The organism is Burkholderia sp. Bp8994 (assembly GCF_003853805.1).
Taxonomy (GTDB): domain Bacteria; phylum Pseudomonadota; class Gammaproteobacteria; order Burkholderiales; family Burkholderiaceae; genus Burkholderia.
Window position 1 is genome coordinate 1 of record NZ_QTQH01000030.1, and the last position, 55,594, is coordinate 55,594.

Here is a 55,594-nt window from a genome sequence, read left to right on the forward strand (position 1 = left end):
CCGCGACGCCGCCGCGCACGCCCGCCCGCCCGGTGACGGGCGTCGGCGCCGCCGGCCAGTCGCCGGACGCCGCACGACGCCGCCCCGCGCCGCCGGCCCCGGCACGCGCGCCGCTCTACGCGTGGGTGCAACAGCCCGCGGAGCCGATCACGCCGGCACCGAGCGTTCACGACACGCTGCGCTCGATCGAAGCCAGTACCGCGCAGTGGGCGACGCTGGACGGTGTGCGGCAGGCCGATGTGTCGTCGGCACCGGCCGCCGCGGCGACCGTGGCCGGCGCGGTTGCAGCGGCGGGCAGCGTCGCCGCGTCGGCGTCGACGGCCGTACCGGCCGGAATCGTTGCGGACGCGCATCAGGCCTCGCCCCGCGACGCAGTCCGTCCGGACGCGCACGAAGCCGCGCCGGCCTATGACGACGCACCGATCGTGCTGGATGCATTCATGCCGGCGGAGCCGAGCATGCGCGTGCCTGCTGTCGATACGGATGGCGTGGCATTCGACGAGGCCGTGACGCCATCCGACGACTCACCGATCGTGCTGGATGCGTTCATGCCGGCCGAGCCGGGCGTGCGCGTGCCTGCTGTCGATACGGGTACTCCGGTGTTCGACGAGGCCGTGCGGCATGCCATGCCGGATCCTGGCGTCGAAACCGATGCGCCGACGCGTCACGCGGACCGCGAGCATCGGCATGGCGCCGATGCACCAGCCGCGCCGGCATTCGATGCCCCGATCGACTTTGCGCCTTGGGAAGACATCGTCAGCCCGCCGGTTTCCAGGCTCGGCGCGCCGCATGAAAGCCCGATTGCCGCACCACCGTCGGACGCGGATGAGTCGGTGGCCGCGAGCGCAGCGGTCGGTACGCCTTCGGCCGCTGTCACGTCGACCGTGAGCGCCACGGGCCGCACCGTCGATGCGAAGGATGCGGCAACGGCCGCCGGAATTGCCGGCCAGGTCCAATCGCAAGCTCCGGCGCTTGCCGATACCGCCGTATCGGTCGTCGCTGAAGAACACGCGCACGCGACGCAGGATGTCGTGAAGCCGGTCCAGCCGGTCACGCCGCCTCCCCTCTCCGCTTCGTCGATCGCGGCAACGCCGACGCAGCCGCGTGCCGATGCAGTGCCCGTCGCAGCAGCGACGACGGCAGCCTCGGCCGCGTCGAACACGGCACCGGCCGGCGCCGTGACGGGAACGGTCTGGCACGCGGCAGCAAAGCACGGTAGCGAAACCGCTCCGTTGCCTGCAGGCATGCAACGCGCCACGCCACCGGCACCGGCGGCGGCGGCGGCGGCGGCGGCGGCAACGGTGACACCGGCCGCCGCGGCCATGCAACCTGCGTCCGTCGACGCCGCTGCCTCCTCCGCATCATGGTCGAAGCCGTTGTCCGCTGAGCCCTTCGCTGGTGCGCAGACGACCTCGGCAGCTGACGCGTCGTCGCCCGTCGGCAGCGCATCCGGTTCTGCCGCGCCGGTGCCCGCGAACACGCCGAACAGCACGCCTGTCGCCGCAGCGCCTGCGTTTGCCGGCATGACAACGGCACAACCTTTTGCGGCCGCGCAAAACGCAGCGGCTGCGGCTTCCGCCCTGACGTCTGCGGCGGGCGCTTCCGGCCCGGCCACCGCGCAGCCTTTCGCATCCGCGCCGACCGTGGCAGCCGCCACGGCGCCTGCATCTACTGGCACGTCCTTCAGCGCAACCGGATCGCAACCTGTGCAACGCACGCCGGTGTCGCCTGCCGCCGCGTCTTTCGCCTCGTCGGGCAGCGCATTGGCCGCAGCGTCGACCGCATCGGCGACGCCTTCGGCAGCATCGACCACCCGCATGCCTGACGGTTCGGCATTCGGTGTGCCGGCCGCGACGACTGGAGCGACGCAGACGACAACCGGCGCCGCGCCTGTCGCTGCCACTGCCATCGCCCCGACACCGTCTTCCGGCGCACTCGCCCCGATGAACACGGTCGCCGTTGCCGCGCCCGCCGCGTTCGGCGCCACGCCTGCCGCGACAAATGGCGCGCCAGCCTCCTTCGCCGCTGCCCCGGCCGCGACGGCACCGGCCGCGTCGCCGACTTCCGCGCCCCCGTCGGTCTCGGCATTGCCGACCTACTCCGTGCCGGGCGGATCCGTCGACACGGCGACACCGGCGCAATCCATCGCGTCCGCACCGCTGCCGCAGGCCCCGTCGTTCACGACCCCGCCGGCTCCCGCCGCTGCGCCGGCGAGTTGGTCGATGTCCGACATCGGCACGACGCCCACGACAACCGGCATCACGATCCCGGCCGCCACGACCGTGCCGCTTCCGACCGCAACGCCTCCCGCGGCCACCGTGCCGCCGGCACCGGCGGAATCGGGCGCCCCGGCCGCCGACGCATCGGCCGCGCCCGCGCGCCAGCCGCGCCCGAACGCGTTCGAATTCCACGCACCCGCGTCGTTCAACGTGGAGTTGCCGACGCTCGACCTGCTCGAGCCCGCGTCCGACGACGTCGAAACGATCACCGAGGAACACCTCGCGCAGACGGCCCAGGTCATCGAGCAGCGCCTGCAGGAGTTCAAGGTGCCGGTGACGGTGGTCGGCGCATCGGCCGGCCCGGTGATCACGCGCTTCGAGATCGAACCCGCGCTCGGCGTGCGCGGCAGCCAGATCGTCGGCCTGATGAAGGACCTGTCGCGCGGCCTCGGCCTCACGTCGATCCGCGTCGTCGAGACGATTCCCGGCAAGACCTGCATGGGCCTCGAGCTACCGAACGCGAAACGCCAGATGATCCGCCTGTCGGAAATCCTCGAGTCGCGCCAGTACCAGCATTCGGCGTCGCAGCTGACGATCGCGATGGGCAAGGACATCACCGGCCACCCGGTCGTCACCGATCTCGCGAAGGCGCCGCACATGCTGGTCGCCGGCACGACGGGTTCGGGCAAGTCGGTCGCGATCAACGCGATGATCCTGTCGCTGCTGTACAAGGCGACGCCCGAGGACGTGCGGCTGATCATGATCGATCCGAAGATGCTCGAGCTGTCGGTCTACGAAGGCATCCCGCACCTGCTCGCGCCGGTCGTCACCGACATGAAGCTCGCGGCGAACGCACTGAACTGGTGCGTCGGTGAAATGGAGAAACGCTACCGGCTGATGTCGGCCGTCGGCGTGCGCAATCTCGCGGGCTTCAACCAGAAGATCCGCGACGCGGAGGCGAAGGAAAAGAAGATCGGCAACCCGTTCTCGCTGACGCCCGACGATCCCGAGCCGCTGTCGAAGCTGCCGCTGATCGTCGTCGTGATCGACGAGCTGGCCGACCTGATGATGGTCGCCGGCAAGAAGATCGAGGAGCTGATCGCCCGTCTCGCGCAAAAGGCGCGCGCGGCCGGCATCCACCTGATCCTCGCGACCCAGCGCCCGTCCGTCGACGTGATCACCGGCCTCATCAAGGCGAACATCCCGACGCGCGTCGCATTCCAGGTGTCGTCGAAGATCGACTCGCGCACGATCCTCGACCAGATGGGTGCCGAATCGCTGCTCGGCCAGGGCGACATGCTGTTCCTGCCGCCGGGCACGGGCTACCCGCAGCGCGTGCACGGCGCGTTCGTCGCGGACGAGGAAGTGCACCGGATCGTCGAATACCTGAAGCAGTTCGGCGAGCCGCAGTACGAGGAAGGAATTCTCGACGGCCCGGCCGCCGACGGTGCGACGCAGGACCTGTTCGGCGAAGCGCCGGATGCGGAAGCCGATCCGCTGTACGACGAAGCGGTCGCGTTCGTCGTGCGCACGCGGCGCGCGTCGATCTCGTCGGTGCAGCGCCAGTTGCGCATCGGCTACAACCGCGCCGCGCGCCTCGTCGAGCAGATGGAGGCGGCCGGACTGGTGTCGCCGATGGGCATCAACGGCAGCCGCGAGGTGCTCGTGCCGGCGGCGGCCGACTGAGCATGGCGGCAGCACGGCCGCCGACGATCGATCCGGGCGCCCCGCGCAAGCGGCCGCCCGGACGAACAAGGGCGCTGCCTCGGCAGCGCCCTTTTTTGATGGACGGCGATTTACAGCGCCGCCGGCACCAGCTTGAAGTCGACCGGGCTGCCGACCACGACCTTCTGCGGATTCGCGCCGAGCTGCCCCGTTTGGACGTCGCGGCTGAACACGTAGAACGTGTCGCTGTCCTGGTTGCCGACGATCAGCCACTTGCCGGTCGGATCGATCAGGAATTCACGCGGCGTCCTGCCGAGGCTCGACTGGCGCCCGACGGTCTTCAGCCGGCCGTCGGCCTGGTTCACCGCGTAGATCACGATTTCGTTCACGTCGCCGCGATTGCTCGCGTACAGGAAGCGGCCGTCCGGCGACAGGTGGAGCGCGCCGCCGCCGACCTTGCCCTTGAAGCCCGGCACCGTCATCGGCAGCGTCTCGACCGGCGTCAGCTTGCCGTCGCGGTAGCCGAACACCTCGACCGACGCGTTGAGTTCGCTCGTCACGTACGCGAACCGGCCGTCGGCGCCGAATACCATGTGACGCGGGCCGGAGCCGGCCTTCACCGGCGTGTAGCGCGTGTCGGTCGGGCTGATCAGCCCGCGGCTGCCGTCCACCGTGTAGCGGTAGCCGTAGAGCTTGTCCGCGCCGAGGTCCTGCACGAACAGGTAGCGGCCGTCGGGGGAGAACACTGTCGAGTGCACGTGCGCGCCATCCTGGCGCCCCTTCACGGGCCCCGTGCCCTCGTGATGCACCGTCAGCACGGCCGGGCCGGCCGCGCCGCCGTCGCGGATCGGGAACACGGCGAAGCTGCCGCCCGGATCGGCCGCGACCGAGTAGTTGGCCGTGACGAGGTACTTGCCGTCCGGTGACAGCGCGAGATAGCAAGGATCGTTCCCTTCCGACGACACGCGGTCGATGAACGTGAGCGCCCCCGTCTTCGGATCGAAGCCGAACGCGCTGATGCCGCCGCGCTGCGCGGCTGGCCCGTTGTCGCCGGGCAGTTCGTTGACCGCGTAGACGGTGCGACCGTCGCGGCTCGGCAACAGGTAGGACGGATTCACGGTCTTCGCCGACGACACGGGCGCGATGCTGCCCGTTTTCGTATCGAAGCGGTACACGTAGATCCCGTCGCTGCCGTGCCCCGTATAGGTGCCGACGAGCAGGTTGTAGACGCCGTCGGCCGGTGCCGGCGATTGTTGTGCGAAGGCGTGGGTCGCGGACAAGGAAAGCACGAGCGCGAAACCTTTCATCCAGTGAGCGAACCTAAGCGGGAACCCTCGTGTCGAAGCGCGCGCGTCACGCTCGCGTAAACGGTTGGGCATTGAATCCTCCTTGCATCGAGTCGCTTCAAGTGTTGAGATAGGACGAAACGCCGGCCGTTCATGCGCTCCGCCGCCCGGGCGAGTATACGGGGCGCGACGCCGGCGCGTGAAGCCCGGGCGCCGCAGCCCTGCATCGTGAACTCGAATATCCAAGGACCGCTTGCCCATGCCCGCCCTGATCGAAGACTACGCCCTCGTCGGCGACGGCCACACTGCCGCGCTGATCTCGAAAGACGGCTCCGTCGACTGGCTGTGCTGGCCCCGCTTCGATTCGGGCGCCTGTTTCGCGGCGCTGGTCGGCACGCCCGAGCACGGCCGCTGGCTGCTCGCGCCGGCCGCCGACGCCGCGATCACGCACACGACGCGCCGCTATCGCGGCGACACGCTGATCCTCGAAACCGACTACGAAAGCGCCGACGGCGCGGTCACCGTGATCGACTTCATGCCGCCCGGCAACGGCTGGTCCGAACTGGTGCGGATCGTCGTCGGCCGCCACGGCACGATGAAGATGCGCATGGAACTGGTGTTGCGCTTCGACTACGGTTTCTCGATCCCGTGGGTCACGCAGCTGACGCGCGAGGACGGCATGAAGGCGATCGCCGGCCCCGATACCGTCGTGCTGCGCACGCCGGTGCCGCTCACCGGCAAGAACCTCCATACGCTCGCGGAATTCACGGTGAGCGCCGACGAACGTGTGCCGTTTTCGCTCAGCTATGCGGCGTCGCACCTGCGGCTGCCGCCCGCGCGCGATCCGCTGTCGATGCTCGCGCGCACCGAGAACTACTGGCTCGAATGGTCGGGCCGCTGCCAGGTGCAGGGCCGCTACGCGGCCGCCGTGCGCCGTTCGCTGATCACGCTGAAGGCGCTCGCGTACGAGCCGACCGGCGGCATCGTCGCGGCGCCGACCACGTCGCTGCCCGAGAAGATCGGCGGCAACCGCAACTGGGACTACCGCTACTGCTGGCTGCGCGACGCGACGATCACGCTGCTCGCGCTGATGCGCGGCGGCTATTACGACGAGGCGCGCGCGTGGCGCACGTGGCTCGGCCGCGTGATGGCCGGCTCGCCCGAGCAGATCCAGATCATGTACGGGATCGCGGGCGAGCGCCGGCTGCCGGAAATGGAGCTCGACTGGCTGCCCGGCTACCAGGATTCGAAACCGGTGCGCGTCGGCAACGGCGCCGCGAACCAGCTCCAGCTCGACGTGTTCGGCGAAGTGATGGCCGCGCTGCACCTCGCGCGCGTGGGCGGCCTGCAGGCCGACGACACGGTGTGGTCCGTCCAGTGCTCGCTGCTCGACCATCTCGAGAAGATCTGGCGGGAACCCGACGAGGGCATCTGGGAGACGCGCGGCGGCCGCCGCCACTTCACGTTCTCGAAGGTGATGGCGTGGGTCGCGTTCGACCGCGCGATCAAGTCGGCGGAGATGTTCCGGCTGCCCGCGTCGCTCGACCGCTGGCGCGCGCTGCGCGACCGGATCCACGCGGACGTGTGCGACAACGCATGGCATGAAGGCAAACAGGCGTTTGCCCAGAGCTACGGCAGCGACGAGCTCGACGCGAGCGTGCTGCTGCTGCCGCTGCTCGGCTTCCTGCCGCCGGAAGACCCGCGCATCGTCGGCACGGTCGACGCGATCGAGCGGGAATTGCTGCACGACGGCCTCGTGATGCGCTACCGCACGACCGAGTACGACGACGGCCTGCCGCCGGGCGAAGGCACGTTCCTCGCGTGCAGCTTCTGGCTGGTCGACAACTACGCGCTGCTCGGCCGGATCGACGACGCGCACCGGCTGTTCAGCCGGCTGCTCGCGCTGTCGAACGACCTCGGGCTGCTCGCCGAGGAATACGATCCGGTCGATGGCCGGCTCGTCGGCAATTTCCCGCAGGCGTTCTCGCACGTGGCGCTCGTGCATACCGCGATGAACCTGATGCACCACGAAGAAGCGATGGCGCGCGCGGCCGGCCAGCCGGCGCCGGCCGTGGCGACGGGGCGCTGACCGGGGGTGGAGCGGCTTCTTCAGAGATCGTCAATTCGCAAACGTTTGATGAAAAATCGGAAAAATGTTGCATTGCAACATTGATCGTTGTCCGATATGATCGACTCGATTGTCCGGCCGCACTGCAACATGGCCGGTCGCTGACCCACACGGCACGCCGCGACGCCACACGCCCCTGCGCACCGTCCCCCAAGCGGGAGTAGTCTGCATGCTTTACCAACTGCACGAATTCCAGCGGGCGATGCTGAGCCCGCTCACGGCCTGGGCCCAGGCCGCCTCCAAGTCGTTCGCCAATCCGTCCAGCCCGTTCTCGCTGATGCCCGGCGCGCCGCGGATGGCCGCCGCGTACGAACTGATGTACCGGCTCGGCAAGGATTACGAGAAGCCCGAATTCAACATTCACCAGATCGTCAAGGACGGCCACAACATCCCGATCGTCGAGCAGACGATCATCGAGAAGCCGTTCTGCCGGCTGCTGCGTTTCAAGCGCTATTCGGACGACGCCGATGCCGTCACGCAGCTGAAGGACGAGCCGGTCGTGCTGGTCTGCGCGCCGCTGTCGGGCCACCACTCGACGCTGCTGCGCGACACCGTGCGCACGCTGCTGCAGGATCACAAGGTGTACATCACCGACTGGATCGATGCGCGGATGGTGCCGGTCGAGGTCGGCCCGTTCCACCTGCACGACTACATCGCGTACATCCAGGAATTCATCCGCCACATCGGCGCGCGCAACCTGCACGTGATCTCCGTGTGCCAGCCGACCGTGCCGGTGCTCGCGGCAATCTCGCTGATGGCGAGCCGCGGCGAGGACACGCCGCTCACGATGACGATGATGGGCGGCCCGATCGACGCGCGCCGCAGCCCGACGTCGGTGAATTCGCTGGCTACGCAACACTCGACCGCGTGGTTCGAGAACAACGTGATCCACACGGTGCCCGCGAACTATCCGGGCGAAGGCCGCCACGTGTATCCGGGCTTCCTGCAGCACACGGGCTTCGTCGCGATGAACCCGGAACGTCACGCGCAATCGCACTGGGACTTCTACCAGAGCCTGCTGCGCGGCGACGAGGACGACGCCGAGGCGCACCGCCGCTTCTACGACGAGTACAACGCGGTGCTCGACATGGCGGCCGAGTACTACCTCGAGACGATCCGCGTCGTGTTCCAGGAATTCCGGCTCGCGGAAGGCACGTGGGATGTCGCAGGCGAGCGCGTGCGTCCGCAGGACATCAAGCACACCGCGCTGATGACGATCGAGGGTGAACTCGACGACATCTCGGGCAGCGGCCAGACGCACGTCGCGCATGAGCTGTGCACGGGCATCCCGCAGGACGACCGCCGCAGCCTGACCGCCGAGAAGTGCGGTCACTACGGGATCTTTTCGGGCCGCCGCTGGCGCACGATCATCTATCCGCAGTTGCGCGACTTCATCCGCGAGCATGCGCCGGAACCGAAGAACGGCACGACGAAGTTGCCTCCCGATGCACAGGACGCGACCACGATCGGCGCCGTGCCGGCCGCCACGCCGCAGCCTGAAACGACGGCGCGCGCCACCGCCGCGAAGCGCACTCGCCCGAAAGCGCCGGCCGTGACGGTCGCACCCGCCAGGACGGCCGTCGCGAAGGCCGCACCTGCCGCGAAACGCGCAGGCAGCACGCGCGCCAAGCCCGCGCGGGCGCGCAAGGCCGCCTGACGCACCGCGTCCCGACGCAAAAACGCCGCCGGTGCTTGCGCACGGCGGCGTTTTTTTATCCGGCGGTCGCGCTCGCGGCGACTCATCGATTCATCGACGCGTCGGTTCATCGGCGCGTCGGTTCGACGGTTCGTCGACTCAGCGCCGCAGCAGATACGCGAGCAGCAACTCGGTGTTCATCCTGACCATCTCCGCGCGCTCGTCGGCTTCGCTGAAGTCGCGGCCGAGCGTCGCGGCGAGCGTGAAGCGGTTCGACACGATGTAATAGCCGAGCCCCGACAGCGTCACGTAGAAGCGCAGCGGATCGACGTCGCTGCGGAACAGCCCGGCTTTCTGGCCGCGCATCAGCACGTTGCCGAGCTTCGCGACGATCGGCGACATCATCTCGCGGATCCGCGTCGACTTGTGCAGGTAGCGCGCTTCGTGCAGGTTCTCGTTGTTGATGAGCCGCAGCAGCTCGGGATGATCGCGGTAGTAGTCCCACACGAAATGCGCGAGCCGCGTGACGGCCTCGACGGGCGCCACGCCATCCAGGTCGAGCACGCGCTCGGCCTCGGTCAGCGCGGAGAACGCGTGTTCGAGCACGGCCGTAAACAGCTGCTCCTTGCTGCCGAAGTAGTAATAGAGCATGCGCTCGTTGGTCTCGGCCCGGCGCGCGATCTGGTCGACACGTGCGCCGAACAGCCCTCCACCCGCGAACTCTTCGGCTGCCGCCATCAGGATGCGGCGGCGTGTACCTTCAGGATCTCTTTTGATTTTTGGCTGATTCATGGTGGCGTTTTGCTATGTGAGCCGCGTGATCCTGATCCGGACCGGCACCCCCACCGCCTCGGCGCCGGCTGCCCTGGAACGAGCGCGCCGCATGCGGCCGCCCTCCTGCTGAGCCCCTGCAAAAAAGCGGTTCGATTATGCGCACAGACAGCGTCCAGCGCAATGCGGGAAATCGGCGATAATCAAGGTTTGGCAAACCTTTCCGGCCGCGCCAGACGCGGCCGAGAGCCATTCGGCGCTGCTGCGCCCGTTGTCACCGTGACTGATTCCAAGACCCTCGCGGATCGCATCGAAGATCTGCTTCCCCAGACGCAATGCACGAAGTGCGGCTATAACGGCTGCCGTCCGTACGCCGAAGCGATCGCCGCCGGCGACGCGAACTACAACCAGTGCCCGCCCGGCGGCGCCGAAGGCATCGCACGCCTCGCGCGCCTGCTCGGCAAGCCCGTGATCCCGCTGAATCCCGTCAACGGCGCCGAGCATCCGCGCGCCGTCGCGTTCATCGACGAAAGCCTGTGCATCGGCTGCACGCTGTGCATGCAGGCGTGCCCGGTCGACGCGATCATCGGCGCACCGAAACAGATGCACACGATCGTCGAATCGCTGTGCACGGGCTGCGACCTGTGCGTACCGCCCTGCCCGGTCGACTGCATCGCGATGGTCCCCGTGACCGACGAGCGCACCGGCTGGGACGCGTGGTCGCAGGAACAGGCGGACGCCGCGCGCGAGCGCCACGACCGCCGGCTCGCGCGCCAGCGTCGCGAACGCGAGGCCGCCGAGGCGCGCGCCGCCGCCCGCCGCGCGGCCAGCGCCGGCGCCGGCGCGGCCAAGGCTGCGCCGGCCGCGGAACAGCCGGGCGCACCGGGCGCTGCCCCGGCCGACGACGCCGACGCGAAGAAGCGCGCGATCATCGCCGCCGCGCTCGAACGCGCACGCAAGAAGAAGGAAGAACTGTCCGGGCAAGGCGCCGGGCCGAAGAACACCGAAGGCGTGAGCGCGGCCGTGCAGGCGCAGATCGACGCGGCCGAAGCCCGCCGCAAGCGGCTCGCCGAACAGCAGGCGCAGCGCGACGCCGAGGCCGCCGGCGACACCCGCGACGATCCGAACCACGACGACCGGAACGGCCCGTCCGCGCCGCCCGACAAGAACCGTCCATGAACGCCACGAAACGACGCGCGATCTACGAAACGCTGCAAAGCCTCAATCCGCATCCGACCACCGAGCTCGAATACACGACGCCGTTCGAGTTGCTGATCGCGGTGATGCTGTCCGCGCAGGCGACCGACGTGTCGGTCAACAAGGCGATGCGCAAGATGTTCCCGGTCGCGAACACCCCGCGACAAATCGTCGCGCTCGGTGAAGAAGGCGTCGCCGACTACATCAAGACGATCGGCCTGTACCGCACCAAGGCCAAGAACGTGATCGCGACGTGCAACATCCTGCTCGAGCGCTACGACGGCGAGGTGCCGGCCGATCGCGAAGCGCTCGAGAGCCTGCCAGGCGTCGGCCGCAAGACCGCGAACGTCGTGCTGAACACTGCGTTCGGCCAGCCGACGATCGCGGTCGACACGCACATCTTCCGCGTCGCGAACCGCACGGGGCTCGCGCCGGGCAAGGACGTGCGGGCCGTGGAGGCCGCGCTCGAGAAGTTCACGCCGAAGGAATTCCTGCAGGACGCGCATCACTGGCTGATCCTGCACGGACGCTATGTGTGCAAGGCGCGCAAGCCCGAATGCTGGCACTGCGTGATCGAGCCGCTGTGCGAATTCCGGCCGAAGACGCCGCCGCCGAACGAGTGAGCGTCAGCCGCGGCTGACGCACTGCACGCGGCCGCTCGTGCCGCTCGTGCGCGCGGGCAGCGCGCGGCACGACCAGCGGACGCCATTGCGGCGCCCGCGGCTTGTCCCTGCCCTGCTATGCGTTGGACGTCGCCGTCGCGTCGTCGGCCGCCGCGCCGCCCGCGCGCACGAGCGCGAGCACGGCCGCGAGGATCGCGACGCCGCCGATCCACTGCAACGGCGACAGCGCCTCGCCGAACAGCAGCGCCGCGAGCGCGACCGTCACGACCGGCTCGAGCGTCGACAGCATCGACGTGCGCGCGGCCCCCAGCCGCTCGAGCCCGGCGAAGAACGCGAGCATCGCGGCGACCGTCGACACCAAGGCGATCGCGAGCATCGACGCCCAGCCGGCAGCCGTCGCCGGCCAGCGCGGCGGCGCACCGAACGCCGCGGTCCGCACGATCGCGATCGCGACGAGCGTCGCGGTCGCCGACAGGCAGATGACGGCGGTCGTCGCGAGCGGATCGACGCCGCGCGTCGCCTTCGTGCCGCCGACGATGTACAGCGAATAGATCACCGCGGCGGCCAGCGCGAGCGCGATGCCGAGCGGCTCGCCGTGGCCGCCGCCGACCATCAGCGCGGAGCCCGCGACGCAGAGCACGAGCGCGACCGCCTTCGCGCGCGTGAGGCGCTCGCCGAGCCACCATGCGGCCAGCAGCGTGACAAAGGCCGGATACAGGTACAGCAGCAATGCGACGAGGCTCGCCTGCGCATGCTGGAGCGCACTGAAATAGCAGAACGACTGCCCGACGTAGCCGAGCGCCCCCATCGCCACGAGCGGCGCGAGCGTGCGGCCGCGCGGCCATGCGACGCGGCGGTGCCGCGCGATCGCGGCAAGGATCGCGCCGCCGATCGCGAAGCGCACGATCAGCAGCCCGAGCACGTCGACGCCGGCCGCATACGCATAGCGGCCGAAGATCGCCATCGCGCCGAAGGCGGCGGCGGACAACGCGACATAGAGCGCGCCCTGTAGCGCGGCGGACGATGAGCGGACGGTGGCGGACATGATGGAGCGGTGCGAGCGCGACGACGGGAATCGTCGGAGTGTAGCGGCGCGGCGGCCGGCAGCCTAGCCCGCGCTTACCCGTTGCGCGGCGGCCGGCGCCGCGCCGGCCCGCACCTATCGGCCCGATGCCCGATGCCCGATCTCCCGATCTCCCGATATGCCTGATATGCCTGATATGCCTGATGTGCCCGATGCATCCGCTGCGCGCCGCAAGCGCCCCGCCGGCCCCACCCGCCGCCAGCGCCGCGCGCCGACCCGGCGTACAATGCGCGACGCGGCATGACGCCGCCCGAATCACGACGTTTCCCCACCATGTTCAATCCGAGTCGCGACGAAGTCCGTCGCTTTTTCACCGAGACCTGGCGCAAGCAGCGCGCCGGCGAGATCCTGACGCCGCTGGAAGCGATGGCAGCCGACTGGATCGTCGAGCATCCGGAATACCACGACGACCTCGCGGACGCCGACGGCGCCGCCGCGCGCAACTACACGCCCGAGGAAGGCCGCACGAACCCGTTCCTGCATCTGTCGATGCACCTCGCGATCAGCGAGCAGCTGTCGATCGACCAGCCGCCCGGCATTCGCGCCGCGCACGACAAGCTGGCCGCGAAGCTCGACTCGACCCACGAGGCGCAGCACATGATCATGGAGTGCCTCGGCGAGACGATCTGGGAAGCGCAGCGCACCGGCACGCCGCCCGATACGGACGCGTACCTGCAGCGCATCCTGCGCCGCGCGTCGCGCGACTGAGCGCCGCGGACAAAAAAATACCCCGCCGCGGCGGGGTATTCCGGCTGCACGGACCGGCAAGGTCCGGCGCGCTTACTTCTTGAAGACGAGATCCGTCTCTTTAAGCGACTCGATGTAGGCCGCGATGTCCTTCATGTCGCTGACCGACAGGTTCTGCACCTGCGCCTGCATGATCGCGTTGTTGCGACCGAGCAGCGGGTTCGTCAGCCCCATCTGGTACTGGCGCATCGCCCACACGAGGTAGTCGGCGTGCTGGCCCGCGAGGCGCGGATATTCTGCGTTGATCGGCTTGTTCAGCTGCGCGCCGTGGCAGGCCGCGCAGTTGTGCGACTCGACCAGCTCCTTGCCCTTCGTGGTGTCCGCCGCATGCGCGGTACCGATCGCGAGGCCGGCCGCCAGTGCAACCGCCGCCGTCTTGAATGCGTTGTTCATGAATGCTCCTGTCCCGCCGGTCAGATCGGCGGCGCGCGCTTTACTTGTAGGGATTGTCCTTCGTGTCGGCCTTCTGGACGGCGTAGTAAGCCGCCAGATCCGCGATGTCCTGGTCCGTCAGCGAACCGGCGATCGCGTTCATCGACGGGAAGTGACGATCTTTCTTGCGGTAGGCCTTCAGCGCGTTCTCGAGGTATTGCTGGTTCTGGCCGCCGAGGACGGGCACCCGGTAGACCTCCGGATACGCCGCGCGGTAATCCTGGATGCCGTGGCAACCGATACACATGGCGGCCTTGCTTGCCCCGTCCTTCGGGTTGCCGACCACACCGGCCGCCTGCGCGCTGCCCGCGAGCGCCACGAGCGCTGCGACAACGACGTGTTTGCCGACGAATTTGTTCATAGCTCTTGTAACCTAGCTTGAGGGGAAACTGGCGCCGAAGCGGCAACGGCCCGCGCCGTTTTGCTTGTCGGTCGCCACGCAGGCCAAAAAAAACGGCCAGATTGTACCGCGTCGGCGGGGAATGCGTCCATACGGCGCCCCGGTCCGCCCCGCCGCAGCCCCGCAACGATACGCGGCCCCGGCCCAACCGGACAGCCCTTCTGACTTATACTGGGTTTTTTTGCGACCAGGAAAGAGCGCCGCCATGCGTTTCGAAGGATCCTCGCACTACGTCGCCACCGACGACCTGAAGCTCGCGGTCAATGCCGCGCTGACGCTGCAGCGCCCGCTGCTGATCAAGGGCGAGCCCGGCACCGGCAAGACCATGCTCGCCGAGGAAGTGGCGGCCGCGCTCGACATGCCGCTGCTGCAGTGGCACATCAAGTCGACGACGAAGGCGCAGCAGGGCCTGTACGAATACGACGCCGTGTCGCGGCTGCGCGACTCGCAGCTCGGCGACGCGCGCGTGAAGGACATCGCGAACTACATCGTGAAGGGCGTGCTGTGGCAGGCGTTCGACGCCGAGCACCCGAGCGTGCTGCTGATCGACGAGATCGACAAGGCCGACATCGAATTCCCGAACGACCTGCTGCGCGAGCTCGACCGGATGGAATTCCACGTGTACGAGACGCGCGAGACCGTGCGCGCGAAGCACCGCCCGCTCGTGATCATCACGTCGAACAACGAGAAGGAGCTGCCCGACGCATTCCTGCGCCGCTGCTTCTTCCACTACATCCAGTTTCCCGATCCGTCGACGATGCAGCAGATCGTCGCGGTCCACTTCCCGGACATCCGCGAGGAACTGCTGCGCGCGGCGCTCGAGAGCTTCTTCGAGCTGCGCGCCGTGTCGGGGCTGAAGAAGAAGCCGTCGACGTCCGAGCTGCTCGACTGGCTGAAGCTGCTGCTCGCCGAGAACATCCCGGCCGACGCGCTGCGCGGCGTCGACGCGAAGCAGATCGTGCCGCCGCTCGCGGGCGCGCTGCTGAAGAACGAGCAGGATCTGAGCCTGCTCGAGCGGCTCGTCTACATGAACCGGCACAACCGGTAACCCACCCGCGAAGGCCCGGCCATGCTGCTCAATTTCTTCTACGCGCTGCGCGCAGCCAAGCTGCCCGTCTCGGTGAAGGAATACCTGACGCTGCTCGAATCGCTGAAGGCCGGGCTGATCTCGCCGTCGATCGACGCGTTCTACTTCCTCGCGCGGATGACGCTCGTCAAGGACGAGCAGTACTTCGACAAGTTCGACCAGGCGTTCGGCGCGTATTTCCACGGCGTGTCCGCCCTGCCTTCCGAGGCGTTCGACGTTCCGCTCGACTGGCTCGAGAAACGCCTCGAGCGCGAGCTGTCGCCGGAGGAAAAGGCGCAGATCGAAGCGATGGGCGGCCTCGACAAGCTGATGGAGCGCCTGAAGGAACTGCTCGACGAGCAGAAGGAACGCCACGAAGGCGGCAACAAGTGGATCGGCACCGGCGGCACGTCGCCGTTCGGGCACGGCGGCTACAACCCCGAAGGCATGCGCATCGGCGGCCCGTCGAACGGCAACCGCACCGCGGTCAAGGTGTGGGAAGCGCGCGCCTATCGCGACTACGACGATTCCGTCGAGATCGGCACGCGCAACATCAAGGTCGCGCTGCGGCGCCTGCGCCGCTTCGCGCGCGAAGGCGCGGCCGAGGAGCTCGACCTGCCCGGCACGATCCGCAGCACGGCCGCGAACGCCGGCTGGCTCGACCTGCGGATGGTGCCCGAGCGCCACAACAACGTGAAGGTGCTGATGCTGCTCGACGTCGGCGGCTCGATGGACGACCACATCAAGCGCACCGAGGAGCTGTTCTCGGCCGCGAAGGCCGAGTTCAAGCACCTGGAGTTCTACTACTTCCACAACTGCGTGTACGACCACCTGTGGAAGAACAACCGCCGCCGCCACGCGGAGCGCACCGCGACGTGGGACGTGCTGCACAAGTTCACGCCCGACTACAAGCTGATCTTCGTCGGCGACGCGACGATGAGCCCGTACGAGGTGCTGCAACCCGGCGGCTCGGTCGAATACAACAATCCGGAAGCCGGCGCCGTCTGGCTGCGCCGCCTCGCCGACCAGTTCCCCCACCATGCCTGGCTGAACCCGGAGCCCGAGCGGCTATGGGAATACCGGCAATCGGTCTCGATCATTCGCGACGTGCTCGGTCAGCGCATGTACCCGCTCACGCTCGCGGGCCTCGAAACCGCGATGCGCGCACTCAGCAAGTAACGAACCCACCCTGCAGACACGAAGGCCGCGTCCAGGCGGCCTCCCCCGGAGATAGCATGAACCCTTCGCCCACCGCGAGCGCTGGCCGCGCCGGCGGCCGCCGCTTTTTCACCGATACGTCCGTCTCGGCGCTCGTCGCCGGCTTCGTCGCGATGATGACGGGCTACACGAGCTCGCTCGTGCTGATGTTCCAGGCCGGCCGCGCCGCGCACCTGACCGACGCGCAGATCTCGTCGTGGATCTGGGCGCTGTCGATCGGCATGGCGCTGACGACGATCGGCCTGTCGCTGCGCTTTCGCGCGCCCGTCGTGGTCGCGTGGTCGACGCCCGGCGCCGCGCTGCTGATCGCGTCGCTGCCCGGCGTACCGTATCCCGAAGCCATCGGCGCGTTCGTCGTGTGCGCACTGCTGCTGACCGCGGTCGGCCTGAGCGGGCTGTTCGACACGCTGATGCGGCGCATTCCGGCCGGCATCGCTGCCGCCCTGCTCGCGGGCATCCTGTTCGAGATCGGCATCGAGATCTTCCGCGCCGCGCAGTTCCAGACCGCGCTCGTGCTCGCGATGTTCTTCACCTACCTGATCGTCAAGCGGCTCGCGCCGCGCTACGCGATCGTCACGACGCTGCTCGTCGGCACCGTGGCGGCCGGCGGCCTCGGGCTGCTCGACTTCAGCCGCTTCCACATCGCGCTCGCGCAACCCGTGTTCACGATGCCCGCGTTCTCGATCGCGTCGATCGTCAGCATCGGCATTCCGCTGTTCGTCGTCGCGATGGCGTCGCAGAACGTGCCGGGCATCGCGGTGCTGCGCGCGGACGGCTATTCGACCCCGTCGTCGCCGCTGATCGCGTCCACCGGCCTCGCGTCGCTGCTGCTCGCGCCGTTCGGCTCGCACGGCGTGAACCTCGCGGCGATCACCGCGGCGATCTGCACGGGCCCCGAAGCGCACGAGGATCACGCGAAGCGCTACACGGCCGCCGTGTGGTGCGGCACGTTCTACCTGATCGCCGGGATCTTCGGCGCGACGATCGCCGCGCTGTTCGCGGCACTGCCGAAGGCGCTCGTCGTGTCGGTCGCCGCGCTCGCGCTGTTCGGCTCGATCATGAGCGGGCTCGCGAACGCGATGCAGGACGTGAAGCAGCGCGAAGCCGCGCTCGTCACGTTCATGGTCACCGCGTCGGGTCTGACGCTGTTGTCGATCGGCTCGGCGTTCTGGGGCCTCGTCGCGGGGATCGTCACGCAGGTGATCCTGAACGCGCGTCGCCCCGCGTGATGCGGCGCGACGCCCGCCACGGCAGGCGCCGGACCCGCCAAAACGTGCCCGACACGAATCGGGCCTAAAATGATGGATCGAAGGCGGCGCCCGGCGCCGCCTCGCTTCGCCGCCGCGCTCGCGCGGCCCGTGAGAACCCGGCGCGCCGCGCCCTTCTTCCGAATCGCCATGACTACCGCACTCGACCAGCTGAAGCAGTACACGACCGTCGTCGCCGACACGGGCGATTTCCAGCAGCTTGCGCAATACAAGCCGCAGGATGCGACCACGAACCCGTCGCTGATCCTGAAGGCCGTCCAGAAGGACGCGTACAAGCCGATCCTCGAGAAAACCGTCCGCGATCATCGCAACGAAAGCACCGATTTCATCATCGACCGCCTGCTGATCGCATTCGGCACCGAGATCCTGAAGCTGATTCCGGGCCGCGTGTCGACCGAGGTCGATGCGCGCCTGTCGTTCGACACGCAGCGCTCGATCGACAAGGGTCGCGAACTCATCGCACTGTACGAGGCCGCCGGCGTCGGCCGCGAGCGCATCCTGATCAAGCTCGCGTCGACGTGGGAAGGCATTCGCGCGGCCGAGGTGCTGCAGAAGGAAGGGATCAAGTGCAACATGACCCTGCTTTTCTCGCTCGTGCAGGCCGCCGCGTGCGCGGAAGCCGGCGCGCAACTGATCTCGCCGTTCGTCGGCCGCATCTACGACTGGTACAAGAAGCAGGCCGGCGCCGACTGGGATGAAGCGAAGAACGGCGGTGCGAACGATCCGGGCGTGCAGTCGGTGCGCCGCATCTACACCTACTACAAGACGTTCGGCTACAACACCGAAGTGATGGGCGCGAGCTTCCGCACGACGAGCCAGATCACCGAGCTCGCGGGCTGCGACCTGCTGACGATCAGCCCCGATTTGCTGCAGAAGCTGCACGACAGCACCGAAACGGTGGCGCGCAAGCTGTCGCCGGACGCGCTGCAGGACAAGCCGACCGAGCGCGTCGCGATCGACGAGGCGTCGTTCCGCTTCCAGCTGAACGACGAAGCGATGGCGACCGAAAAGCTGTCCGAAGGCATCCGCGTGTTCGCCGCCGATGCGGTGAAGCTCGAAAAGCTGATCGACGGGCTGCGCTGAACCACGCCGCACCTGACGTGACGGCCGGCAGTTGAACTGTCAGCAACCCTGACAACAGCCGTCAGCAGCGTGACGAACGGCCGCGAACCGCGTGTTCGCGGCCGTTTTTATTTTTCATTCCATCGTCAGACGCGCGCACTACAATCCACGTCACGAGTGCGCCGGCCGCATCCCGGCGTGCTCTTCCCGGTCAATCTTGGAAGTACCCGCGCCGGCACCGACACGCCGGCCCGGTCAACAGGAGACAACGATGCAAGTCCAACCGTATCTGACGTTCTACGGCCGCGCGGAAGAGGCCCTTCAGTTCTACGAAAAGGCGCTCGGCGCGAAGACGATGTTCAAGATGCGCTTCAAGGATGCGCCGCCGAATCCCGAACACGCGATCACGCCCGAGATGGCCGACAAGGTGATGCATGCGAGCTTCACGATCGGCGACTCGATGATCATGTGCTCGGACGGCGACTGCAGCCAGCCGGCCGGCGCCGCGCATGCCGGCTATTCGCTGTCGCTGAACCCGGCGACGGTCGAGGAAGGCCAGAAGTTGTTCAATGCGCTCGCCGACGGCGGCGAAGTGACGATGCCGTTCGGCAAGACATTCTGGGCGCTCGGCTTCGGGATGGCGAAGGACCGTTTCGGCGTGCACTGGATGGTCAACGTCGAAGACCTGTCGCAACGCGAGGATCTCGTGAAACGCGCGCAGGGCTGACACCCGCGAAAACGCCCGCCACTTCGCAGTGACGGGCGTCGTTGCCGCTGCGCGATGCGCGGCCCGCGACACGCGGCCGCGCCGCCCGCATCAACCCTCGACGACGTCGAGATAGTCCTCCGGCCGCGTGCGATCCTCCGCATGCGCCATGCCCATCGCGCGCACCAGCACGCTCACCGCCACCGCCACCACCAGGTTCACGACCAGCGACCACACGGCCGCGTAGCCGGGAATCGCGAGGCCGAACAGGTGGATCGTGAAGATCGAGCTCGCGAGCTTCAGCGACACCGCCATCCACGTGCCGCACACGATGCCTGCCGCCCAGCCGGCCAGCAGGCCGCGATGGTCGAGCAGCCGCGTGTAAAGGCCGAGCACGATCGCGGGCAGCGTCTGGATGATCCAGATCCCGCCGAGCAGCTGCAGCTGGATCGCATAGGTGAGCGGCAGCCCGAGGATGAACGCGACCGCGCCGACCTTCACGATCAGCGACGTGAGCTTCGCGACGTGCGTCTCCTGGTCGTGCGTCATGTCGCGGTTGATGAACTCGCGGTGGATGTTGCGCGTATAGAGGTTCGCGGCCGCGATCGACATGATCGCCGCCGGCACCAGCGCGCCGATGCCGATCGCCGCGAACGCGACGCCGACGAACCACGACGGGAAATACTCGAGGAACAGCGCGGGCACCGCGAAGTTCGGGCCGAACGCCTTGAAGTACGGCGCGTACTGCGGCATGTCCTTCACGCCCGCTGCAAGCGCCATGTAGCCGAGCAGCGCGAGCAGGCCGAGCACGAACGAGTACGCGGGCAGCATCGCCATGTTGCGGCGGATCGAGTTGCCGGACGACGACGACAGGATCGCCGTGACCGAGTGCGGATACAGGAACAGCGCGAGCGCCGAGCCGATCGCGAGCGTCACGTACGCGCTGTAGCCGTTCAGGCTCGCCGCGTCCGGCGCCTTCAGCAGCAGCTTCGCGGGCGGCACGCTCGCGAAGATGTGGCCGAAGCCGCCGAGCTTCGCCGGGATCACGATGACCGCCGCGGCGATCGTGATGTAGATCAGGATGTCCTTCACGATCGCGATCATCGCGGGCGCGCGCAGCCCCGACGTGTACGTGTACGCGGCGAGGATCGCGAACGCGATGATCAGCGGCAGGTCGCCGACGAAGCCCGTCGTGTCGAAGCCGAGCGCGCCGATCACGACTTCGATGCCGACGAGCTGCAGCGCGATGTAGGGCATCGTCGCGAGGATGCCCGTCACCGCGATCGCGAGCGCGAGCATCCGGCTGCCGTAGCGTGCGTTCACGAAGTCGGCGGCCGTCACGTAGCCGTGACGCTTCGCGATGCTCCACAGCTTCGGGAACACGACGAACGCGAACGGGTAGATCAGGATCGTGTACGGCAGCGCGAAGAAGCCCATCGCGCCGGCGCCGAACACGAGCGCGGGCACCGCGACGAACGTATAGGCCGTGTAGAGGTCGCCGCCGAGCAGGAACCACGTGACGATCGTGCCGAAGCGGCGGCCGCCGAGGCCCCATTCGTCGAGATGGGCGAGATCGCCGCGCCGCCAGTTGGCGGCCAGGAAACCGATGATCGTGACACCGATGAACAGGAGCACGAAAACGAAGGTCGCGCCGAGATTCATCGCGCACCTCCCTGCGGGCCGCTCGCCTTCCACGCGTTCTTGGTCTTGAAATAGACGAACGCGGTAATCACCGCGCTAATGAAGACCCAAAGGAGCTGGTACCAGTAGAAGAACGGAAATCCGAACCATTGCGGTTCGATCTTGCTGTACGACGGTACCCACACCATCGCGATCAGCGGTAGTACCAGCAGCCAGAGCCAGCGCTTGGCGGCCCGATTGGCGTCGGCATCGTGAGCCATGACGTCTCCTCATCTTTCCCGGTTATCGATCTTGTCAAGCGGGTGCGGCGGCGAGAGGAGCGGCAAAACGGGTAAGCTGCGGCTCCCCTGGCTTCGCGCCAGTATAGGAGCCGCGAACGCGCGGTCAAGCGGGGGCGAACCCGAGGTGATCCGCCCCCAGTCATGCGGTTGCACCGGCATGCGGCCGGCGCATGAGCGTCAGATCGCGAACGAGGATTCGCGTGCGCCGATCGTTTCTTTCAAAGCTTTCACCCACTTGCGCGCGGGCAGCTTCAGCGTGTCCTCGATCAGTTTCGCGCGGGCTTCCAGCTGCGCGAACGACACGTCGAGCGCGGGGCCCGAGAACGCGATCGCGATCCGGTTGCCGTCGTGCACTTCGGGCAGCGCGATCACGCGATGGTCGAACGCCGCGTTCAGGTGCTTCATGTTGCGCACGAAGCTCGGATGGTCGCCGAACAGGTTGATCGTCGCGATGCCCGCGTCGGCGAGGCAGCCGCGCACCGCGCGATAGAACGCGACGCTGTCGAGCACCGGGCCGCGTGCGGTCGCGTCGTACAGGTCGATCTGCAGTGCGCCCGTCGTGCCGCGGTTGGCCGGATCGTTGACGAAGTCCCACGCGTCGGCTTCGTGCACGACGAGGCGTGCGTCGTCGGGCGGCAGCGCGAACATCGTGCGTGCGGCGACGATCACGGCCGGGTTCAGTTCGACGGCCTCGACCTTCGCGTGCGGCAGGAAGCGGTGCGAGAACTTCGTCAGCGCGCCGGTGCCGAGCCCGAGCTGGACGATCCGCTCGGGCGTTTCGAGGAACAGCAGCCACGCCATCATCTGCTGCGCGTATTCGAGCTCGATGGCGAGCGGCTTCGAAATCCGCATCGCGCCCTGCACCCATTCGGTACCGAAGTGCAGGAAGCGCACGCCGCGCTCTTCCGAGAACGTGACGGGCGCGAAGCGCGGCTTGCGCGGTGCGTCGAGGACGGGCACGTCGTCGTGTTCGTCGATCTCCGGGCGGCGCTTCACGCGCGGCGGCTGGAGCTGTTCGGAGCCGTTGTAGGCGGACGGCTTGCGTTTTTTGAACGCGCGCGCCTCGGCGGACGCGCGCTTGATCAGTCGGGTCATGATTGAATCTCGCTGGGTGACGCTGGATGAGCGGACGAGAGGATAGCATTGGTGGCGGTGGGAACCGTACCGAACGCCTGGTGATGCACGACTTCGACTTCACCGCGCCGTTGGCGCTACGCCGCGTTCATTGATCGAAGGAGGACGCATGACCTCGAACGGCAAGAAGATCTGGTTTCCCGCGAAGCGCAACGGCTGGGGATGGGGTTTGCCTGTCGCATGGCAAGGTTGGGTCGTGCTGCTGCTGTTCGCGACCGGGATCATCGCGAGCGCGTGGCTGGTGCCGCCGCACCAATCGCCGATCGCATACGGTGCCTGCATCGTGGTACTGGTCGCGCTGCTGACTGCCGTTTGCTGGCTCAAGGGCGAGAAGCCCGGGTGGCGATGGGGCAAGGACGATTGATCGTCCGGCGCGACACGCACGCACGTACGATCGCCGTTCTTCGGCAACGAACAACCCGCTTCCCGCCGTCATCGCCCCAAATCGATCGCCCTCTGTCGAACGGCTGAATTGCCCCGGCCTCCCCGCGACGCAAAGATGTGAAGGAACGGCCATCGGCCGGAAGATCACGCGCGCGCTCGCCTTCGTCAACACGCACCGCGGTGCCGCCGGCATCGCCCGTCGGCGTTCACCTCCAGCCTGCCCCGCCCTCACACCGCATGCGAACGGTCGCACCGGGTTCCTGCGCGCACCTTGAAAATATACCCAAATAGGGATAAATTCATCGATGGATCCGTACATCAAACCGCTGTACTGGCTCGGTTCGGCGCGCAAGGACCTCAAAGCGATGCCCGAAGCCGTGCAGGACACGTTCGGTTATGCGCTCTATCTGGCGCAGACCGGACGCAAGCACGAGCAGGCGAAACCGTTGCGAGGGTTCGGATCGGCCGGCGTGCTCGAGATCGTGGAATCGGAAGACAACGGCACGTACCGCGCCGTCTACACGGTGAAGCTCGGGAGCAGCGTCTACGTGCTGCACTGCTTCCAGAAGAAATCATCGTGCGGCATCGCGACGCCGAAGCCGGACGGCGATCTCGTCCGCGCACGCCTGAAAGCAGCCGAAGCACACGCACAAGGAGCAAGACGATGATCGAAATCGAACCGGGCAGCGGGAACGTCTACGCTGATCTGGGCATGCGCGATGCCGACGAAATGCGCGTGAAGGCTCAACTCGCCGCCAAGATCGCGGAGATCATCAAGGCACGCAAATGGACGCAGCAGCAGGCGGCCCGGTTGCTCGGCATGACGCAGCCGAAGCTGTCGAACATGCTGCGCGGGCAGTTTCGCGGCGTGAGCGAAACGAAGATGCTCGAATGTCTGGCGAAGCTCGGACGCGACGTGCAGATCGTCGTCGGGCCTGACCGTCAGTCCGAAGTCGAAGGGCACATCGAAGTCGTATTCGCCGCCTGACGGCAACGTCGTGCCGATGTTCCGGATTGCAGGGCGAGCGACGCGATCGCGTACTGCTGCGTCGCGACGCTCCTCTCCTGGCATCCTTGGTATGTCGATCGGGAGGATCGATGGATCGCCGCCATTTCCTCAAGTCGTCGACCTTTTTCACGGTTGCGGCAGCCACCGGTACGCTCGTCGTTCCGCTGTCGGCCCGATCTGCCGGCACCGCGCGCAAGGGCAGGTATCGGTTCCCGCAAGGCGTCGCCAGCGGTGATCCGCGCGATCGCTCCGTCGTGTTCTGGACGCGCTGCGTGCCCGTCGCCGAGAACGCGCGGCACCGCGCGAAAGGCGTCGCGCACACGATCCCGTTACGACTCGAAGTATCGACGCGGCCGGATTTCTCGACGCTCGTCGCCAGCGTCCCGTTGGGAGCACGCGCCACCTATGACTTCACCGTGCGCGCGAAGGTAACGCAGCTCGCACCGAATCTCACGTACCACTACCGGTTCGTCGCCGGCGGCGACGTGAGTGCCACCGGCGTCGCGCGCACGGCTCCGGATGCCGACGAGGCCAACCACCGCGTTCGCTTCGCATGGCTCACCTGCCAGGACTGGAGCATCAATCACTGGCAAGCCATGCGCCTGCTGGCAGCCGAAAGCGATCTCGATTTCGTCGTGCATGTGGGCGATTACATCTATGAGACGGTTGGGGCCTCGAGACCCGGCACGGTCGAGGCGGCGCACCCGCCGCTGCGCCTGCCTGACGGAAAGCCGCTCGCCGATGGCCGCGTGTATGCCGATACGCTCGAAGACTATCGGACGCTCTATCGCACTTATCGTACCGACGCGCGCTTGCAGACGCTGCACCAGCGCCTGCCGATGATCGCGATATGGGACGACCACGAATTTTCCGACGACTGCTGGCAGGATCACCAGGTCTACACCAACGAGGAAAGGCAGGAGACGCAGCGCCGCCGCAACGCCAGTCGCGCGTGGGCGGAGTACATGCCGGTGGACTGGAGCGACGTGCGCTTCGAACCGGACAATCCGTCGTACACCAACATTCGTATCTATCGCGAATTTCGCTTCGGCACGCTGATGCATCTCGTGATGACGGACGAGCGGCTGTATCGCGACGACCATGTCGTCAGCGAGGCGTCTGTCGCGCGTACACGCGGGCACGACCCGGTCAACGGCGACGACGCAGCCGGCTCGCGCTACTTCGTCAACCAGGGTGTGCTGCAGCGCCTGGAGGCGCAGGCTGCCGCGCAGCTTGGTCGCGCGCCGTCGATGCTCGGCCCGGAGCAGACGCAATGGTGGAAGGCCACGATGAAAGGTTCGCCCGCGACCTGGAAGGTGTGGGGCAACGAGGTGATGTTGAACCGTCTGTGGGCCGTGATGCCAGGCGCGCCGCAGACACCGGCAGCACGCCTCGTGGTCGATTGCGACGCATGGGACGGCTATCCGGCGCACAAGCACGAACTGCTCTCATACCTGAACGAGCAGGGAATCCGCAACGTCGTCGCGATCAGCGGGGACCTGCATGCGTTTCAGTGCGGCGTCGTGCGGGACGACCCCGACCCTGCAAAAGGCACGCCCGTGGCCGTCGACTTCGTCTGCGCAGGCATCAGCAGCGCGTCCTTCTATTCCTACCTGAAAGCCGCATGGAGCGGCACGCCGTTTGCATCGCTGGCCTCCACCCCGGCCAAACTCGACACCTTCCTGACGACGAACAACCCCGATCTGCGCCACGCCGACCACGACGCACAGGGCTATGCGTCAGCCACCGTCACGCCGGAGCTTTTTTGCGTGGTGTTCAACAAAGTAAGGCCGCTGAACCCGGACGGCACCGCGCCCGCGGAGGCCCTGCTCGACCGCACGCTCCTGACCGTGCCCAAGGACTCGGTCGAGGTGCGCGTCGAGCGCTTCTAGGGTCACGCTTCAGAGATGGCGCATGCTGGCGCTGCCATTTTGTTCAGTTTGACATCGGCGTCGATCAGACAGCATGCTGCTGTCGCACCTGCATTTTCTTTCGACGTGACCTGATACGCCGTAACGTCATCGAAGCCTGCCAACATCCGTTCCGGCCATACCGGCTCCATCACACGGGATTTCGTAATCATGAGTCACATCCACTTCATCGGCGGGGAAAAAGGCGGCGTCGGCAAATCGCTCGCCGCCCGTGTGCTGGCCCAGTATTTCATCGATCGGAGCGTGCCCTTCATGGGCTTCGATACCGACCGATCGCACGGCGCGCTACTGCGGTTCTATGCCGATTTTGCCGCGCCTGCCGTGCTCGACCAGCATGACAGCCTCGATCCGGTCATGGAATCGGCGCTCGAAGATCCGCAGCGGCGCATACTGGTCGACCTCGCGGCCCAGACGCGGCAGTCGCTCGCAAGATGGCTCGACGATTCGGACGTGCTGGATTTTGCCGAAGAACACGGCCTCACGTTGACGTGGTGGCACGTGATGGACACCGGACGCGATTCGGTCGATCTGCTGCGGCATTGGCTCGACGAATTCGGTGGACGCATCAGGCTGGTGCTGGTACTGAATGAAGTCCGCGGCGATCGCTTCGAGATTCTGGAGGCGTCCGGCGAACGCGAGCGGGCCGAGGCCCTCGGCGCCAGCGTGATTACGCTGCGCCGCCTGCCCGACACGACGATGCAGAAGATCGATCGTCAAAGCGCGAGCTTCTGGGCGGCGGTCAATCATCCCGACCGCGCCGCCACGGGGCTCGGCTTGCTGGAGCGGCAGCGCGTCAAGGTCTGGCTGCATCGTACTTATGAGGAGCTGGGTACGCTCGCGTTGTAGTGCGGGCCCCTGCGACGGCGCGGAGGGTGCGGCGCGTTGCCGGAATGGCTCATACACGGAAACCTGGAGGTTGCGATGGCCGATCACGACAGACTGCATCCACTCCGTCCGTTCCTGAAGAATTGGGTTTGGGAGCACGGCCGAATCGGGACGCGCTATCTCGACTGCGTCGATGGCGAAATCAAGTTCGATGCAGGCAAGAAATCGCATTTCGCTGCCGAGAAATATATCTACGTGCCGCTGGGCATGAACACTGACGACGACGCATCCGCGGAGGGTCCTGCGATCCACGAGGAAGGACTTGCCCGCTTTTTGCGGGCTGCGCAACTAGGCACGCCAGGGGAAGCCGGTTCTGTAGCGGAGGTTCAGCGCGCGGTGCAGGACTGCGTGGAGATCGGCCTGTTCAGCGCGTATCAACGGGAGGCTCGACAGGCGTTTGCCCGCTACGCGCAGGAAGCCATGTTCGACGACGAGATCCGCGCGGCGGTTGTCGACGACATCCGTCGAATTTACGTCGCCATGCGAGAGCAGCTGGCGCTGTACGATTTCAGTGTGCTCTACGGCTTGCCCACGCCGCTGCTGATCAGCGACACACCGTTCATCGACTGGCGCGTGAGCGCCAGTCCGGCACTTCCGTTCGTATCGCTTCCGCTGGGACCTTACTGCCTGCTGGTAGGCGCGCCGTCGGGCAGGAGTAGCCGAATCGGCCCGGTGGTCTGGAAGGCCGCTGCCGCGATGGGTCCGTTGAAGGACCACAACCGCCGGATCGAGGAGCACGCACGTCTGTGGCTGGTGGCGACCACCGACGACCAACTCGTCGCTGCACAAGGTCGCATTGCCGCGGCCAGGGGCGCCAGGCACCTGCCGCCGCCCACCTGATACCGCTTCACCGGATACTCGGAATCCGGCGCGCCTCAGGTGCGAAGGGCGCGCCAGAGCACCAGTTTCTGTTCGAACGACAACGTCGCATTCGCCGGACTCGACGAAGGCAACACGAGCGTTTCATAACCCGCCGCGCCGATCACATCGGCAAACCGCCCTGCCGTCTTGCCGTTGAAGCAGACTTTCTTCAGCAACGGCGCATGCTCGCGCAACGAAGCAAAGTCGTTCGGCTTCGCATTCCGGATCGCCGAATCGAGACTGCCTTTGCGATGGCATGCATCGAGCACGTCCCAGATGCCGATGCCGTGCGCAAGCACGCGTTCGAGCCGCGCGTCATACACGAGTTCGTGCAGCCCGGGTTCGCCGAGCACCGCACCGAGCAACCGCCAGAACTGGTTGCGCGGATGCGCGTAGTACTGCGCGGCATCGAGCGACGCCTCGCCCGGAAAGCTGCCGAGAATCATCGTATGCGTATGCGGCCCGACGACCGGCGGAAAGCCTTGCAGCATCACGCTGCTCCGCGCGGTCCGACGGAGCGCGGCCCGTCGCCGTGCGCATCGAGATGGCGCCACAGCGCGGGCAACATGCATTCGGTGACCATCAGCGGCTTGCCGCGCCGCTGGAACACCGAGCGCCGCGCGGCGAACGCATGCGGCGCGCGCACGCCCGCGCCGAGCGCATGGCTCGCGAGCGCATACAGCGGATGACCTGCGATCACGCGCCGGCTGACGAGCGCGGAGCGCTCGACCTGCGGATCGCTGTACAGCAGCTCCGCGAGCGGCCGCGTGCGCAGCCGCCGCATCGCCTGCCACACGCCCTTGCTGGCCGCGAGCGGCGCGATGCTGTGCGCGGCGACGTACGGCGTGCCGTCGACCGACAGGATCACCTCGCGAACCCACATCGGCGCGCGCGGCGCACTGTCGAGCGCGTCCGGCTCGTCGAACCACGGACAGTCGACGGCCTCGCGCGTCACGCGCACGCTCACGCTGCCAAGCCGCGCGAGATGCGCGGTCAGCGAACCGCCGCGCGTGAGCCAGTCGCGCTGGTCGAGCGTGCAGCCGGGCCGGGGCGTGTCGCGCCAGCCCGCCCGTGCGCCGTCGAATCGCATTCGCGTGTTCACGCGGTGCGCGACAGCAGCAGCGCGTTGGTCCGCTTCACGAAGCTCGCCGGATCGTCGAGCATCCCGCCTTCGGCCAGCAACGCCTGGTCGAACAGCAGATGGCACCAGTCGCCGAAGTTGGCGCTATCGGCGTTCAGCTGCTTCACCAGCGCATGCTCCGGATTGATTTCGAGGATCGGCTGCATCGCCGGCGCGTTCTGGCCGGCCGCCTTCAGCATCCGCTGCAGATAGCCGCTCATGTCGTTGTCGTCGGCGACGAGGCACGACGGCGAATCGGTCAGGCGGAACGTGACGCGCACTTCCTTCACCTTGTCGCCGAGCGCTTCCTTCATCTTCTCGACGACCGGCTTGATTGCCTCGCCCGCCTGCTCCTGCGCCTTCTTTTCCTCGTCGTTCAGCTCGCCGAGGTCGAGATCGCCGCGCGCCACGCTCGCGAGCGGCTTGCCGTCGAACTCGTGCAGGAACGACAGCATCCATTCGTCGACGCGATCGGTCAGCAGCAGCACCTCGACACCCTTCTTGCGGAACACCTCCAGGTGCGGGCTGTTCTTCGCGGCCTGCCACGTATCGGCGGTCACGTAGTAGATCTTGCTCTGCTCGGGCTTCATGCGCGACACGTAGTCGGCGAGCGACACGTCCTGCGCGTTGGTGTCGCCGTGCGTCGACGCGAAGCGCAGCAGCTTCGCGATGCGCTCGCGGTTCGCGTGATCCTCGCCAAGGCCTTCCTTCAGCACCTGGCCGAACGCGCTCCAGAACGTCTTGTACTTCTCCTTGCCGGCATCCTCTTCCGCGTTCGCGAGCTCCTCGAGCATCGACAGCGCGCGCTTGGTCACGCCTTCGCGGATCGCCTTCACGTCACGGCTTTCCTGCAGGATTTCACGCGATACGTTGAGCGGCAGGTCGGCCGAATCGACGACGCCCTTCACGAAGCGCAGGTATTGCGGCAACAGCTGCTCGGCGTCGTCCATGATGAACACGCGCTTCACGTACAGCTTCAGGCCGCCGCGGTAGTCGCGGTTCCACAGGTCGAACGGCGCGTGCGCCGGCACGAACAGCAGCTGCGTGTATTCGCTGCGGCCCTCGACGCGGTTGTGGGTCCACGTGAGCGGATCCTGGTGGTCGTGCGCGATGTGCTGGTAGAACTGCGTGTACTGTTCGTCGGTGACGTCGCTCTTCGAACGCGTCCACAGTGCGCTCGCCTGGTTGACCGTCTCGTCCTCGTCCTTCAGGACCATCTCGCCCTTTTCCTGATCCCACTCTTCCTTCTGCATCAGGATCGGCAGCGCGATGTGATCGGAATACTTCTGGATGATCGACTTCAGGCGGTGCGACGACAGCAGCTCGTCCTCGCCTTCGCGCAGGTGCAGCGTGATCTTCGTGCCGCGCTGCGCGCGCTCGATCGCGTCGATCGTGAAATCGCCCTCGCCCGCGCTTTCCCAGCGCACGGCTTCGTTCGCCGGCAGGCCGGCGCGGCGCGTCTCGACGGTGATCCTGTCCGCGACGATGAAGCCCGAGTAGAAGCCGACGCCGAACTGGCCGATCAGCGCCGCATCCTTCTGCTGGTCGCCGGACAGCTTCGTGAAGAATTCCTTGGTGCCCGAACGCGCGATCGTGCCGAGGTTCGCGATCGCCTCGTCGCGGCTCATGCCGATGCCGTTGTCCTCGATCGTGATCGTGCGTACCGCCTTGTCGAAGCCGATGCGGATGCGCAGGTTCGGATCGTTCTCGTACAGCGCGTTGTCCGCGAGCCCTTCGAAACGCAGCTTGTCGGCCGCGTCGGACGCGTTCGACACCAGTTCGCGCAGGAAGATTTCCTTGTTGCTGTAGAGCGAATGAATCATCAGGTGGAGGAGTTGCTTGACCTCTGCCTGAAAGCTCATCGTTTCGTGTGCCATGGATGCTGTTTCCTCTTACTTGAACTTGAATGGTGTAGCGCGGGTGCGCCGGCGCGCGATGCCGGCGGGCCCGTCAAGGACGACCGCCTGGCGCAGGCGGTTTGCGCGGGTATCTGGGGACGGGCGAGCGCATTTCAAGGGCGGCGTGCCGCCCGGCGTCACGACGCGCGCCGCGCCGCCGATTCGATATAGCGCGCGAGAAACCCCGGCAGCGCCGGATCGCCGCAGTTCGCGACATTGAAGCGCGTCCATGTCGACGACGACTGCTGCGGCGAGAACAGGCTCCCCGGCGTCAGCAGGAAGCCTTCCTCGTGCGCGGCGGCCGCGAGCGCATCCGAATCGACGCCCGTGTCGGCCCACAGGAACATCCCGGCCGCCGGCATCGTGAAGAGCCGCAGCCCGGTACGCTCGAGCATGCGCGCGGTCTTGTCGCGCACGCCGTCGAGCCGCGCGCGCAGCCGCTCGACGTGGCGCCGGTAGTGCCCTTCGGTCAGGATCTTGTACAACACGCGCTCGTTGAGCTCCGGCGTCGTCATCCCGACCAGCATCTTCTGGTCGGTGACCGCCTTCGCGATCTCCGGCGCGCAGGCGACATAGCCGACCCGCAAATTCGCCGCGAGCGTCTTCGAATAGCTGCCCAGGTAGATCACGCGCTTCAACTGGTCGAGGCTCGCGAGCCGCGTGGCCGAATAGCTCGGCGGGCACAGGTCGCCGTACACGTCGTCCTCGACGACGAGGAAATCGTACGCCTCCGCGAGCTTCAGGATCCGGAACGCCTGCGCGGCCGACAGCGACGTGCCGGTCGGGTTCTGCAGCACCGAATTGATCACGAGCATCTTCGGCCGCCACATCTGCACGAGCGTTTCCAGCGCGTCGAGATCGGGGCCGTCCGGCGTATAGGGCATCCCGACCAGTTGCGCGCCCTGCGACGCGAAGCGGCCGAACATCTGGAACCACGCGGGATCGCCGACGATCACCGCATCGCCGGGACGCACGTAGATCCGCGAGATCAGGTCGATCGCCTGCGTGATGCCCGACACCAGCACGAGCTGCTCGGGCTTCGCGCCGATCTCGACTTCCGCGAGCCGCGTCTGCAGCTGCTGGCGCAGCGGCAGGAAACCCTGCGCGGTGCCGAAACCGAGCATCTGCGCGCCGGACTGGCGCCCGAGCGCGCGCAGCGCACCGGTGATCAGCTCGCCGTCGAGCCAGCGGCCCGGCAGGTAGCCGAGACCCGGCCCTTTTTCCGGGCTGGCGGTATGCAGCATGTTGCGCAGCAGCCAGACCACGTCGATCGTGTTGTGCACCGGCGCGGCCTCGGCCACGCGCACCACGTTGTCGGCCGGCAGCGGGCCGGTGGCCGTGCGCTCGCGCACGTAAAAGCCCGAGCCGCGCCGCGAGTCGAGGTAGCCCTGCGCGACGAGCCGTTCGTACGCTTCCACCACGGTGAAGCGCGACACGCTCTTGTCGAGCGCGAGCTTGCGGATCGACGGCATCCGCATGCCGGGCCGGAACACGCGTTCGTCGATGCGGCGCCGCGCCCACTGGACGAGCTGGTCGACGAGCGTGAGCGTGGCCGTATCGTGCGGCGCGGGAATCTGGGCGAGTGGGACGGTGGACATGGGCGGCGGCTCCAACTGTACCGAAGGCTATCGCGCCGATTGTACCGTTACTGTGCCGGTGCCGACGATTACAGTTGACCGGAATGGCGATCGTGCGGCCGCCGTTCCGGCCCTGCCGTATGCGGCGCAGCCCCGTCCGGCCTGCATTCGCGGCCGGACACCGGTCGGCCGCCCAACCGTCCCGCGCGTCGCCCGCCCACCATGACACTTTCGCTTCCCGACCGACGTTCATGCCAGCCCGCTCCCTGACCCTCGACCATCTCGTGATCGCCGCGCGTACGCTCGACGAAGGCGTGCGCCACGTCGCCGACGCGCTCGGCATCGAACCGGCCGGCGGCGGCCGCCATCCGCTGATGCGCACCCACAACGCGCTGTTCGGCGCGTGGGGCGGGCTGTACCTCGAAGTGATCGCGATCGATCCCGACGCGCCCATGGCAGGCGACGACGCCACGCCGCCGCGCGCGCGGCTGTTCGGCCTCGACGATCCGGCGATGCACGCGCGGCTCGCGCAGGGCCCGTTCCTCGCGCACTGGGTCGCGCGCGTCGACCGCCCGCGCCGGCTCGCGCTGTGGCAAAGCCAGTACCCGACGCGCATCGCACCGGTCGTCGCGATGCGGCGCGGCGACCTGAGCTGGGGCCTCACGGTGCCCGACGACGGCGCGTTCCCCGCATGGCAAGGCGCCGGCGACGGCCTCGTGCCGTCGCTGATCCAGTGGGACAGCCCGCGCCATCCGGCCGAATCGCTGCCGGACAACGGCGTCGCGCTGAAGGCGCTCAAGGGCGTCCACCCGCGTGCGGATGCCGTCCGCGAGCAGCTCGACTGGCTCGGCGCCGGCCATCTGCTCGACCTCGACACCGGCGACGGCCCGCCGGCGCTCGTCGCCGAATTCGACACGCCGCAGGGCGCACGCACGCTGCGCTGACCGCCCCGGCGCCCTTTCGATTACCCGAACCCTGCAATACGGAGACACCCAGTCCATGAATTCGCGCGAAACCCGGGGCATGCTGCTCGGCCTCATCGGCGTGATGATCTTCAGCCTCACGCTGCCGATGACGCGTATCGTCGTCTCCGAACTCAACCCGCTGCTGAACGGGCTCGGCCGCGCGCTCGCCGCGTCGGTGCCGGCCGGCCTGCTGCTGTGGTGGCGCCGCGAACGGCTGCCGACCCGCGCGCAACTGAAAAGCCTCGCGGTCGTGTCGGCCGGCGTGATCATCGCGTATCCGGTGTTCTCCGCGTGGGCGATGAAGACCGTGCCGGCGTCGCACGGCGCGGTCGTCAACGGCCTGCAGCCGCTGTTCGTCGCGCTGTACGCGGCGTGGCTGTCGCATGAACGGCCGTCGAAGGCGTTCTGGGCCAGTGCGCTGGCCGGCAGCGCGCTGGTGATCGCGTTCGCGCTGCGCGACGGCGGCGGGACGGTGCAGGCCGGCGACGCGCTGATGCTCGTCGCGGTCGGCATCGGCGCGCTCGGCTATGCGGAAGGCGCGCGCCTCGCGCGCCAGATCGGCGGCTGGCAGGTGATCTGCTGGGCGCTCGTCGTGTCCGCGCCGTTCCTCGTGCTGCCGGTCGGCTGGCTCGCATGGACGCAGCACGCCGCGCACCCTGCCCCGCTCGCGCTGCGCACGTGGCTCGCGTTCGGCTACGTGACCCTCTTTTCGCAATTCATCGGCTTTTTCGCGTGGTACGCGGGGCTCGCCATGGGCGGCATCGCGCGCGTCGGCCAGGTGCAACTGCTGCAGATCTTCTTCACGATCGCCTTTTCCGCGCTGCTGTTCGGCGAAACGGTGATGCCGTCGACCTGGCTGTTCGCGGCCGCCGTGATCGCGACCGTGATGCTCGGCCGGCGCTCGGCGGTGGCCACGGCCCCGCGTCCCGCTCGCGCCGGTTGATGAGGTGCGCCATAATGTCCGTTTTGCCTGAACGGTTTTGCCCACCCGGCCGCGACGGCCCGATCGCGCTCCCGCACGCCCACCCGGCTGCGTCGACGCAATCTGCCTGACCGACCTTTCTTGACTGACCACGATATCCGAACGAGGAGACTATGAATCCGAGCGACCTGCATCCGCCGCACTGGCAGCTTTCCGAACGCGCCCGCAAGCTGACGAGCTCTGCGATCCGCGAGATCCTGAAGGTCACGGAACGCCCCGAGGTCATCTCGTTCGCAGGCGGCCTGCCCGCTCCCGCGACGTTCCCGGCCGAGCGCATGCGCGCCGCGGCCGACCGCGTGCTGCGCGATGCGCCCGCCGCCGCACTCCAGTACAGCGCGACCGAAGGCTACCTGCCGCTGCGCGAATGGATCGCCGAGCGCTACAGCGTGCGCGTGTCGCAGGTGCTGATCACGACCGGCTCGCAGCAGGCGCTCGACCTGCTCGGCAAGGCGCTGATCGATCCGGACAGCCCGATCCTCGTCGAAACCCCGACCTACCTCGGCGCGCTGCAGTCGTTCTCGCTGTACGAGCCGCGCTACGTGCAGGTGCCGACCGACGAGCAGGGCCTGCTGCCCGAAGGCCTCACGCCCGCGCTCACGCAAGGCGCGCGCCTGCTGTACGCGCAGCCGAACTTCCAGAACCCGACCGGCCGCCGCCTGCCCGTCGAGCGCCGCCGCGCGCTCGCCGCGTTCGCGCAGTCGAGCCCGTTCCCGGTGCTGGAAGACGACCCGTACGGCGCACTGAACTACCAGGGCGAGCCGCTGCCGACGATGCTGTCGATGGCGCCCGACCATATCGTGCACCTCGGCACGTTCTCGAAGGTGCTCGCGCCGGGCCTGCGGATCGGCTACATCATTGCCCCCGAGGAACTCCACTTCAAGCTCGTGCAGGCCAAGCAGGCCACCGACCTGCACACGCCGACGCTCACGCAGCGCATCGCGCACGAAGTGATCAAGGACGGCTTCCTCGACGAGCACATCCCGACGATCCGCCAGCTGTACGGCGCGCAATGCGAGGCGATGCTCGCGTCGCTCGCGCGCCACATGCCGGAAGGCGTCACGTGGAACCGCCCGGACGGCGGCATGTTCATCTGGGTGAACCTGCCCGCGCAGATCGACAGCATGAAGCTGCTCGAGGCCGCGGTCGCCAACCACGTCGCCTTCGTGCCGGGCGCGCCGTTCTTCGCGAACGACCCGCAGCAGAACACGCTGCGCCTGTCGTTCGTGACGGTGCCGCCGGAGAAGATCGAGGAAGGCGTCGCGCGCCTCGGCAAGCTGCTGCGCGAGCGTCTCTGATCCGCTTTTTCCCTGTCACGACTCTCTACGATCCACGAGGAATCGAATCCATGGCTAACGTCTACGACAAGCTGAAGTCGCTCGGCATCGAGCTCCCGACCGCCGGCGCACCGGCCGCCGCCTACGTGATGAGCGCGCAAAGCGGCAACACGGTCTACCTGTCGGGCCACATTGCGAAGAAGGACGGCAAGGTCTGGGCCGGCAAGCTCGGCGCGGACCTGCAGACGGAAGACGGCAAGGCGGCTGCGCGCGCGATCGCGATCGACCTGCTCGCGACGCTGCACGCGCACACGGGCGACCTGAACAAGGTCACGCGCATCGTGAAGCTGATGAGCCTCGTCAACTCGACGCTCGACTTCACCGAACAGCACGTCGTGACGAACGGTGCGTCGGAACTGATCGCCGAGGTGTTCGGCGACGCCGGCAAGCACGCGCGTTCGGCGTTCGGCGTCGCGCAGATTCCGCTCGGCGCGTGCGTCGAGATCGAACTGATCGCCGAAGTCGCGTAACGGGGGCATCGAGGTGACCGGTCGTCTCGTCCGCTTCAAGCAGGTCGACGTGTTCACGTCGGTGCTGTTCAAGGGCAACCCGCTCGCCGTGGTGTTCGACGCCGACTCGCTCGGCGACGACGCCATGCTCGCGATCGCCCGCTGGACGAACCTGTCGGAAACCACGTTCGTCTGCACGCCGACCGATCCGGGCGCCGACTACCGCGTGCGGATCTTCACGACGGCGGGCGAGCTGCCGTTCGCCGGCCACCCGACGCTCGGCACCGCGCATGCGTTCCTGGAAAGCGGCGCGCGGCCGCGCACGCCGGGCCGGCTGGTCCAGCAATGCGGGGTCGGCCTGGTCGAACTGCGCGAACAGGCCGATGGCTGGGCATTTGCCGCGCCGCCGGCACGGTTCACGCCGCTCGACCGTTCGGACTACCCGGCACTGGTGGCCGCGTTGCGCAGCGACGCGATCGACCTGGAAGCCGAGCCGTGCGCGATCGACAATGGCGCGCCGTGGCTGGTCGTGCGGCTGAAGTCGGCCGACGCGTGCATCGGGCTGGCGCCCGATCCGGCCGCGCTGGAGGCGCTCACGCGCCGCTACGGCACGGACGGCCTCGCGGTCTACGCGCCGCATGCCGAAGGCGGTCCCGCGACCTTCGAAATCCGCTGCCTGATGACGGGCGGCGACTTCGGCTTCGGCGAGGACCCGGTCACCGGCAGCGCAAACGCCGCGCTGGCCGGGCTGCTGACGCGGCAGGGACGCCGCCCCGGCCAGTCGTATACGGCCCGCCAGGGCACGGCGATCGGCCGCGACGGCCGCATCTTCGTCAGCTATGCCGAAGACGGCACCACGTGGATCGGCGGCCACGTCGTCACGGTCGTCGACGGCACCTTCCGGTCCCCCGTGTAACATTTCGCGATGTGCGATGGCGCCGGCCCGGCCGGCGCCCTACGATTCCCCCGGCTATCGCAAAAACGTTCCAGCCAGTAATATCGGGCCTAATCCGTCGCTTCGGCGGGTCTGTCCATGGTTGCGCATCCCGCGTACGAACAGACGCCGGTGCGACCCCAACCATAGCCGGCCATCCCGACGCGGGATGGCGCACGCGAGCAGGACGCCGCCCTCTTCGATGAGCTCCGCCCGGTCAAACCACCCGCCGCCGAACCGGCCGCTACGCGCGCCACGCAAGTCGCGCCGGCGCGCGCTGTTCGCGATCCCGCTGCTCGGGATGCTCGCGCTCGCGCTGCTGTGGGCCGTGATCATCGCGCGGCTGTCGGTCGAAAAGGACAGCGCGTACAAGGAAGCGGCGGCTTCCGCGGCGATCCTGTCGTCCGCGCTCGAACAGCACACGGTCAAGGCGATCCACCAGGTCGACCAGATCACCCGCTTCGTCAAGTTCGAATTCGAGAAATCGCCCGCGCGCTTCAACCTCGCGAGCACGGTCGAAAAAGGCGTCGTGCCGAGCGACACGCTGATCCAGGTTTCGCTCGTCAACGCGAAGGGCATCCTGTTCGCGAACACGGCCGAACTCCACCCGAAACCGATCAACCTGTCCGACCGCGAGCACTTCAAGGTCCACCTCGCGCACAACGACGATCGCCTGTACATCAGCAAGCCCGTGCTCGGCCGCGTGTCGAGCCACTGGACGCTGCAGATGACGCGGCGCCTGAACAACCCGGACGGCAGCTTCGCCGGCATCGTCGTGGTGTCGGAAGACCCGAGCTACTTCACGAACGACTTCTACAACAACGCGGCGATCGGCAAGGAAGGCGTGATCTCCGTCGTGTCGGATACGGGTGCCGTGCTCGCGCGGCGCACCGGCTCGCTCAACAACGCACCGGGGGCGTTCTCCGCATCGGGCGTCTACCCGATCGCCGAGCGCGTCACGGGCACGATCATCGACCCGATCGACGGCGTCACGCGCATCGTGTCGTACCGCCACCTCGACGGCTACCCGCTCGCCGTGATGGTCGGGCTGTCGCAGACCGAGGAATACGCGGACTACTACCATACGCGCAACGTCTACCTGCTGATGACGAGCTTCATCACGCTCGCGATGCTCGCGTTCTTCGGCGTCGCGACGGGGCTGATCGGCAAGCTGCTCGGCCGCGAGCGCGAGATGACCCAGCTCGCCGAATACGACCTGCTCACCGGCCTCGCGAACCGCTACGCGACCCTGCGCGGGCTGCGCAACGACGTGTCGATGCCGGCCAGCCTGTCGCGGCTCGGCCTGCTGTTCATCGACCTCGACAACTTCAAGACCGTCAACGACACGCTCGGCCACAACGCCGGCGACATCGTGCTGCAGATGACCGCGTCGCGCCTGTCGGATGCCGTCGGCGACGAAGGCTCGCTCGCACGGATCGGCGGCGACGAGTTCGTCGTCGTGATGAAGGGCGACGACGTCGAACGGCGCGCGGTGCGGCTCGCGGAAGCGATCATCCGGATGTTCGGCGAGCCGTTCGACGTGCGCGGCAGTTCGTTCGTGCTGCATGCGAGCATCGGCATCGCGCTGCACACCGTCGCGAACGAAAGCGAAATCGACCTGCTGAAGAAGGCCGACCTCGCGATGTACAGCGCGAAGGATGCGGGCAAGAACTGCTACCAGTTCTACGCGCCGCACCTGTCGCATCGCGCGGATCACCTGATGCGCTGGGAACAGCAACTGCGCGTCGCGCTCGCCGACGGGCAGCTGTTCCTCGCGTACCAGCCGAAGATCGACCTGACGCACCGCACGATCACCGGCTTCGAGGCGCTCGCGCGTTGGGATCACCCCGAGCACGGGGTCATCTCCGCGAACGAATTCATTTCGATCGCCGAATCGACGGGCCTGATCGTGCCGATCGGCGACTTCGTGATCCGAACCGCGTGCGAACAGATCGCGCGCTGGCGCGACGACGGCCACGACACGCTGACGCTCGCGGTCAACATCTCGCCGGTACAGTTCTGGCGCGGCGACCTGATCGAGACGATTTCGCAGGCGCTGCAGGACACCGGCATCGACGCGAACCGGCTCGAGCTCGAGATCACCGAGACCGCGATGATGGAATATCCGGAGCTCGTGTCCGAGAAGATCGTCGCGCTGAAGAAGCTCGGCATCCGGATCGCGCTCGACGACTTCGGCACCGGCTACTCGTCGCTGTCGTACCTGCACCGCTTCTCCGTCGATACGTTGAAGGTCGACCGCTCGTTCGTGCAGGCGATCCCGAACGATCGCAGCGTGTGCGTGATGGTGTCGTCGATCGTGCATCTCGCGCGCTCGCTCGGCCTGACGGTCGTCGTCGAAGGCACCGAAACCGAGGAGCAGATCGCATGGCTGTCCGCGCTCGGCGAGATCGAGGCGCAGGGCTTCCTGTTCTCGCGCCCCGTGCCGGCCGACGCGATCCCCGCGCTGATCGCGCGCTTCGGCGTGCGCGGCAACCGGCCGAACGTCCTCGCGCACCGCGCGACCGGCAGCACCGGCGCCTGAACCCGCAACCTGCAACCCGCACGGCCCATGTTGCGCGGCACATCGATCATTTCGGCTTCCGATGCGGTTGTTTAGTTCATTTACTAGCGTTTTCGCGCATGGCAGTGTCATGACTCGCGGCGGACAATCGGGAGGGCCATCGTGTCGGCGGGCCGCCGGCACGTCCCTATGCGCGAGACCAGGCCCGGCGCCAACCGCAACACCATCATGACCACCGTCGAAGTCGAAGCGGCCGAACGTGTCGAACAGGCACAGGCATCCCTGTGGGCCTTGTTCAAGGTCGTCGCCGGCATTTCCGCGCTGTCGTGGGGCGGGCTTTCGATGATGGCGCAGCTCGAACGCCACTACGTCGAGCGGTGGCAGCGCATCGAGCCGCACGTGTTCGCCGATTTCGTCGCCCTTGCATGGCTCGTGCCAGGCCCCGTCGGCTGTAATGTCGCCGTGCAGGTCGGCCAGACGCTGCACGGCCGCGCAGGCGCGTGGGTCGCCGGCATCGCGAGCGTCCTTCCGTTCTCCGTGCTGATGACGCTGTTTGCGATCTTCTACCGCACGCCGGTCGTGCGCTCGCTGGCCGCGCCGGTGCTGATCAATCACTTCGGGATGGTGCTTGCCGCGCTGATCGGCGTCACGTGGGTCAAGCAGTGGCGCGCGCTCGCGCGCACGCGGCTCGAACAGGTGATCGCCGCGCTGTCGACGATTCTGCTCGCTTTCGCGCATAGTCCGGCCGCTTTCGTCGGGATTCTTTTCGCGGCGTTTGCAGCTGGCTGGCTCACCGGGCCGCCGCAACACGCCACGGTCGACGTCACGCTGTCGAAACGCGACCGCAACCTGCTCGTGCTGCTGGCCGTACTCGTCGCGGTATTCGCACTGCCGCTGCCCGGCGACTACCAGGAGACGCTGCTGTGGCCGCGGCTCGCCGGCGCCGGCATGACGCTGTTCGGCGGCGGCTTCTCCGCGCTGCCCGTGCTCAAGACGCTGTTCGTGTCGCCGGCCACCGGCATCTCCGATCGCGACTTCACGCTCGCCTTCGCGCTGTCGCCGGTGGCGCCCGGCCCGCTGCTGAACGTCGTGCCGTTTCTCGGCTACCTGACCGACGGCTGGAGCGGTGCGCTGCTCGCGACCGCCGCGCTGTTCATTCCGTCGGGATGTCTCGTCGTGTTCGCGCAGAACCATCTGTTCCGGCTCAAGCGCCATTCGCGCTTCGAGCACGGGATGCGCCTGCTGCGCGCGGCGACGACGGGCTTTCTCGTCGTCGCCGTCGTGAAGATCCTGCATCGCGAACCGGCCGATCCCGTCTATTGGCTCACGGGCGCCTTCGCGACGCTGTGCTTCACGCGCTTCAAGGTGCCCGTGTATGCCGTCTACGGTGCGGTCGCGATCGCATGCGGCGTGTGGCTGTGGGCCGTCGCCCACTGACGGCTGGCCCCGGTCGCCGCCCCCGCCGCCGGACGCTTGCGGCTCAGCCCGCCGGTACCGCGACGCGGCGTGCGGCCCAGCGTGCGCGCAGCGCGTCGTACGCGAGGTTGAAGCAGAACGTGTAGGGCAGGAAGAACAGCACGATGCCGAGGTCGAGCAGCAGCGCCTCGACGAGGCTCACGTTCAGCCACCACGCGGCGACCGGCACCACCATCGCGACGAGGCCGAGCTCGAACAGGACCGCATGCGCGATCCGCATGCCGAGCGTGCGCGTGAGGCCCGCCCGCCGCTCGAAGCGGTCGAACAGCGTGTTGAACGTCATGTTCCAGGCCATCGCGATCAGCGACACCATCACCGTCAGCACGCCGACGTGCGACACCGGCATGTCGAGCAGCCACGCACCGATCGGCGCGCACAGCGCGATCGCCACCAGCTCGAACGTCAGCGCATGAACGAGACGTTCCGTCACCGTTTTGTTGATCTGTTTCATGGTTCCCTCCGATGTGTTCGTACAATCCATGCCGGGCATTTTGATCGGCGAAACCGCGCGAATCCAGTTTGATATCATCGGTTTTACCGATATAAAACCCTGAGGTTCGCCGCATGCGCCACGCCCCCGAAGCCCTGCTCGCCTTCGCCGAAGCCGCGCTGCTCGGCTCGTTCACGGCCGCCGCCCGCAAGCTCGGCAAGCGCCAGTCGACGGTGTCCGAAGCGATCGCGAACCTCGAGATCGATCTCGGCGTGCAGCTGTTCGACCGCTCGACGCGCGCGCCGACGCTGACCGATGCCGGCCGCGCGCTGCTCCCGCAGGTGCAGCGCGCGCTGGAGGCCGGCGCGGCAATCGACCGCACCGCCGCGCGGCTCGCGCAGGGCGAGGAAGCGCGGCTGACGCTCGTCGTGTCCGACACGTACCAGTCGAAGCGTTACGAGGAAACCTTGATGGCGCTCGAGCGGCGCTTTCCGGCGCTCGAGCTCGAATGCCAGATTGCCGAGCACGAGGACGTACTCGACCTGATCCAGCAGGGTCGCGCACAGCTCGGGCTGATGGCCGCGCGCGCGGTCTATCCGCCCGATATCGGCGCGGCGACGGTGGCGGAAGAGTCGGAGATCGGCCTGTTCGTCGGGCGCACGCACGCGCTGGCGGCCTATGGCGACGCCGACGTGCCGCATGCGGCGCTGCGCGACGCGCGCGAGCTGCGCCTCAATACGTATGTGAAACCGGAGGATCGCGGCGCTGCCGACCGGATCGTCGTCGGCACGCAGCGCTGGCTCGCGCCGAGCTACCTGATGCTGCTGGAGATGGCGGTGCTGGGGTTCGGCTGGGCCGAGCTGCCGCGCTGGATGGTCGAGCACTTCGCGCGCGATCGGCTGTGCGAACTGCGCGCGCGCGGCTGGCCGCGCCGCGTGCGGGTCGATGCCGTGTGGTCGCGCAACCGGCCGCTCGGCCCGGCCGGCGCGTGGCTGCTCGACGCGATGCTGGCCGCGTAGCGGCGCGCGGCACCGCACCGGCGGCGAGCGCCGAACGGCGCCGCGAAATCAGAGGCCGGCGAGGCGATCAGAAGCCGCGCGACAGCACGGCCGCGCCGATCGTCACGACGCCGAGCACGAGGTTGACGACGACCAGCAGGCGCACCGTGTTCACCGCGCGCGCACCGTCCGGCCAGTTCTGCGCCTGCACCGCGCGGCGGATGCGCGGGAACAGCGCGAAGCGGATATGGCCGAAGATCAGCATCATCACGACGCCGAGCCCCGCCATCGCATGCAGCGTCCACGTCGCGTGCGCGCCGCCGAAGGCCGTGAGCAGGAAACCGCCGGACAGCAGGATCACGATCACCGAGCCCGACACCCAGTTGAAGAAGCGGCCGAACACGCCCTCGATCAGCGGCAGCCGCAGCTGTGGCGTCAGGTCGGACAGCGCCGGGCGCAGGCAGAAGTGCGCGAAGACCATCCCGCCCACCCACACGGCGACGGCCAGCAGATGAAGAAACAGCGCGACGGCAACAGCGTGGGACATGGCGGCAATCCTGTTATGAGTTGAGTGCAACGAACAGCCGCGTCACGCGCGGTCTCGAGCGACGTTCGACCGGCGGACCGCCGGTCGGTTCAGACCCCCGGCGGTATTTCACAATATTTGCAAGTTCCGCGTGACGGCGCCACGCTCGCTTTCCTGCATGCGTCGCCCCAAAACAAACAGGCCGCACGCCCGCCGAAGCGGAGGTGCGGCCTTCGATGCCGGTCGAGCCGGCGACCGGATGCGGCGTCAGCCGAGCAGCGGACGCAGCTCGTTGACGACCTTGAGCTTCGTTTCCGGCGCGCGGCCCTTGCGTGCGCGCTTGCCGACGTGCGGCGCGAGCCCCGCGTACGACAGCGTCTCGTCCTGCGCCTTGCCGCCGCGCCCGGTGCCGATCAGCACGACACCGGCCGGGTCGATCGCGAGCGCCTGCACGAGCGTTTCCTTGTCGTCGAGCGCCATCAGGATCACGCCGCGGCCGCCGCCCGACAGCGTCTTCATCTCGTCCATCCCGAACACCAGCAGACGGCCGCCGCTCGACAGACACGCGACCTGCGTCGCGTTCGGCAGTACCGGCATCGGCGCGAGCGGCACCGCGCCTGCATCGATCGTCATGAACGACTTGCCGGCCTTCACGCGGCTCACCATGTCGCCGACCTTCGCGAGGAAGCCGAAGCCGTTGCTCGACGCGAGCAGCAGTTGCTGATCGGCCGGCGCCGCGTAGTAGTGCATCAGATGCGAGCCCGATTCGAGCTCGATCAGCGACGTGACCGGCACGCCGTCGCCGCGCCCGCCCGGCAGCACCGACACGTCGACCGAGTACACGCGGCCGCTGCTGCCCCATGCGATCAGGCGATCGGGCGTGCGGCACTGGAACGCCGCGTACAGGTGATCGCCGGCCTTGAACGTGAAGCCGGCCGGGTCGAGCCCGTGGCCCTTCAGCGCACGCACCCAGCCCTTCTGCGACACGACGACCGTCACCGGCTCGTCGACGACCTTCGCCTCGAACGTCGCGCGCTTTTCCTGCTGGATCAGCGTGCGGCGATCGTCGCCGTACTGCTTCGCGTCGGCCTCGATCTCCTTGATCATCAGCCGCTTCATCGCGCTTTCGTTCGCGAGCAGTTCCTCGAGCTTCGCCTTCTCGTCGCGCAGCGCCTCGAGTTCCTTCTCGATCTTGATCTTCTCGAGCCGCGCGAGCTGACGCAGGCGGATTTCGAGGATGTCTTCCGCCTGGCGGTCGGAGAGGCCGAACGCGCTCATCAGCGCGGCCTTCGGCTCGTCCGACTCGCGGATGATGCGGATCACCTCGTCGATGTTCAGGAAGACGATCATCCGCCCTTCGAGGATGTGGATGCGGTCGTCGACCTTCGCGAGACGATGGCGGCAGCGGCGCGTCATCGTCAGCTGGCGGAACTTCACCCACTCGTCGAGGATCGTCAGCAGCCCCTTCTGGCCCGGCCGGCCGTCGGCGCCGATCATCACGAGGTTCAGCGTCGCGTTCGATTCGAGGCTCGTGTACGCGAGCAGCGTGTTCACGAATTCCGTCTGGTCGATCGTGCGCGACTTCGGCTCGAACACGAGCCGCACCGCCGCTTCCTTGCCCGACTCGTCGCGCACCGCGTCGAGCAGGTCGAGCATCGCCTTCTTGGTGTTGAGCTGCTCGGGCGTGAGCGTCTTCTTGCCGAGCTTGAGCTTCGGGTTGGTCAGTTCCTCGATTTCCTCGAGCACCTTCTGGCCCGACGTGTTCGGCGGCAGCTCGGTGACGACGAGTTGCCACTGGCCGCGCGCGAGATCCTCGATCTTCCAGCGCGCGCGCACCTTCAGGCTGCCGCGGCCGGTTTCATAGGCCGCCGCGATCTCGGTGTCGCTCGAGATGATCTGGCCGCCGCCCGGGAAATCCGGGCCGGGAATCAGGTTCATCAGCTCCGCGTGCGAAAGCTTCGGATTGCGGATCAACGCGACCGCCGCCGCCGCGACTTCACGCAGGTTGTGCGACGGGATTTCGGTGGCCAGGCCGACCGCGATGCCCGACGCGCCGTTCAGCAGCACGAACGGCATGCGGCTCGGCAGCGTCTTCGGCTCCTCGAACGAGCCGTCGTAGTTCGGCATGAAGTCGACCGTGCCCTGGTCGATCTCGTCGAGCAGCAGCTTCGAGATCGGCGTGAGCCGCGCTTCGGTGTAGCGCATCGCCGCCGCGCCGTCGCCGTCGCGCGAGCCGAAGTTGCCCTGCCCGTCGATCAGCGGATAGCGCAGCGAGAAATCCTGCGCGAGACGCACGAGCGCGTCGTACGCCGACTGGTCGCCGTGCGGGTGATATTTACCGAGCACGTCGCCGACCACGCGCGCCGACTTCACCGGCTTCGCGTCGGGGCCGAGGCCCATTTCGTTCATCGCGAACAGGATCCGGCGCTGCACCGGCTTCTGGCCGTCGCACACGTCGGGCAGCGCGCGGCTCTTCACGACGCTGACCGCGTAGCTGAGGTACGCCTGCTCCGCGTAGTTGCCGAGCGTCAGCGCATCGGCTTCCGGTGCGTCGGACCCGGCGAAGAGATCGGAAGTATTGTCGTCCATCTGAATTCCGTATTCGTAAGTGGCGTGAGGCCGGGCCGGGCGTCATGCCCGGCCGCGCGGGTTTAGATGTCCGCTTCGACGTCGTTGCCCTTTTCCTCGAGCCAGCCGCGTCGCGCGGCTGCCTCGCCCTTGCCCATCAGCATCGTCATGCGCGCAACCGTCGCCTCGTAGTCGAGCTCGCCGAGCTTCACCGGCATCAGGCGGCGCGTGTCGGGATTCATCGTCGTGTCCCACAGCTGCTCCGCGCTCATTTCGCCGAGACCCTTGAAGCGGCTGATGCTCCACTGCGTTTCGCGCACGCCGTCCTTGCGCAGCTTGTCGAGGGTCGCCTCGAGTTCGCCGTCGTCGAGCGCATAGAGTTTCTGCGCGGGCTTCTTGCCGCGCGCCGGCGCATCGACGCGGAACAGCGGCGGCCGCGCGACGTGCACGTGACCGCGCTCGATCAGCTGCGGGAAATGCTTGAAGAACAGCGTGAGCAACAGCACCTGGATGTGCGAGCCGTCGACGTCCGCGTCCGACAGGATGCAGATCTTGCCGTAGCGCAGGTTCGACAGGTCGACGGTGTCGTCCGGGCTGTGCGGATCGACGCCGATCGCGACCGAGATGTCGTGCACCTCGTTGTTCGCGAACAGGCGATCGCGCTCGGTTTCCCACGTATTCAGCACCTTGCCGCGCAGCGGCAGGATCGCCTGGTACTCCTTGTCGCGGCCCATCTTCGCCGAACCGCCCGCCGAGTCGCCCTCGACGAGGAACAGTTCGTTGCGCGCGATGTCTTCCGTCTCGCAATCGGTCAGCTTGCCCGGCAGCACCGCGACGCCCGAGCTCTTGCGCTTCTCGACCTTCTGGCCCGCGCGCGTGCGCGCCTGTGCCTGCTTGATCACGAGTTCGGCGAGCTTCTTGCCGTGCTCGACGTGCTGGTTCAGCCACAGTTCGAGCGCCGGACGCGAGAACGACGACACGAGCTTCACAGCATCGCGGCTGTTCAGGCGTTCCTTGATCTGCCCCTGGAACTGCGGATCGAGCACCTTCGCGGACAGCACGAACGACACGCGCGCGAACACGTCTTCCGCGAGCAGCTTCACGCCCTTCGGCTGCAGGTTGTGCAGTTCGACGAAGCTCTTCACCGCCTGGTAGAGGCCGTCGCGCAGGCCCGACTCGTGCGTGCCGCCGGCCGGCGTCGGGATCAGGTTCACGTACGACTCGCGCACGAGCGAACCTTCCTCGCTCCATGCGACGACCCACGACGCGCCCTCGCCCTCGGCGAATGTGTCGTCAGTCGAACGCGCATCGGCGAAACGCTCGCCTTCGAACAGCGGGATCAGCAGCTCGCTGCCGTTCATCTCGTCGAGCAGGTAGCCGCGCAGGCCGTCCTCGTATTTCCATGCCTGGCGCTCGCCGGTCTTCTCGTTGACGAGCACGACCTCGACGCCCGGCAGCAGCACGGCCTTCGAGCGCAGCAGACGCTGCAGCTCGCCGAGCGGCAGGTTCGGCGAATCGAAGTACTTCGGATTCGGCCACACCTGCACGCGCGTGCCGGATTTCTTCTCGCCGCGGCCCGCGCCTTGCGTCGCGAGCGGCTTCACGACGTCGCCGTCGGCGAAGCCGAGTTCGGCGATCTTGCCGTCGCGCCAGACCGTCACGTCGAGACGCGTCGCGAGCGCGTTCGTCACCGACACGCCGACACCGTGCAGGCCGCCCGAGAACGTGTACGCGCCGCCGGCGGCCTTGTCGAACTTGCCGCCTGCGTGCAGGCGCGTGAACACGATCTCGACGACCGGCACGCCCTCTTCGGGATGCATCCCGAACGGGATGCCGCGGCCGTCGTCCTCGACCGACACCGACTGGTCGGCGTGCAGCGTGACCGTGATCTGCTTGCCGTAGCCGCCGAGCGCCTCGTCGGACGCGTTGTCGATGACTTCCTGGATGATGTGCAGCGGATTTTCGGTACGGGTGTACATGCCGGGCCGCTGCTTGACCGGCTCGAGGCCCTTGAGCACCTTGATCGATGCTTCGCTATAGGCCGCGCTGGGCTTCTTCGTTGACATAGGCGCTGAATTTCGTCATTCATCGGGACGTTGTCCACACCTCGTGTGGATAACGTCGTGGACAAAACGTTGAGTTCCGTAAAAAAGCGAATCGAAACAACGGTGTGCTTGGACTGCTCCGAAAGCGGGCGCGCGGCGTGCGCCGAGCGACCCGGGACGCGCGGTATTTTACTGGTTCCGCGTGGCGCGCCGCCGCAAGATCGTCGCACGGCGCTGCCGGCCGGCGCTCCGACGCGCCGGGCCGCCACGCGTGGTGCGTCAGACCGGCTTGCGCTTTGCCTCGAGCGTCTCCCACCGCTCGAGCGCGGCGAGGAGCTCGTCGTCGATCGCCGCGAACCGCTCGGTCAGGCGCGTGCCTTCCTGCGGATCCTTCGCGAAGATCGAGCCATCTTCGAGTTGCGCGTTGATCGTCTTCTGTTCTTCCTCGAGCGCCGCGATCTTCTCCGGCAGCGCATCGAGTTCGCGCTGCTCGTTGAACGACAGCTTCACCGTGCGCTGCGCGTTGCGGCCGGCCGCGCCTTTCGCCGCGTCTTCCTTGACCGGCGCCGCTTCCTTCACCGCGCGCTTCGCCGCTTCCTGCTGCGCGAGCTGCTGCGAACGCTCGCTCTGGATCTGCCAGTCGGTGAAGCCGCCGACGTATTCGCGCCACTTGCCGTCGCCTTCGGCCGCGATCACCGACGTCACGACGTTGTCGAGGAACGCGCGATCGTGGCTGACGAGCAGCACCGTGCCGTCGTAGTCGGCCAGCAGCTCTTCGAGCAGTTCGAGCGTCGGGATGTCGAGATCGTTGGTCGGTTCGTCGAGCACCAGCACGTTGGCCGGACGCGCGAACAGGCGCGCGAGCAGCAGCCGGTTGCGCTCGCCGCCCGACAGCGACTTCACCGGCGAGCGCGCACGCTCCGGCGCGAACAGGAAGTCGCCCAGATAGCTCATCACGTGCTTGCGCACGCCGCCGATCTCGACCCACTCGCTACCGGGGCTGATGGTGTCGGCCAGGCTCTTTTCCTGGTCGAGCTGCGCGCGCATCTGGTCGAAATATGCGACCTGCAGGTTCGTGCCGGTGCGCACCGTGCCCGCGTCGGGCTTCAGCTCGCCGAGGATCAGCTTGAGCAGCGTGGTCTTGCCGGCGCCGTTCGGGCCGACGAAGCCGATCTTGTCGCCGCGCATCACGGTCGTCGAGAAGGTGTCGACGACCGTGCGATCGCCGTAGCGCTTCGTCACGTCCGTCAGTTCCGCGACGATCTTGCCCGACTTCTCGCCCTGCGCGACGTCGAGCTTCACGTTGCCCTGCGAATTGCGGCGCTCCGCGCGCTCGTTGCGCATCTGCACCAGCCGCGCGATGCGGCCGACGCTGCGCGTGCGGCGCGCCTCGACGCCCTTGCGGATCCACACTTCTTCCTGCGCGAGCAGCTTGTCGAATTTCTCGTTTTCCACGCGCTCGACTTCGAGCTGCTGCGCCTTGCGCGTCTGGTACGCGGAGAAATTGCCCGGATACGACAGCAACCGGCCGCGATCGAGCTCGACGATACGGGTCGCGACGCGGTCGAGGAACGCGCGATCGTGCGTGATGAACAACAGGCCCGCACGCTGCGCGACCAGCAGTTCTTCCAGCCAGCGGATGCCGTCGAAGTCGAGGTGGTTGGTCGGTTCGTCGAGCAGCAGCACGTCGGGCTGCAGCACCAGCGCGCGCGCCAGCGCGACGCGCTTCTGCATCCCGCCCGACAATGCGTCGACCTGCGCGTCGCCGTCGGTCAGGCCGATCTGCGCGAGCGTCATCGACACGCGCGTGCGCCAGTTCCATGCGTCGTGCGCATCGAGCGACGACTGCAGCGCGTTCATCCGCGCGAGCAGCGCGTCGTGTTCGGCGCCTTCCGGTGTTTCGGCGAGGCGATGCGCGATCGAATCGTATTCTTCGAGCACTTCGCGCGTGTGCGTGAGCCCCGATGCCACGGCGTCGAACACGGTCGCGCCGGGTTCGAATTCGGGCTCCTGCGGCACATAGACGGTCACGAGCTCCTGCTGGCGCGTAATCAGCCCGTCATCGGGCTTCGCGAGCCCGGCGACGATCTTCAGCAGCGACGACTTGCCCGCGCCGTTGCGACCGATCAGGCCGACGCGCTCGCCGGCCTCCAGCGAGAAGTCCGCGTGATCGAGCAACGCGACGTGACCGAACGCGAGTTGCGCGCCGGTAATGGAATAAAGCGACATGGGGAGACGGCGAAGAGAGAAATCGGAAGCGCCCATTGTACCGGTGGCGGACGCCTGCGCCGGGATGGCCGGATGGACTAGGCCGGAGGGCGAATCATTTTGTGCAGCTTAAGCGCTGCGTTAGCGCTGCGTTTTTGCTGCGGCGGCATGATGGCGCGCGCTCGGCGGACGGGGCCGGCATCGCGCGCGTTGGCGTCATGCGGGGCCGGCGGCGGGCATCCGGCCGCAGTTTCCCGGCCGGGCGCCCGCAGGCGGAACGCGCGATTATTTCACGTTGACCGTGATCGTCGAGCTCAGCTCGGGACCGTACGAGCGGTGCGCGCCTTCGCCGAGCTGCAGCGTCAGCGTATGCTGGCCGGGCGGCAGCTTCAGGTCGGTTTCGGTCTGGCCCTTGCCGAAGTGCAGCGAATGGTCGGTGGCGGGGATCACGTCGCCCTTCGGCACCGGCTTGCCGTCGACCAGCAGGTGATGGTGGCCCGTGTCCGGCGTCATGTCGCCGGCCGGCTTGAGTTCCATCCCTTCAAGGCCGAACTTCACGTGCACGGGGCTCGAGACCGTCGCGCCATCCTTCGGCTCGGCGAAGTACACGCGCGCCTCGGCACGCGCGAGCGTCGACGCGGCCAGCGCCGCGACACAAACCACACCCGCGATCCATTTCTTCTTGTTGAGCATCGTTTTTCTCCTTCAGATTGAAAGGCTCACGAAGCATACACTGCGTGCCCGGCCCGCGCGATGACGGCGGTTGTTCGCGATGCGTACGTTTAAAACGACGTTGCGGAGGCGTTCGGCGAAATTCCGGTACCATTGCGCCTTTCGTCCGCCGGCCACGCCGCGGACGGCGTCACCGACTTTCATCATCCCGAGCGCCACATGAGCGAAGTAACCGAATACCAGAGCTGGGTCTGCCTGATTTGCGGGTGGGTCTACAACGAAGCGGAAGGCCTGCCCGACGAGGGCATCCCCGCCGGCACCCGTTTCGCCGACATTCCCGCCGACTGGCGCTGCCCGCTGTGCGACGTGGGCAAGGAAGATTTCGTCGTCGTCGATTTCTGATTCGGCTTTTTCGGACACGACCGGGCGCGCGCGGCGCGTATCGGCACGCATTCCCTCCGCCGATGCGCGTCGCGTTTGCTATACTCTGCGCGCTGTCCACATCGCCGTCCCGGTCGCGTCTTCCGCACGCGATATCGCGGACATGGCTCTCCCCGTAGTTCAATGGATAGAACAAGCGCCTCCTAAGCGCTAGATACAGGTTCGATTCCTGTCGGGGGGACCAAATATCCCCCAAGGTTTCGCAATCTTTCACAAGAGAACCCCGCTAGGCTTGGCTTCGCGGGGTTTTTTGTTGCACACTTCCGCAATCGACCGCCAGCACAAACACCCCCCTGACAGGGGTCGTCCTGGGGGTTCCGACAATTCCGCCTCACCGACAACCCCCAGCGCACGCAGACATGGCTCTCACCGACTTGAAAGTCCGCACCGCCAAACCAGCGGAAAAGCAGCAAAAGCTCTATGACGGTGGAGGCTTGCTTCTGCTGATCACGCCGGCAGGCGGGAAGCGATGGATCTTCAAGTACCGGGGCAACGGCAAGGAAAAGAGCCTCGCGCTCGGCGTCTATCCGGACGTGTCGCTTGTCGACGCCCGCAAGCGACGCGACGCCGCGCGGGAGAAACTAGCGGCCGGCGTTGATCCCAGCGAGGCCAAGAAGGCAGACAAGCGCGCGGCGAAGCTCGCTGCCGCCAACTCGTTCGAGGCGGTCGCCCGCGAGTGGTTCGAGACTCAGCGGGATGGATGGTCGGAAACGTACGCTGGCAAGGTCATCAACTGCCTCGAGATCGACGTCTTTCCGCGAATTGGCACTCGCCCCATCGCAAGCATCGAAGCACCCGAACTGCTCGAGATCGTGCGGACGGTCGAATCACGCGGCGTGCGCGAGACTGCCAAGCGGGTGCTTCAGCGATCACGTGCCGTGTTCCAGTACGGCATCATGACCGGCCGCTGCTCGCGGAACCCTGCAGCGGATATCGATGCTGAGACTGTACTGAAGAAAGGCCCGGGCGTGCAGCATATGGCCCGCGTGAAAGCCACCGAAATCCCGCAGCTGATGCGTGACATCGAAGGATACCAAGGCGACCTCGTCACACGGCTCGCGCTTCGATTTATGGCACTGACGTTCGTGCGGACGAAGGAGATGATCCGGGCCGAGTGGTCGGAGTTTGACGAAGCCGCCGCAGAATGGCGCATCCCGGCGGAACGCATGAAGATGCGCGATCCACACATCGTCCCGCTTTCACGCCAGGCGCTCGACGTGCTCGCCGAGCTCAGGCAGATCAACAGCCAGCACCGCTTCGTCTTCTACAGCGTGCAAGGCCGCGGCCCGATCTCGAACAATACGATGCTCTACGCGCTTTACCGCATGGGATACAAGTCCCGCATGACAGGGCACGGTTTCCGGGGACTGGCGGCAACAGCGCTGCGCGAACTTGGCTACAGCCGGGACGTGGTCGAACGGCAGATGGCTCATGCCGAACGTAATCAGGTGACGGCCGCCTACGTCCATGCAGAGTACCTGCCGGAGCGTCGCCAGATGATGCAGGCGTGGGGAGATCAACTCGACCGACTCAAGAGCGGCGGCGAAGTGATCCCGATTACAGCAGCTCGGTAGACAGCCCCACAATATCCGGCCGTCAAGTTGATCACTTGCGCATCATATGGTCGGGCGCGTCCTTGCCCCAGTAGGCCTTACCGTCCTTATCCATCTTCCACTGGTCGGACTGCGTGCGGTGACTTTCGGGCTCGTAGTCGACCGCGTCCTTCTTCAGGCGGGCCGACTCGACGCGGCGGTGGCGACGATGCCATTGTTCCTTGTCCTGCGCCTCGGACTCGGCGGTGGTGATGCCACCGATCGGATTCTTTCGCTTGCTCCGGCTCATTTCGCACCTCATTTTCATAGGCTTAACGCGCGAAAGCCCGCTCGCGGCGGGCTGGCCGAGATCTTCGCGCAAAGGCGCAATAAGCGCAAGCGCCTGCGCGCGCGGGCGCGGGCGCGGGCGCGGGCGCGGGCGACACTCTCCAACATGCCTCGATCCAAGCATTCGTGTCGACAAGATCTCTCGACGAGAAGTCCCTAGCGACGATCATCCGGGGGTTGTATTGGGGGGCTTTTCATTTTCCATCACATCAGCGGCCTTTCCTGACATGCAGATATGAATTCTGTCGGGGGACCAGCAATTTCCCGAAATTCCGCCCCAGCCTGAAAATCGCACCGTCGGCACGCACAGCGTCCGAACGTCGGGTGCCCACGCTCACGCTTGGCCGCGTGTTCCGCCGAAGCCGCGTATGCCGTGCTGTGCCAGCCAATGGCCGCCAGGCCTGAGCCCTGACCGCCCCGTCACCGCATCAACCCCGTCCTGACCTGCGGCATCAGACTCGCATTCGCGCCCGTCACGGCAAACGTCCCCGTCGACGACGCCCCCGCCGGCAGCGCCAGCACACTGCCGTCCGCGAGCCGGTTCGCATCGACGACGATCTGGCTCGACGCGCAACCGTTCGTCAGCAACGAGACCGGCAACCCGGCGATCGACGAGAACGTGTTGCCCGTCACGCTGAAAGAACACACGTTTCCGTACGCCCGGAACCCCGCATATCCGGAACCCGACACGCGGTTGTTCGCCACCGTGACGTCCGACACCGCTCCCGACCAGGTATCCAGCTCGATCGCGCCCTGCTGCGTCGGCTGCAATCCGTTGTTCACGTTCGCGTTCTGGATGTTGGTCACGGTATTGCCCGTGATGACGACGTTCGAAGCCCCGTAGGTTTTCCAGCTGTCCTCCTGCGCGGCCAGAATCCCCGCCGCCTTCTCGACGCCGTCGACCGTATTGTTCGAGATCGTCACCGCCTGCCCGCCGACAACGGTGATGCCGCGCCCCCAAGAATTGCCCGATACCGCGTTATGGTCGATCAGCACGTTGCTGCTCAGGCGGCCGTCGCCGAGATAGCTGACCACGGCGATCAGATCGTCGCCGGTGCCGGTCACCGTATTGTTCTGCACCAGCACGTTGGTCGATCCGTAGGTCGTATGAATGCCGTCGGCCAGCGTCGCCCGCACGGTATTGCCCACGATCGCGATACGGTTGCCGCCGAACACGAAGATCCCGGCGCTCGCGCCGCCCTGGATCGTCACCCCGAGCACCTGAACGTCCGAGCCCGTGACCTCGACCTTGGTCGACTCGGGCGTCGTGAGCCGCGCGGTGCCGGTGCCGGCCAGCGTCACGCCGACGAGCGTCGAGCCGGCGCCGCTCATCACGATCGTCTGGTCGGCGGGATTCGTCGCGGCCAGCGTCGCGCCGTATCCCGAGATCACCGCCTGCGGCACCGTCACGGCAAGCGAATGCCCGACGACGTAGCGGCCCGGCGCGATGACCAGGCGCTGGCCGGCACGCAGGCTGTCGAATGCCTTCTGCAACGCGTCGGCCTGGTCGCTGCCGTCGGCAGCCGGGGAGACCGTCACATCGGCGACCAGAATCGGTTTGGCGCCACTGGACGGCAGAAGCGTCGTGCCGGACGCGGAACCGGCCGGCGCAGCGGTCGGTGCCGGGCTGCCGGAATTCGTCGATGCAGCCGATGCGCCGGATGCAGCGCCGGCAGGTGCGACGGACGATGTCGATGTGCCCGCAACGGTTTGCGATGCCGGAGCCGCGCTGCCGTCACCGCCGCCGCATGCAGCAAGCCAAAGGCACAGCGCGGCAAGCATCGCCTGATCGACCGTACGCATACGAAGTTCCGCTAGCCCAGATTGGCGTCATCGTAAGTACGCTTGATTACTTTGTAAATGAATTCCGCCGTGCGCCTGCAAAACCGTTCGTTATCCTCTTCCATTCATCATCGCGCCATCACGGTGACATGCGGCACACGACGCCATCAAGGACTACCTGATGCAGACGGCGCGCGTCTTCACGCGCCGCTCGAGACCCGCCGGCTGCCTGATCGTGCTATCGGCACTGCATCCGGCCGAGCGCTCGGACACGGTCCGGCAAATGCTGATCGCGATGCGCGAGCAGACCGTCACCGCGTTAGACGCGCGGCTGGGCGAAAGCGTTGCGACCGGAGAGCTCTCGGCACATGCGAACCTCGACGCGATCGCGCGCTACTACGTGACGGTGCAACAGGGGATGTCGATTCGGGCGCGCGACGGTGCGAGCCGTCGCGATCTGGAGGCGGTCGCGCAAGCCGCGCTGGCCGCATGCTGTGCTCGCACACGCGAGCGGCGGATAAAACGGCGGACCTCGGAAAGAAGCCCGCAAGCGAAACCACACGCGACCGTGCAGCGGCAAGCGCCCCTGCACGACCGCGCCGATGCATTACTGCGTCACGGCGTGCTGCACGTCCTTCGACGCATGCCACACGCGGTAGCGCACGTCGAAACCGTCCGGCACGTACACGACGAGCGGCAGGCGGCTGTTGTAGCGCAGCAGCTGGCCGTCGCCGCGCACCTGCACGAAGCGCTGCTGCGGCGCCTGGCCCGGGCAGGCCATCAGCGTCGACGCCGGCCCCTTCACGTCGGTCAGGCGATAGTACGTATAGCCCCAGCCCTTCACGTCCTCGGCGGTCAGTTCCCCGCCGAACCATTGCTGGTTGCAGTCGGTCTGCAGCGTCTTGCCGATCATCAGCTCGACGCGCGCGTCGCCTTCGTTCTCGAGCGCGGGCAGCGCGATCACCGCGCGCTGCTGGCCGGCCGTCGGCTGCGGGAACATCTTGATCGACTCGGCCGGCACGGCAGGCGCCGATGCGGGCCCGGCCGCGCAGGCGGCGGCGGTCGTCACGCAAAGGGCGGCCAGGACGGCCCGGATCGCGAATTTCATCGATGTGCTCCTGAAAAACAAATAGGCCCTGGATGCTAACACTTTC

At 67.3% G+C, this 55,594-nt stretch carries 49 protein-coding genes, 1 tRNA gene and 2 pseudogenes; 29 read left to right on the top strand and 23 right to left on the bottom strand.

Annotation, left to right across the window (positions count from 1 at the left end; translation table 11 throughout):
• Window positions 1–664 precede the first annotated feature (664 nt).
• Window positions 665–1,987 (bottom strand): hypothetical protein, encoded by a 1,323-nt coding sequence (locus tag DIE04_RS30420; RefSeq protein WP_409333462.1) that lies wholly within the window; start codon window positions 1,985–1,987, stop codon window positions 665–667.
• Between the two features lie 334 nt (window positions 1,988–2,321).
• On the opposite strand from DIE04_RS30420, the pseudogene DIE04_RS30425 reads away from it, so the two are divergent.
• Window positions 2,322–3,905: pseudogene (locus tag DIE04_RS30425) on the top strand (DNA translocase FtsK); the annotation flags it as partial.
• A 110-nt stretch (window positions 3,906–4,015) separates the two neighbouring features.
• Here DIE04_RS30425 and DIE04_RS27070 read toward each other — a convergent pair.
• Window positions 4,016–5,263, bottom strand: a complete 1,248-nt coding sequence (locus tag DIE04_RS27070) for a lactonase family protein (protein WP_124521605.1) — start codon at window positions 5,261–5,263, stop codon at window positions 4,016–4,018.
• A 166-nt stretch (window positions 5,264–5,429) separates the two neighbouring features.
• Between DIE04_RS27070 and DIE04_RS27080 the strand changes: the two genes are divergently transcribed.
• Window positions 5,430–7,259, top strand: a complete 1,830-nt coding sequence (locus tag DIE04_RS27080) for a glycoside hydrolase family 15 protein (RefSeq protein WP_044849192.1) — start codon at window positions 5,430–5,432, stop codon at window positions 7,257–7,259.
• A 208-nt stretch (window positions 7,260–7,467) separates the two neighbouring features.
• The gene (locus DIE04_RS27090; protein ID WP_124487192.1) at window positions 7,468–8,955 is read left to right on the top strand and encodes a polyhydroxyalkanoate depolymerase; all 1,488 of its coding nucleotides are present in this window, start codon (window positions 7,468–7,470) and stop codon (window positions 8,953–8,955) included.
• A 138-nt stretch (window positions 8,956–9,093) separates the two neighbouring features.
• Here DIE04_RS27090 and DIE04_RS27095 read toward each other — a convergent pair whose 3' ends face one another.
• A complete protein-coding gene (locus DIE04_RS27095) occupies window positions 9,094–9,726 on the bottom strand; it encodes a TetR family transcriptional regulator (RefSeq protein WP_044849194.1) in 633 nt (210 codons plus the stop codon).
• Window positions 9,727–9,888: 162 nt separating this feature from the next.
• On the opposite strand from DIE04_RS27095, the gene rsxB reads away from it, so the two are divergent.
• Both rsxB and nth read left to right on the top strand, forming a co-directional pair.
• The gene (rsxB, locus tag DIE04_RS27100) at window positions 9,889–10,884 is read left to right on the top strand and encodes an electron transport complex subunit RsxB (RefSeq protein WP_124521603.1); all 996 of its coding nucleotides are present in this window, start codon (window positions 9,889–9,891) and stop codon (window positions 10,882–10,884) included.
• Entirely contained in the window at window positions 10,881–11,525 is a 645-nt protein-coding gene (gene nth, locus DIE04_RS27105) for an endonuclease III (RefSeq protein ID WP_124487190.1), read from the top strand. The genes rsxB and nth overlap by 4 nt, the downstream gene beginning before the upstream one ends.
• A 115-nt stretch (window positions 11,526–11,640) precedes the next feature.
• Here nth and DIE04_RS27110 read toward each other — a convergent pair whose 3' ends face one another.
• Entirely contained in the window at window positions 11,641–12,570 is a 930-nt protein-coding gene (locus tag DIE04_RS27110) for a DMT family transporter (RefSeq protein WP_124487189.1), read from the bottom strand.
• Between the two features lie 279 nt (window positions 12,571–12,849).
• On the opposite strand from DIE04_RS27110, the gene DIE04_RS27115 reads away from it, so the two are divergent.
• Window positions 12,850–13,317 carry a DUF1841 family protein gene (locus DIE04_RS27115; protein WP_374692714.1) on the top strand — a complete coding sequence of 156 codons (468 nt, stop codon included), beginning with the start codon at window positions 12,850–12,852 and terminating at the stop codon, window positions 13,315–13,317.
• Window positions 13,318–13,389: 72 nt separating this feature from the next.
• On the opposite strand, the gene DIE04_RS27120 is transcribed toward DIE04_RS27115, so the two are convergent.
• Together DIE04_RS27120 and DIE04_RS27125 are read right to left on the bottom strand one after the other, a co-directional pair.
• A complete protein-coding gene (locus DIE04_RS27120; protein ID WP_011885615.1) occupies window positions 13,390–13,749 on the bottom strand; it encodes a cytochrome c in 360 nt (119 codons plus the stop codon).
• 40 nt (window positions 13,750–13,789) lie between these two features.
• A complete protein-coding gene (locus DIE04_RS27125) occupies window positions 13,790–14,149 on the bottom strand; it encodes a c-type cytochrome (RefSeq protein WP_011352793.1) in 360 nt (119 codons plus the stop codon).
• Between the two features lie 244 nt (window positions 14,150–14,393).
• Between DIE04_RS27125 and DIE04_RS27130 the strand changes: the two genes are divergently transcribed.
• The 5 genes from DIE04_RS27130 (at window position 14,394) to DIE04_RS27150 (ending at window position 19,529) form a co-directional block, all read left to right on the top strand.
• Window positions 14,394–15,236: a MoxR family ATPase gene (locus tag DIE04_RS27130; protein ID WP_124487188.1), complete on the top strand. Its 843-nt coding sequence runs from the start codon at window positions 14,394–14,396 to the stop codon at window positions 15,234–15,236.
• A gap of 21 nt (window positions 15,237–15,257) precedes the next feature.
• The gene (locus DIE04_RS27135) at window positions 15,258–16,433 is read left to right on the top strand and encodes a VWA domain-containing protein (protein WP_124521601.1); all 1,176 of its coding nucleotides are present in this window, start codon (window positions 15,258–15,260) and stop codon (window positions 16,431–16,433) included.
• 56 nt (window positions 16,434–16,489) lie between these two features.
• Window positions 16,490–17,701 carry a benzoate/H(+) symporter BenE family transporter gene (locus DIE04_RS27140; RefSeq protein WP_044846441.1) on the top strand — a complete coding sequence of 404 codons (1,212 nt, stop codon included), beginning with the start codon at window positions 16,490–16,492 and terminating at the stop codon, window positions 17,699–17,701.
• Window positions 17,702–17,869: 168 nt separating this feature from the next.
• A complete protein-coding gene (tal, locus tag DIE04_RS27145; RefSeq protein WP_044846440.1) occupies window positions 17,870–18,823 on the top strand; it encodes a transaldolase in 954 nt (317 codons plus the stop codon).
• Window positions 18,824–19,073: 250 nt separating this feature from the next.
• On the top strand, window positions 19,074–19,529 hold the full coding sequence (locus tag DIE04_RS27150) for a VOC family protein (protein WP_124487186.1): 456 nt from the start codon (window positions 19,074–19,076) through the stop codon (window positions 19,527–19,529).
• Window positions 19,530–19,619: 90 nt separating this feature from the next.
• Here DIE04_RS27150 and mctP read toward each other — a convergent pair whose 3' ends face one another.
• From mctP to DIE04_RS27165, 3 genes are all read right to left on the bottom strand, one after another.
• Window positions 19,620–21,170 (bottom strand): monocarboxylate uptake permease MctP, encoded by a 1,551-nt coding sequence (gene mctP, locus DIE04_RS27155; protein WP_044846438.1) that lies wholly within the window; start codon window positions 21,168–21,170, stop codon window positions 19,620–19,622.
• Window positions 21,167–21,409, bottom strand: a complete 243-nt coding sequence (locus DIE04_RS27160; protein WP_011657556.1) for a DUF3311 domain-containing protein — start codon at window positions 21,407–21,409, stop codon at window positions 21,167–21,169. Before DIE04_RS27160 ends, mctP begins: the two co-directional genes overlap by 4 nt.
• Before the next feature lie 198 nt (window positions 21,410–21,607).
• Complete coding sequence (locus DIE04_RS27165; RefSeq protein ID WP_124487185.1) at window positions 21,608–22,525, bottom strand: spermidine synthase; 918 nt, start codon at window positions 22,523–22,525, stop codon at window positions 21,608–21,610.
• A 148-nt stretch (window positions 22,526–22,673) separates the two neighbouring features.
• Here DIE04_RS27165 and DIE04_RS27170 point away from each other — a divergent pair, with 148 nt between their 5' ends.
• The 4 genes from DIE04_RS27170 to DIE04_RS27185 all read left to right on the top strand — a co-directional run bounded on the left by DIE04_RS27170 (window position 22,674) and on the right by DIE04_RS27185 (window position 25,849).
• On the top strand, window positions 22,674–22,928 hold the full coding sequence (locus tag DIE04_RS27170; protein ID WP_124487184.1) for a hypothetical protein: 255 nt from the start codon (window positions 22,674–22,676) through the stop codon (window positions 22,926–22,928).
• Between the two features lie 325 nt (window positions 22,929–23,253).
• Window positions 23,254–23,616, top strand: a complete 363-nt coding sequence (locus DIE04_RS27175; protein ID WP_044846435.1) for a type II toxin-antitoxin system RelE/ParE family toxin — start codon at window positions 23,254–23,256, stop codon at window positions 23,614–23,616.
• Entirely contained in the window at window positions 23,613–23,936 is a 324-nt protein-coding gene (locus DIE04_RS27180) for a helix-turn-helix domain-containing protein (RefSeq protein ID WP_039319579.1), read from the top strand. Before DIE04_RS27175 ends, DIE04_RS27180 begins: the two co-directional genes overlap by 4 nt.
• Window positions 23,937–24,046: 110 nt before the next feature.
• A complete protein-coding gene (locus DIE04_RS27185) occupies window positions 24,047–25,849 on the top strand; it encodes an alkaline phosphatase (protein WP_124521599.1) in 1,803 nt (600 codons plus the stop codon).
• A gap of 2 nt (window positions 25,850–25,851) precedes the next feature.
• Here the strand turns inward: DIE04_RS27185 and DIE04_RS27190 are convergent, their stop codons facing one another.
• Window positions 25,852–26,040, bottom strand: a complete 189-nt coding sequence (locus DIE04_RS27190; protein WP_124521597.1) for a hypothetical protein — start codon at window positions 26,038–26,040, stop codon at window positions 25,852–25,854.
• Here DIE04_RS27190 and DIE04_RS27195 point away from each other — a divergent pair.
• The gene (locus tag DIE04_RS27195; protein WP_039319584.1) at window positions 26,039–26,734 is read left to right on the top strand and encodes a mobilization protein; all 696 of its coding nucleotides are present in this window, start codon (window positions 26,039–26,041) and stop codon (window positions 26,732–26,734) included. The genes DIE04_RS27190 and DIE04_RS27195 overlap by 2 nt on opposite strands.
• 75 nt (window positions 26,735–26,809) lie before the next feature.
• Window positions 26,810–27,613: a hypothetical protein gene (locus DIE04_RS27200; RefSeq protein WP_124487181.1), complete on the top strand. Its 804-nt coding sequence runs from the start codon at window positions 26,810–26,812 to the stop codon at window positions 27,611–27,613.
• Between the two features lie 35 nt (window positions 27,614–27,648).
• Here the strand turns inward: DIE04_RS27200 and DIE04_RS27205 are convergent, their stop codons facing one another.
• The 4 genes from DIE04_RS27205 to DIE04_RS27220 form a co-directional block, all read right to left on the bottom strand.
• Complete coding sequence (locus DIE04_RS27205; protein ID WP_044846432.1) at window positions 27,649–28,125, bottom strand: DNA-deoxyinosine glycosylase; 477 nt, start codon at window positions 28,123–28,125, stop codon at window positions 27,649–27,651.
• Window positions 28,125–28,724, bottom strand: a complete 600-nt coding sequence (locus tag DIE04_RS27210; RefSeq protein WP_044846453.1) for a chorismate lyase — start codon at window positions 28,722–28,724, stop codon at window positions 28,125–28,127. Before DIE04_RS27210 ends, DIE04_RS27205 begins: the two co-directional genes overlap by 1 nt.
• Before the next feature lie 8 nt (window positions 28,725–28,732).
• The gene (gene htpG, locus DIE04_RS27215) at window positions 28,733–30,631 is read right to left on the bottom strand and encodes a molecular chaperone HtpG (RefSeq protein WP_124521595.1); all 1,899 of its coding nucleotides are present in this window, start codon (window positions 30,629–30,631) and stop codon (window positions 28,733–28,735) included.
• 158 nt (window positions 30,632–30,789) lie between these two features.
• Window positions 30,790–32,250: a PLP-dependent aminotransferase family protein gene (locus tag DIE04_RS27220; protein ID WP_124487178.1), complete on the bottom strand. Its 1,461-nt coding sequence runs from the start codon at window positions 32,248–32,250 to the stop codon at window positions 30,790–30,792.
• A gap of 230 nt (window positions 32,251–32,480) precedes the next feature.
• Between DIE04_RS27220 and DIE04_RS27225 the strand changes: the two genes are divergently transcribed.
• The 7 genes from DIE04_RS27225 to DIE04_RS27255 all read left to right on the top strand — a co-directional run bounded on the left by DIE04_RS27225 (window position 32,481) and on the right by DIE04_RS27255 (window position 40,851).
• The gene (locus DIE04_RS27225; RefSeq protein ID WP_124521593.1) at window positions 32,481–33,173 is read left to right on the top strand and encodes a VOC family protein; all 693 of its coding nucleotides are present in this window, start codon (window positions 32,481–32,483) and stop codon (window positions 33,171–33,173) included.
• A 55-nt stretch (window positions 33,174–33,228) separates the two neighbouring features.
• Complete coding sequence (locus tag DIE04_RS27230) at window positions 33,229–34,137, top strand: DMT family transporter (protein ID WP_124521591.1); 909 nt, start codon at window positions 33,229–33,231, stop codon at window positions 34,135–34,137.
• A gap of 152 nt (window positions 34,138–34,289) precedes the next feature.
• On the top strand, window positions 34,290–35,471 hold the full coding sequence (locus DIE04_RS27235; protein ID WP_124487176.1) for a PLP-dependent aminotransferase family protein: 1,182 nt from the start codon (window positions 34,290–34,292) through the stop codon (window positions 35,469–35,471).
• A 50-nt stretch (window positions 35,472–35,521) separates the two neighbouring features.
• Window positions 35,522–35,980: a RidA family protein gene (locus DIE04_RS27240; protein ID WP_034190720.1), complete on the top strand. Its 459-nt coding sequence runs from the start codon at window positions 35,522–35,524 to the stop codon at window positions 35,978–35,980.
• 13 nt (window positions 35,981–35,993) lie between these two features.
• Complete coding sequence (locus tag DIE04_RS27245) at window positions 35,994–36,875, top strand: PhzF family phenazine biosynthesis protein (RefSeq protein WP_124487175.1); 882 nt, start codon at window positions 35,994–35,996, stop codon at window positions 36,873–36,875.
• A 220-nt stretch (window positions 36,876–37,095) separates the two neighbouring features.
• The gene (locus DIE04_RS27250) at window positions 37,096–39,435 is read left to right on the top strand and encodes an EAL domain-containing protein (RefSeq protein WP_124487174.1); all 2,340 of its coding nucleotides are present in this window, start codon (window positions 37,096–37,098) and stop codon (window positions 39,433–39,435) included.
• Between the two features lie 207 nt (window positions 39,436–39,642).
• Window positions 39,643–40,851: a chromate transporter gene (locus DIE04_RS27255; RefSeq protein WP_124487173.1), complete on the top strand. Its 1,209-nt coding sequence runs from the start codon at window positions 39,643–39,645 to the stop codon at window positions 40,849–40,851.
• A gap of 43 nt (window positions 40,852–40,894) precedes the next feature.
• On the opposite strand, the gene DIE04_RS27260 is transcribed toward DIE04_RS27255, so the two are convergent.
• Window positions 40,895–41,341, bottom strand: a complete 447-nt coding sequence (locus DIE04_RS27260) for a multidrug/biocide efflux PACE transporter (protein WP_124521589.1) — start codon at window positions 41,339–41,341, stop codon at window positions 40,895–40,897.
• 113 nt (window positions 41,342–41,454) lie between these two features.
• Between DIE04_RS27260 and DIE04_RS27265 the strand changes: the two genes are divergently transcribed.
• On the top strand, window positions 41,455–42,339 hold the full coding sequence (locus DIE04_RS27265; RefSeq protein WP_124521587.1) for a LysR family transcriptional regulator: 885 nt from the start codon (window positions 41,455–41,457) through the stop codon (window positions 42,337–42,339).
• A 67-nt stretch (window positions 42,340–42,406) separates the two neighbouring features.
• On the opposite strand, the gene DIE04_RS27270 is transcribed toward DIE04_RS27265, so the two are convergent.
• From DIE04_RS27270 to DIE04_RS27295, 5 genes are all read right to left on the bottom strand, one after another.
• Complete coding sequence (locus tag DIE04_RS27270; RefSeq protein WP_044846424.1) at window positions 42,407–42,865, bottom strand: CopD family protein; 459 nt, start codon at window positions 42,863–42,865, stop codon at window positions 42,407–42,409.
• A 246-nt stretch (window positions 42,866–43,111) separates the two neighbouring features.
• Window positions 43,112–45,433, bottom strand: a complete 2,322-nt coding sequence (gene parC, locus DIE04_RS27275; RefSeq protein ID WP_044846423.1) for a DNA topoisomerase IV subunit A — start codon at window positions 45,431–45,433, stop codon at window positions 43,112–43,114.
• Window positions 45,434–45,495: 62 nt separating this feature from the next.
• Window positions 45,496–47,478 (bottom strand): DNA topoisomerase IV subunit B, encoded by a 1,983-nt coding sequence (locus DIE04_RS27280; protein ID WP_124487170.1) that lies wholly within the window; start codon window positions 47,476–47,478, stop codon window positions 45,496–45,498.
• Between the two features lie 258 nt (window positions 47,479–47,736).
• A complete protein-coding gene (locus tag DIE04_RS27285) occupies window positions 47,737–49,722 on the bottom strand; it encodes an ATP-binding cassette domain-containing protein (RefSeq protein WP_185500430.1) in 1,986 nt (661 codons plus the stop codon).
• Window positions 49,723–49,950: 228 nt separating this feature from the next.
• Entirely contained in the window at window positions 49,951–50,358 is a 408-nt protein-coding gene (locus DIE04_RS27295; RefSeq protein WP_124487169.1) for a DUF4399 domain-containing protein, read from the bottom strand.
• A 198-nt stretch (window positions 50,359–50,556) separates the two neighbouring features.
• Here DIE04_RS27295 and DIE04_RS27300 point away from each other — a divergent pair, with 198 nt between their 5' ends.
• The 3 genes from DIE04_RS27300 to DIE04_RS27310 all read left to right on the top strand — a co-directional run bounded on the left by DIE04_RS27300 (window position 50,557) and on the right by DIE04_RS27310 (window position 52,352).
• Window positions 50,557–50,739, top strand: coding sequence for a rubredoxin (locus DIE04_RS27300; RefSeq protein ID WP_006478164.1), 183 nt, complete (start codon window positions 50,557–50,559; stop codon window positions 50,737–50,739).
• Window positions 50,740–50,887: 148 nt separating this feature from the next.
• Window positions 50,888–50,962, top strand: a tRNA-Arg gene (locus tag DIE04_RS27305).
• A 175-nt stretch (window positions 50,963–51,137) separates the two neighbouring features.
• Window positions 51,138–52,352, top strand: a complete 1,215-nt coding sequence (locus tag DIE04_RS27310; RefSeq protein WP_124521584.1) for a phage integrase central domain-containing protein — start codon at window positions 51,138–51,140, stop codon at window positions 52,350–52,352.
• Between the two features lie 31 nt (window positions 52,353–52,383).
• Here DIE04_RS27310 and DIE04_RS27315 read toward each other — a convergent pair whose 3' ends face one another.
• Complete coding sequence (locus tag DIE04_RS27315; protein WP_124521583.1) at window positions 52,384–52,620, bottom strand: hypothetical protein; 237 nt, start codon at window positions 52,618–52,620, stop codon at window positions 52,384–52,386.
• A gap of 458 nt (window positions 52,621–53,078) precedes the next feature.
• Window positions 53,079–54,197 (bottom strand): right-handed parallel beta-helix repeat-containing protein, encoded by a 1,119-nt coding sequence (locus DIE04_RS27320; protein ID WP_124573303.1) that lies wholly within the window; start codon window positions 54,195–54,197, stop codon window positions 53,079–53,081.
• Between the two features lie 394 nt (window positions 54,198–54,591).
• On the opposite strand from DIE04_RS27320, the pseudogene DIE04_RS30255 reads away from it, so the two are divergent.
• Window positions 54,592–54,930: pseudogene (locus DIE04_RS30255) on the top strand (TetR family transcriptional regulator C-terminal domain-containing protein); the annotation flags it as partial.
• Window positions 54,931–55,047: 117 nt separating this feature from the next.
• On the opposite strand, the gene eco reads toward DIE04_RS30255, so the two are convergent.
• A complete protein-coding gene (gene eco / locus DIE04_RS27330) occupies window positions 55,048–55,548 on the bottom strand; it encodes a serine protease inhibitor ecotin (protein ID WP_044846395.1) in 501 nt (166 codons plus the stop codon).
• Window positions 55,549–55,594 lie beyond the last annotated feature (46 nt).

What these genes read in the sequence shown, in the direction of transcription:
- DIE04_RS27070 (WP_124521605.1), bottom strand. Translation starts at nt 5,263, where the DNA reads ATGCCCAACCGTTTACGCGAGCGTGACGCGCGCGCTTCGACACGAGGG.
- DIE04_RS27080 (WP_044849192.1), top strand. Translation starts at nt 5,430, where the DNA reads ATGCCCGCCCTGATCGAAGACTACGCCCTCGTCGGCGACGGCCACACT.
- DIE04_RS27090 (WP_124487192.1), top strand. Translation starts at nt 7,468, where the DNA reads ATGCTTTACCAACTGCACGAATTCCAGCGGGCGATGCTGAGCCCGCTC.
- DIE04_RS27095 (WP_044849194.1), bottom strand. Translation starts at nt 9,726, where the DNA reads ATGAATCAGCCAAAAATCAAAAGAGATCCTGAAGGTACACGCCGCCGC.
- rsxB (WP_124521603.1), top strand. Translation starts at nt 9,889, where the DNA reads ATGCGGGAAATCGGCGATAATCAAGGTTTGGCAAACCTTTCCGGCCGC.
- nth (WP_124487190.1), top strand. Translation starts at nt 10,881, where the DNA reads ATGAACGCCACGAAACGACGCGCGATCTACGAAACGCTGCAAAGCCTC.
- DIE04_RS27110 (WP_124487189.1), bottom strand. Translation starts at nt 12,570, where the DNA reads ATGTCCGCCACCGTCCGCTCATCGTCCGCCGCGCTACAGGGCGCGCTC.
- DIE04_RS27115 (WP_374692714.1), top strand. Translation starts at nt 12,850, where the DNA reads ATGACGCCGCCCGAATCACGACGTTTCCCCACCATGTTCAATCCGAGT.
- DIE04_RS27120 (WP_011885615.1), bottom strand. Translation starts at nt 13,749, where the DNA reads ATGAACAACGCATTCAAGACGGCGGCGGTTGCACTGGCGGCCGGCCTC.
- DIE04_RS27125 (WP_011352793.1), bottom strand. Translation starts at nt 14,149, where the DNA reads ATGAACAAATTCGTCGGCAAACACGTCGTTGTCGCAGCGCTCGTGGCG.
- DIE04_RS27130 (WP_124487188.1), top strand. Translation starts at nt 14,394, where the DNA reads ATGCGTTTCGAAGGATCCTCGCACTACGTCGCCACCGACGACCTGAAG.
- DIE04_RS27135 (WP_124521601.1), top strand. Translation starts at nt 15,258, where the DNA reads ATGCTGCTCAATTTCTTCTACGCGCTGCGCGCAGCCAAGCTGCCCGTC.
- DIE04_RS27140 (WP_044846441.1), top strand. Translation starts at nt 16,490, where the DNA reads ATGAACCCTTCGCCCACCGCGAGCGCTGGCCGCGCCGGCGGCCGCCGC.
- tal (WP_044846440.1), top strand. Translation starts at nt 17,870, where the DNA reads ATGACTACCGCACTCGACCAGCTGAAGCAGTACACGACCGTCGTCGCC.
- DIE04_RS27150 (WP_124487186.1), top strand. Translation starts at nt 19,074, where the DNA reads ATGCAAGTCCAACCGTATCTGACGTTCTACGGCCGCGCGGAAGAGGCC.
- mctP (WP_044846438.1), bottom strand. Translation starts at nt 21,170, where the DNA reads ATGAATCTCGGCGCGACCTTCGTTTTCGTGCTCCTGTTCATCGGTGTC.
- DIE04_RS27160 (WP_011657556.1), bottom strand. Translation starts at nt 21,409, where the DNA reads ATGGCTCACGATGCCGACGCCAATCGGGCCGCCAAGCGCTGGCTCTGG.
- DIE04_RS27165 (WP_124487185.1), bottom strand. Translation starts at nt 22,525, where the DNA reads ATGACCCGACTGATCAAGCGCGCGTCCGCCGAGGCGCGCGCGTTCAAA.
- DIE04_RS27170 (WP_124487184.1), top strand. Translation starts at nt 22,674, where the DNA reads ATGACCTCGAACGGCAAGAAGATCTGGTTTCCCGCGAAGCGCAACGGC.
- DIE04_RS27175 (WP_044846435.1), top strand. Translation starts at nt 23,254, where the DNA reads ATGGATCCGTACATCAAACCGCTGTACTGGCTCGGTTCGGCGCGCAAG.
- DIE04_RS27180 (WP_039319579.1), top strand. Translation starts at nt 23,613, where the DNA reads ATGATCGAAATCGAACCGGGCAGCGGGAACGTCTACGCTGATCTGGGC.
- DIE04_RS27185 (WP_124521599.1), top strand. Translation starts at nt 24,047, where the DNA reads ATGGATCGCCGCCATTTCCTCAAGTCGTCGACCTTTTTCACGGTTGCG.
- DIE04_RS27195 (WP_039319584.1), top strand. Translation starts at nt 26,039, where the DNA reads ATGAGTCACATCCACTTCATCGGCGGGGAAAAAGGCGGCGTCGGCAAA.
- DIE04_RS27190 (WP_124521597.1), bottom strand. Translation starts at nt 26,040, where the DNA reads ATGATTACGAAATCCCGTGTGATGGAGCCGGTATGGCCGGAACGGATG.
- DIE04_RS27200 (WP_124487181.1), top strand. Translation starts at nt 26,810, where the DNA reads ATGGCCGATCACGACAGACTGCATCCACTCCGTCCGTTCCTGAAGAAT.
- DIE04_RS27205 (WP_044846432.1), bottom strand. Translation starts at nt 28,125, where the DNA reads ATGCTGCAAGGCTTTCCGCCGGTCGTCGGGCCGCATACGCATACGATG.
- DIE04_RS27210 (WP_044846453.1), bottom strand. Translation starts at nt 28,724, where the DNA reads ATGCGATTCGACGGCGCACGGGCGGGCTGGCGCGACACGCCCCGGCCC.
- htpG (WP_124521595.1), bottom strand. Translation starts at nt 30,631, where the DNA reads ATGGCACACGAAACGATGAGCTTTCAGGCAGAGGTCAAGCAACTCCTC.
- DIE04_RS27220 (WP_124487178.1), bottom strand. Translation starts at nt 32,250, where the DNA reads ATGTCCACCGTCCCACTCGCCCAGATTCCCGCGCCGCACGATACGGCC.
- DIE04_RS27225 (WP_124521593.1), top strand. Translation starts at nt 32,481, where the DNA reads ATGCCAGCCCGCTCCCTGACCCTCGACCATCTCGTGATCGCCGCGCGT.
- DIE04_RS27230 (WP_124521591.1), top strand. Translation starts at nt 33,229, where the DNA reads ATGAATTCGCGCGAAACCCGGGGCATGCTGCTCGGCCTCATCGGCGTG.
- DIE04_RS27235 (WP_124487176.1), top strand. Translation starts at nt 34,290, where the DNA reads ATGAATCCGAGCGACCTGCATCCGCCGCACTGGCAGCTTTCCGAACGC.
- DIE04_RS27240 (WP_034190720.1), top strand. Translation starts at nt 35,522, where the DNA reads ATGGCTAACGTCTACGACAAGCTGAAGTCGCTCGGCATCGAGCTCCCG.
- DIE04_RS27250 (WP_124487174.1), top strand. Translation starts at nt 37,096, where the DNA reads ATGAGCTCCGCCCGGTCAAACCACCCGCCGCCGAACCGGCCGCTACGC.
- DIE04_RS27255 (WP_124487173.1), top strand. Translation starts at nt 39,643, where the DNA reads ATGACCACCGTCGAAGTCGAAGCGGCCGAACGTGTCGAACAGGCACAG.
- DIE04_RS27260 (WP_124521589.1), bottom strand. Translation starts at nt 41,341, where the DNA reads ATGAAACAGATCAACAAAACGGTGACGGAACGTCTCGTTCATGCGCTG.
- DIE04_RS27265 (WP_124521587.1), top strand. Translation starts at nt 41,455, where the DNA reads ATGCGCCACGCCCCCGAAGCCCTGCTCGCCTTCGCCGAAGCCGCGCTG.
- DIE04_RS27270 (WP_044846424.1), bottom strand. Translation starts at nt 42,865, where the DNA reads ATGTCCCACGCTGTTGCCGTCGCGCTGTTTCTTCATCTGCTGGCCGTC.
- parC (WP_044846423.1), bottom strand. Translation starts at nt 45,433, where the DNA reads ATGGACGACAATACTTCCGATCTCTTCGCCGGGTCCGACGCACCGGAA.
- DIE04_RS27280 (WP_124487170.1), bottom strand. Translation starts at nt 47,478, where the DNA reads ATGTCAACGAAGAAGCCCAGCGCGGCCTATAGCGAAGCATCGATCAAG.
- DIE04_RS27285 (WP_185500430.1), bottom strand. Translation starts at nt 49,722, where the DNA reads ATGGGCGCTTCCGATTTCTCTCTTCGCCGTCTCCCCATGTCGCTTTAT.
- DIE04_RS27295 (WP_124487169.1), bottom strand. Translation starts at nt 50,358, where the DNA reads ATGCTCAACAAGAAGAAATGGATCGCGGGTGTGGTTTGTGTCGCGGCG.
- DIE04_RS27300 (WP_006478164.1), top strand. Translation starts at nt 50,557, where the DNA reads ATGAGCGAAGTAACCGAATACCAGAGCTGGGTCTGCCTGATTTGCGGG.
- DIE04_RS27310 (WP_124521584.1), top strand. Translation starts at nt 51,138, where the DNA reads ATGGCTCTCACCGACTTGAAAGTCCGCACCGCCAAACCAGCGGAAAAG.
- DIE04_RS27315 (WP_124521583.1), bottom strand. Translation starts at nt 52,620, where the DNA reads ATGAGCCGGAGCAAGCGAAAGAATCCGATCGGTGGCATCACCACCGCC.
- eco (WP_044846395.1), bottom strand. Translation starts at nt 55,548, where the DNA reads ATGAAATTCGCGATCCGGGCCGTCCTGGCCGCCCTTTGCGTGACGACC.